The 57,671-nt window shown below is 62.7% G+C and carries 49 protein-coding genes (1 of these 49 only partly in view); 18 read left to right on the top strand and 31 right to left on the bottom strand.

Annotated elements, in window-relative coordinates; genetic code table 11:
- The first annotated feature begins 92 nt into the window (after positions 1-92).
- From B0G81_RS06965 to B0G81_RS06975, 3 genes are all read left to right on the top strand, one after another.
- Positions 93-995, top strand: coding sequence for a LysR family transcriptional regulator (locus tag B0G81_RS06965; protein WP_134133993.1), 903 nt, complete (start codon positions 93-95; stop codon positions 993-995).
- A gap of 200 nt (positions 996-1,195) precedes the next feature.
- A complete protein-coding gene (locus tag B0G81_RS06970; protein ID WP_134133994.1) occupies positions 1,196-3,151 on the top strand; it encodes an aconitase family protein in 1,956 nt (651 codons plus the stop codon).
- A 121-nt stretch (positions 3,152-3,272) separates the two neighbouring features.
- Complete coding sequence (locus B0G81_RS06975; protein ID WP_134133995.1) at positions 3,273-4,739, top strand: MFS transporter; 1,467 nt, start codon at positions 3,273-3,275, stop codon at positions 4,737-4,739.
- Positions 4,740-4,779: 40 nt separating this feature from the next.
- Here B0G81_RS06975 and B0G81_RS06980 read toward each other — a convergent pair whose 3' ends face one another.
- Positions 4,780-6,711 carry an SMP-30/gluconolactonase/LRE family protein gene (locus B0G81_RS06980; protein ID WP_134133996.1) on the bottom strand — a complete coding sequence of 644 codons (1,932 nt, stop codon included), beginning with the start codon at positions 6,709-6,711 and terminating at the stop codon, positions 4,780-4,782.
- Positions 6,712-7,004: 293 nt separating this feature from the next.
- Positions 7,005-7,658 (bottom strand): FCD domain-containing protein, encoded by a 654-nt coding sequence (locus tag B0G81_RS06985; protein WP_116123590.1) that lies wholly within the window; start codon positions 7,656-7,658, stop codon positions 7,005-7,007.
- Positions 7,659-7,880: 222 nt separating this feature from the next.
- Between B0G81_RS06985 and B0G81_RS06990 the strand changes: the two genes are divergently transcribed.
- Genes B0G81_RS06990 through B0G81_RS07005 form a run of 4 tightly spaced genes read left to right on the top strand, consistent with a single transcriptional unit; the run spans position 7,881 to position 12,984 of the window.
- Positions 7,881-9,665 carry a gamma-glutamyltransferase family protein gene (locus tag B0G81_RS06990; RefSeq protein ID WP_134133997.1) on the top strand — a complete coding sequence of 595 codons (1,785 nt, stop codon included), beginning with the start codon at positions 7,881-7,883 and terminating at the stop codon, positions 9,663-9,665.
- Positions 9,666-9,713: 48 nt separating this feature from the next.
- Positions 9,714-11,126 (top strand): MFS transporter, encoded by a 1,413-nt coding sequence (locus tag B0G81_RS06995; protein WP_134133998.1) that lies wholly within the window; start codon positions 9,714-9,716, stop codon positions 11,124-11,126.
- A 33-nt stretch (positions 11,127-11,159) separates the two neighbouring features.
- Entirely contained in the window at positions 11,160-11,714 is a 555-nt protein-coding gene (locus tag B0G81_RS07000; protein WP_134133999.1) for a GAF domain-containing protein, read from the top strand.
- A 1-nt stretch (position 11,715) separates the two neighbouring features.
- Positions 11,716-12,984 carry an MFS transporter gene (locus B0G81_RS07005; RefSeq protein ID WP_134134000.1) on the top strand — a complete coding sequence of 423 codons (1,269 nt, stop codon included), beginning with the start codon at positions 11,716-11,718 and terminating at the stop codon, positions 12,982-12,984.
- A gap of 26 nt (positions 12,985-13,010) precedes the next feature.
- On the opposite strand, the gene B0G81_RS07010 is transcribed toward B0G81_RS07005, so the two are convergent.
- Both B0G81_RS07010 and B0G81_RS07015 read right to left on the bottom strand, forming a co-directional pair.
- On the bottom strand, positions 13,011-13,991 hold the full coding sequence (locus B0G81_RS07010) for an LLM class oxidoreductase (protein WP_134134001.1): 981 nt from the start codon (positions 13,989-13,991) through the stop codon (positions 13,011-13,013).
- Between the two features lie 48 nt (positions 13,992-14,039).
- Positions 14,040-16,415, bottom strand: coding sequence for a DNA polymerase II (locus B0G81_RS07015; RefSeq protein ID WP_134134002.1), 2,376 nt, complete (start codon positions 16,413-16,415; stop codon positions 14,040-14,042).
- Between the two features lie 230 nt (positions 16,416-16,645).
- Here B0G81_RS07015 and B0G81_RS07020 point away from each other — a divergent pair, with 230 nt between their 5' ends.
- A complete protein-coding gene (locus B0G81_RS07020; RefSeq protein WP_012426540.1) occupies positions 16,646-17,071 on the top strand; it encodes a PRC-barrel domain-containing protein in 426 nt (141 codons plus the stop codon).
- 197 nt (positions 17,072-17,268) lie between these two features.
- Here the strand turns inward: B0G81_RS07020 and B0G81_RS07025 are convergent, their stop codons facing one another.
- The 12 genes from B0G81_RS07025 to B0G81_RS07080 form a co-directional block, all read right to left on the bottom strand.
- Positions 17,269-18,279, bottom strand: coding sequence for a DUF2891 domain-containing protein (locus B0G81_RS07025; protein WP_134134003.1), 1,011 nt, complete (start codon positions 18,277-18,279; stop codon positions 17,269-17,271).
- Positions 18,280-18,481: 202 nt separating this feature from the next.
- Entirely contained in the window at positions 18,482-19,822 is a 1,341-nt protein-coding gene (locus tag B0G81_RS07030) for an FAD-binding oxidoreductase (protein WP_134134004.1), read from the bottom strand.
- Complete coding sequence (locus B0G81_RS07035; protein ID WP_134134005.1) at positions 19,822-21,114, bottom strand: FAD-binding oxidoreductase; 1,293 nt, start codon at positions 21,112-21,114, stop codon at positions 19,822-19,824. The genes B0G81_RS07030 and B0G81_RS07035 overlap by 1 nt, the downstream gene beginning before the upstream one ends.
- Before the next feature lie 71 nt (positions 21,115-21,185).
- Positions 21,186-22,763: a DUF3138 family protein gene (locus tag B0G81_RS07040; protein WP_134134006.1), complete on the bottom strand. Its 1,578-nt coding sequence runs from the start codon at positions 22,761-22,763 to the stop codon at positions 21,186-21,188.
- A 38-nt stretch (positions 22,764-22,801) separates the two neighbouring features.
- On the bottom strand, positions 22,802-23,713 hold the full coding sequence (locus B0G81_RS07045; protein WP_106277415.1) for an ABC transporter permease subunit: 912 nt from the start codon (positions 23,711-23,713) through the stop codon (positions 22,802-22,804).
- Positions 23,710-24,684, bottom strand: coding sequence for an ABC transporter permease subunit (locus tag B0G81_RS07050; RefSeq protein WP_116123599.1), 975 nt, complete (start codon positions 24,682-24,684; stop codon positions 23,710-23,712). The genes B0G81_RS07045 and B0G81_RS07050 overlap by 4 nt, the downstream gene beginning before the upstream one ends.
- A complete protein-coding gene (potA, locus tag B0G81_RS07055) occupies positions 24,681-25,844 on the bottom strand; it encodes a polyamine ABC transporter ATP-binding protein (RefSeq protein WP_134134007.1) in 1,164 nt (387 codons plus the stop codon). The genes B0G81_RS07050 and potA overlap by 4 nt, the downstream gene beginning before the upstream one ends.
- Positions 25,845-26,056: 212 nt before the next feature.
- Positions 26,057-27,178 (bottom strand): polyamine ABC transporter substrate-binding protein, encoded by a 1,122-nt coding sequence (locus B0G81_RS07060; protein ID WP_134134008.1) that lies wholly within the window; start codon positions 27,176-27,178, stop codon positions 26,057-26,059.
- A gap of 72 nt (positions 27,179-27,250) precedes the next feature.
- The gene (locus B0G81_RS07065) at positions 27,251-28,696 is read right to left on the bottom strand and encodes an aspartate aminotransferase family protein (protein WP_134134009.1); all 1,446 of its coding nucleotides are present in this window, start codon (positions 28,694-28,696) and stop codon (positions 27,251-27,253) included.
- A gap of 27 nt (positions 28,697-28,723) precedes the next feature.
- A complete protein-coding gene (locus tag B0G81_RS07070) occupies positions 28,724-30,058 on the bottom strand; it encodes a glutamine synthetase family protein (RefSeq protein WP_106277425.1) in 1,335 nt (444 codons plus the stop codon).
- Between the two features lie 32 nt (positions 30,059-30,090).
- Entirely contained in the window at positions 30,091-30,885 is a 795-nt protein-coding gene (locus tag B0G81_RS07075; RefSeq protein ID WP_134134010.1) for a gamma-glutamyl-gamma-aminobutyrate hydrolase family protein, read from the bottom strand.
- A gap of 303 nt (positions 30,886-31,188) precedes the next feature.
- Positions 31,189-31,389, bottom strand: a complete 201-nt coding sequence (locus B0G81_RS07080; protein WP_193372832.1) for a hypothetical protein — start codon at positions 31,387-31,389, stop codon at positions 31,189-31,191.
- Positions 31,390-31,867: 478 nt separating this feature from the next.
- Between B0G81_RS07080 and B0G81_RS07085 the strand changes: the two genes are divergently transcribed.
- From B0G81_RS07085 to speB, 3 genes are all read left to right on the top strand, one after another.
- A complete protein-coding gene (locus B0G81_RS07085) occupies positions 31,868-32,419 on the top strand; it encodes a cupin domain-containing protein (protein ID WP_106277429.1) in 552 nt (183 codons plus the stop codon).
- A 102-nt stretch (positions 32,420-32,521) separates the two neighbouring features.
- The gene (locus B0G81_RS07090; protein WP_134134011.1) at positions 32,522-34,015 is read left to right on the top strand and encodes an aldehyde dehydrogenase; all 1,494 of its coding nucleotides are present in this window, start codon (positions 32,522-32,524) and stop codon (positions 34,013-34,015) included.
- 116 nt (positions 34,016-34,131) lie between these two features.
- On the top strand, positions 34,132-35,100 hold the full coding sequence (speB, locus tag B0G81_RS07095; RefSeq protein ID WP_134134012.1) for an agmatinase: 969 nt from the start codon (positions 34,132-34,134) through the stop codon (positions 35,098-35,100).
- A 25-nt stretch (positions 35,101-35,125) separates the two neighbouring features.
- On the opposite strand, the gene B0G81_RS07100 is transcribed toward speB, so the two are convergent.
- The 4 genes from B0G81_RS07100 to B0G81_RS07115 all read right to left on the bottom strand — a co-directional run bounded on the left by B0G81_RS07100 (position 35,126) and on the right by B0G81_RS07115 (position 38,740).
- The gene (locus B0G81_RS07100) at positions 35,126-36,322 is read right to left on the bottom strand and encodes an MFS transporter (RefSeq protein WP_134134013.1); all 1,197 of its coding nucleotides are present in this window, start codon (positions 36,320-36,322) and stop codon (positions 35,126-35,128) included.
- A complete protein-coding gene (locus tag B0G81_RS07105) occupies positions 36,319-36,852 on the bottom strand; it encodes a MarR family winged helix-turn-helix transcriptional regulator (RefSeq protein ID WP_134134014.1) in 534 nt (177 codons plus the stop codon). Before B0G81_RS07105 ends, B0G81_RS07100 begins: the two co-directional genes overlap by 4 nt.
- Before the next feature lie 113 nt (positions 36,853-36,965).
- The gene (locus B0G81_RS07110; RefSeq protein ID WP_134134015.1) at positions 36,966-37,985 is read right to left on the bottom strand and encodes a VTT domain-containing protein; all 1,020 of its coding nucleotides are present in this window, start codon (positions 37,983-37,985) and stop codon (positions 36,966-36,968) included.
- 338 nt (positions 37,986-38,323) lie between these two features.
- Positions 38,324-38,740 carry a cupin domain-containing protein gene (locus B0G81_RS07115; protein WP_134134016.1) on the bottom strand — a complete coding sequence of 139 codons (417 nt, stop codon included), beginning with the start codon at positions 38,738-38,740 and terminating at the stop codon, positions 38,324-38,326.
- A 176-nt stretch (positions 38,741-38,916) separates the two neighbouring features.
- On the opposite strand from B0G81_RS07115, the gene B0G81_RS07120 reads away from it, so the two are divergent.
- Positions 38,917-39,522, top strand: a complete 606-nt coding sequence (locus B0G81_RS07120; RefSeq protein WP_134134017.1) for a peroxidase-related enzyme — start codon at positions 38,917-38,919, stop codon at positions 39,520-39,522.
- 84 nt (positions 39,523-39,606) lie between these two features.
- On the opposite strand, the gene B0G81_RS07125 is transcribed toward B0G81_RS07120, so the two are convergent.
- The gene (locus tag B0G81_RS07125) at positions 39,607-40,857 is read right to left on the bottom strand and encodes an MFS transporter (protein WP_134134018.1); all 1,251 of its coding nucleotides are present in this window, start codon (positions 40,855-40,857) and stop codon (positions 39,607-39,609) included.
- A gap of 108 nt (positions 40,858-40,965) precedes the next feature.
- Positions 40,966-41,904, bottom strand: coding sequence for a LysR substrate-binding domain-containing protein (locus tag B0G81_RS07130; protein WP_134134019.1), 939 nt, complete (start codon positions 41,902-41,904; stop codon positions 40,966-40,968).
- Between the two features lie 235 nt (positions 41,905-42,139).
- Here B0G81_RS07130 and B0G81_RS07135 point away from each other — a divergent pair, with 235 nt between their 5' ends.
- A complete protein-coding gene (locus B0G81_RS07135; RefSeq protein ID WP_134134020.1) occupies positions 42,140-42,871 on the top strand; it encodes a DUF899 family protein in 732 nt (243 codons plus the stop codon).
- A 117-nt stretch (positions 42,872-42,988) separates the two neighbouring features.
- Here B0G81_RS07135 and B0G81_RS07140 read toward each other — a convergent pair whose 3' ends face one another.
- Entirely contained in the window at positions 42,989-44,962 is a 1,974-nt protein-coding gene (locus tag B0G81_RS07140; RefSeq protein WP_134134021.1) for an EAL domain-containing protein, read from the bottom strand.
- A gap of 185 nt (positions 44,963-45,147) precedes the next feature.
- Positions 45,148-45,531 (bottom strand): hypothetical protein, encoded by a 384-nt coding sequence (locus B0G81_RS07145; RefSeq protein ID WP_121308984.1) that lies wholly within the window; start codon positions 45,529-45,531, stop codon positions 45,148-45,150.
- Between the two features lie 350 nt (positions 45,532-45,881).
- Here B0G81_RS07145 and B0G81_RS07150 point away from each other — a divergent pair, with 350 nt between their 5' ends.
- A complete protein-coding gene (locus B0G81_RS07150) occupies positions 45,882-46,160 on the top strand; it encodes an HU family DNA-binding protein (RefSeq protein WP_006049832.1) in 279 nt (92 codons plus the stop codon).
- 203 nt (positions 46,161-46,363) lie between these two features.
- Here B0G81_RS07150 and B0G81_RS07155 read toward each other — a convergent pair whose 3' ends face one another.
- The 3 genes from B0G81_RS07155 to B0G81_RS07165 all read right to left on the bottom strand — a co-directional run bounded on the left by B0G81_RS07155 (position 46,364) and on the right by B0G81_RS07165 (position 49,291).
- Positions 46,364-47,482, bottom strand: coding sequence for a 3-deoxy-7-phosphoheptulonate synthase (locus B0G81_RS07155; RefSeq protein ID WP_134134022.1), 1,119 nt, complete (start codon positions 47,480-47,482; stop codon positions 46,364-46,366).
- A gap of 127 nt (positions 47,483-47,609) precedes the next feature.
- Complete coding sequence (locus tag B0G81_RS07160) at positions 47,610-48,449, bottom strand: DUF72 domain-containing protein (protein ID WP_134134023.1); 840 nt, start codon at positions 48,447-48,449, stop codon at positions 47,610-47,612.
- A 92-nt stretch (positions 48,450-48,541) separates the two neighbouring features.
- Positions 48,542-49,291 carry a TetR/AcrR family transcriptional regulator gene (locus B0G81_RS07165; protein WP_134134024.1) on the bottom strand — a complete coding sequence of 250 codons (750 nt, stop codon included), beginning with the start codon at positions 49,289-49,291 and terminating at the stop codon, positions 48,542-48,544.
- A 298-nt stretch (positions 49,292-49,589) separates the two neighbouring features.
- Here B0G81_RS07165 and B0G81_RS07170 point away from each other — a divergent pair, with 298 nt between their 5' ends.
- The 4 genes from B0G81_RS07170 (at position 49,590) to B0G81_RS07185 (ending at position 55,391) form a co-directional block, all read left to right on the top strand.
- Positions 49,590-50,771: an isovaleryl-CoA dehydrogenase gene (locus B0G81_RS07170; protein ID WP_012426567.1), complete on the top strand. Its 1,182-nt coding sequence runs from the start codon at positions 49,590-49,592 to the stop codon at positions 50,769-50,771.
- Positions 50,772-50,820: 49 nt separating this feature from the next.
- A complete protein-coding gene (locus tag B0G81_RS07175; RefSeq protein ID WP_116123613.1) occupies positions 50,821-52,428 on the top strand; it encodes a carboxyl transferase domain-containing protein in 1,608 nt (535 codons plus the stop codon).
- A gap of 41 nt (positions 52,429-52,469) precedes the next feature.
- Positions 52,470-53,255 (top strand): enoyl-CoA hydratase/isomerase family protein, encoded by a 786-nt coding sequence (locus B0G81_RS07180; RefSeq protein WP_134134025.1) that lies wholly within the window; start codon positions 52,470-52,472, stop codon positions 53,253-53,255.
- An 81-nt stretch (positions 53,256-53,336) separates the two neighbouring features.
- Complete coding sequence (locus B0G81_RS07185) at positions 53,337-55,391, top strand: acetyl/propionyl/methylcrotonyl-CoA carboxylase subunit alpha (protein WP_134134026.1); 2,055 nt, start codon at positions 53,337-53,339, stop codon at positions 55,389-55,391.
- Positions 55,392-55,429: 38 nt separating this feature from the next.
- Here B0G81_RS07185 and B0G81_RS07190 read toward each other — a convergent pair whose 3' ends face one another.
- The 4 genes from B0G81_RS07190 to B0G81_RS07205 all read right to left on the bottom strand — a co-directional run.
- Positions 55,430-56,221: a PhnD/SsuA/transferrin family substrate-binding protein gene (locus B0G81_RS07190; RefSeq protein ID WP_106277456.1), complete on the bottom strand. Its 792-nt coding sequence runs from the start codon at positions 56,219-56,221 to the stop codon at positions 55,430-55,432.
- Between the two features lie 27 nt (positions 56,222-56,248).
- Complete coding sequence (locus tag B0G81_RS07195; RefSeq protein WP_012426572.1) at positions 56,249-56,527, bottom strand: DUF1488 family protein; 279 nt, start codon at positions 56,525-56,527, stop codon at positions 56,249-56,251.
- Between the two features lie 220 nt (positions 56,528-56,747).
- Complete coding sequence (locus B0G81_RS07200; RefSeq protein WP_134134027.1) at positions 56,748-57,359, bottom strand: uracil-DNA glycosylase family protein; 612 nt, start codon at positions 57,357-57,359, stop codon at positions 56,748-56,750.
- Positions 57,360-57,404: 45 nt separating this feature from the next.
- Positions 57,405-57,671 carry the 3' portion of a DUF488 domain-containing protein gene (locus tag B0G81_RS07205; protein WP_134134028.1) on the bottom strand. The gene runs 276 nt beyond the window's last position, so the window shows 267 of its 543 coding nt (coding positions 277-543); its start codon lies off the right edge, out of view — the gene reads right to left on this strand; the stop codon is at positions 57,405-57,407.

Raw genomic sequence — 57,671 nt, forward strand, 5'->3', positions numbered from 1 at the left:
TTAAACTGGCCCATCTTTCTTCCCGGTCCCTTCATGCCGATGCCGGGTTTGCTGTCGGGTTCTTCAGCCTCACCGTGTATGAAGCATCAACAATGGAAAACCTTCTCAAGAAACTCGACCTCACCTCGCTGCGCCTCTTCGTCGCCGTCTGCCAGGAGCGCAATATCGCGCGCGCGGCGGAGCGCGAGTTCATCGCATCGTCCGCGGTGAGCCGGCGCATCGCCGAGATCGAGGCGGTGATCGGCTTGCCGGCGATCCAGCGGCAGTCGCGCGGCATCACCGTGACGCCGGTCGGCGAGACCGTGCTGCGCTACGCGCTGGCGATCATCGGCAATATCGAGCAGATGAGCGCGGAACTGTCGCGTTTCTCGTCGGGCGCGAAAGGGCGCGTGCGGGTGGTGGCGAATCTGTCCTCCATCGTGCAGTTTTTGCCGGAAGATGTGGCCGCGTTCGGGCGCGCGTTTCCGGAGGTGTCGATCGAACTGGAGGAGGAAAATAGCGCCGACGTGCTGCGGATTGTCGGTGAGCACGCGGCGGACTTCGGCATCTGCAATTCGGTGGCGGGCAGCGAGGCGTTCGAGCAGGTGCCGTACCGGCAGGATCGGCTGGCGGTGCTGGTGCCGGGCGGCCATCGGCTCGCCGGCGCGTTGCGGGTGAGCTTCGACGACCTGCTCGATGACAGCTTCGTCGGACTGCGCAGCGAGAGCGCGCTGACGCAACTGCTCACGCAGCAGGCAGCCCGCGCGGGGCGGCAACTCGATGTGAAGATTCGCGTAAGCAGTCTCGACGCGCTTTGCCGGATGGTGCATGCCGGGCTCGGCATCGCGGTCGTGCCTGAACAGGTCGGGCTGCTTTATCTGAATGCACTCGACGTGAGCCTGCTGTCTTTGAGCGATGCCTGGGCGGTGCGCCACCTCATCATGATCTTCAAGTCACGCGATCAGTTGAGCGCGAGCGCGGCGGCGCTGGTCGGGTTTCTCGGCAAGGGCGGTTGACGCGAGCCACGGCGGGCGAATCGGCAGAGGCGTGTCTGCGCCGGCGGCCGGAAGTCTTATCCGGCGGCGACGCGCCGATGCCCGGACAACCGTGTCGAGTACGATCGCGCCCATCATCGCCAAACGAGAGGTCTGCGTTGCCGCACTGGCACTTCGGCATTGCCCACGCGCGCCGTATAGTGGGCGCAAGGAGAATGCCCATGAGCGACACGATTCGTCTGGACGGCCGCGTGCTATACCTGTCCCAAGACCCTGCGGTGATCGAGGCGCAACTCGCCGGCGAGAACTTTACGCGCGCCACGGCCGGTCCGCTGCGCGACAACGTCTCCACCGACGAGATCACGCCGGTCACCGTCATGCTCACCTACGACGAGCGCCTCGGCCAATATCCGTACGTCGGCTTCAAGGCCGGCGAGCGCATGCCGATCGGCCGCGATGCGGTGAAGAATGGCGGCTTCCAGGTGACGGTGGCGGGCAAGCGCTACGGCAAGGGATCGTCGCGCGAATCGAGTCCGTTGGCGGAACTCTCGGCCGGGATCCGGTTGATCGTCGCGGAAAGCTTCGAGCGGATCTATCAGCAGAACTGCGACAACATCGGCATTCTCACCACCACTGACTTTTCCGTGCTCGATCGTTTGAGCGCGGGGGAAGCGGTGCCGATCGACGAATTCCTCAAGGGACGCGACGCGCTCACGCAGCAGATCATTCGCAGCGGCGGCCTGCTCGCATACAGCAAGTTCGCCGACTGGCCCACGCCGCGCACGGGCGATAGCGCTGACGCAGACGCGCCGCAGGCCGAGAAGCCGAAGACGCTGGTCGAGAAAATCATCGAGCGCCATCTGCACCCGGCCAGCGTGGGCGCGCGACGCGGCGACGGCGTGTTCATCGCCGCGGACTGGCGCTTCAGCCACGATTACTTCACCGGCATGTGCGCGCATCTGATGCATCGCGCGTTCGGCAAGCCGGCGCCTCTGCATGCGCCGGATCACATCATCGCGTTCCAGGATCATCTGGTGCTCGCATCGCAGAGCATTCCGCATGTGCGCGACGGTCTGCTGCCGGGCGTCGCCAATCTGATGGAAGGGCATACGTCTTTCTCGCGTGACTATCCGGTGCGCTCGCACGGTGCGCTCGACAGCATGCCGGGCTCCGAAGGCATCTGTCATGCGTTGATGGCCGAGCAATACGCATTGCCGGGGCAAGTGGCGTGCGGCACCGATTCGCATACGCCGCATTCGGGTGCGCTCGGCTGCCTCGCGTTCGGTGCGGGCGCAACGGAAATCGCCAATAGCTGGGTGACGGGCTATGTGCGCTGCAAGGTGCCTGAGACTCTGCGCATCGAAATCAGCGGTCACTTGCGCGATGGAGTGACCGCGAAGGACGTGGTGCTGCATCTGCTGCAAATGGATGCGATCCGCTCGGGTGACGCGATCGGCCTCGTGTTCGAATATGGCGGTGCAGCCGTGCGCACGATGTCGATCGACGAGCGCGCGACCTTGACCAACATGGTCGCGGAACTGGGCGGCTTCACCGGCATCGTCGAACCGGATGAGCGCACGGTGGCGTTTCTCAAAGAACGGCGCGGTGTCGATTTCACCCTTGAAAACTGGATGAAAAGCGATGCGGGCGCCACCTATCGCGACACCATCCGTATCGACGCAAGCGCGATCGAACCGATGCTCGCGCGTCCCGGCGACCCCGGCAACGGTGTGCCGGCGCCGCAACTGGAACAGGACGTCGCCGTCGATATCGCTTACGGTGGCTCGTGCACGGCGGGCAAACGCGAAGACTTCGATTTCTATCACGAGGTGCTGCATTGGGGCGTCGAGCAAGGTCTTGGCGTGCCCGAGGGAACGCGTCTCTACTTGCAGTTCGGCACCATGGCGGTGCGCGCGTATTGCGAGGAGCGCGGTTATTTGCCGGTCTTCGAGCGCGCGGGCGTGACGCTCGTCATGCCGGGCTGCGGGTCGTGCGCGAATTGCGGGCCGGGCCAATCGGCCGAGGCGAACGAAGTGACGATCAGCGCGATCAACCGCAATTTCCCGGGCCGTTCGGGGCCGGGCAATGTGTGGCTCGCGAGTCCGTACACGGTGGCGGCGAGCGCGCTGGCCGGAAAAATCACCACCTTCGAACAATTGAAGCGCGCACGCGGCTAGAATGCTGGCCGGACCTTGGGCCCGGCATCGTGGTACGCGTGACGCGCGAAAGTACAAGAGGCCGGCGAGACCGGTCCAGCGAACCCCATCGTTTCGCGAGTATCACCAGGAGACATACAACATGGCATCCCCCGATCACGCCGGCTCCGTCGCGAAGAAAAGCGGCGACGCGGCGCATTCCGATAACACGGCCAAGCGCGCCGCCGCCGCCGCGCCGCTCGACGCCGGCAGCATTTCCGCGCGCCTCGACCGGCTGCCCGCCACGCGCTCCGTCTGGAAGCTGGTGGTGTTGCTGAGCCTCGGCTTCTTCTTTGAACTCTACGATCTGCTGTACTCCGGGTATGTCGCGCCAGGCCTCGTCAAAAGCGGTCTGCTGAGCGCGACCACGCACGGCCTGTTCGGTTCGACCGGGGTCGCGAGTTTCATCGCGGCGCTGTTTAGCGGCCTCTTTATCGGCACAATCGCGTGCGGCTTTCTGGCGGATCGCTTCGGACGCCGCGCGGTGTTCACGTATTCGCTGCTCTGGTATACGGCGGCCAATATCGTGATGGCATTCCAGGAAACGGCTACCGGATTGAATTTCTGGCGCTTCGTGGCAGGGATAGGCATCGGCGTCGAACTGGTGACGATCGGTACGTACATCTCCGAACTGGTGCCCAAGCAGATTCGCGGCCGCGCGTTCGCGTGCGAGCAGGCGGTCGGTTTTACGGCCGTGCCGGTGGTGGCGTTCCTGTCGTATCTGCTGGTGCCGCGCACATTGCTTGGTCTCGACGGTTGGCGCTGGGTCGTGCTGATCGGCGCGCATGGCGCGCTGTTCGTGTGGTGGATTCGTCGCGCGTTGCCGGAAAGCCCGCGCTGGCTCGCACAGCAAGGACGCCTTGCCGAAGCCGACCGCGTGATGACGGCGCTCGAAGCGAAAGTGCGCCGCGAATACGGACGCGAGTTGCCGCCGCCCGCGCCGCCGGTGCCGGTCGCGCCACGCGGCAGCTTCCGCGATATGTGGGTGCCGCCGTATCGCAGCCGCACGCTGATGATGACGATCTTCAATATTTTCCAGACCGTGGGCTTCTACGGCTTTGCGAACTGGGTGCCCACGCTGCTGATCAAACAGGGCATTACGATCACCACGAGCCTGATGTATTCGAGCGTGATCGCTTTGGCGGCGCCAGTCGGTCCGCTTATCGGACTTTTCATCGGCGACCGCTTCGAGCGCAAGACCGTGATCGTGGTGATGGCAGGGGTGAACATCGTCTGCGGCCTGTGGTTCAGCCAGGCTGCGGGCGCCGTGTTGCTGGTCAGTCTCGGTGTCTGTCTGACGCTTGCGGGCAACATCATTTCATACAGCTACCATGCGTATCAGACTGAGCTTTTTCCGACCAGCATTCGGGCGCGCGCGGTGGGATTCGTTTATTCGTGGAGCCGTTTTTCGGCGATCTTCACAGCCTTTCTGATTGCCGCTGTGTTGAAGCAGTTCGGTACCACCGGGGTTTTCGTCTTTATCGCTGGCGCTATGCTGATCGTCATGCTGGCGATCGGATTGATGGGACCGCGCACGAAGGGTATCGAGCTCGAAAAAATATCGCGGTAGACAGCTTCACAGCCGTGAAAATCGACGTCTTTACACCCGATCACGGCGTCCAGCGATAAACGGCGATGCTGGAGCCCTTGACGTTGTTCTTCGTGACCACGTACTCGCCGGTCGATCGAAGGTAGGCCTTGACGCCGTACATCGCATCGATCGCGCTGCTGGCGTCCACGGTACGGCTGCTGGTGTTCACGAGCGTTGCGTCGAGGTTGCCCGTGGCGAGATTGAAGGCGTCGATATCCGGCAAAGCGGGTCCGCTGCCGAACCAGTAGCCGACGAAAAGATAGCGGCCGGCCGCGTCGATCGACTTGGCGCCGGCGTGGGTGAGGTTGATCACCGGATTGGGTGTTGTGGTATTACCCGCGCTCCAGCCGTGATACACCTCGATCCGCGTGCCTGTCCCTGTCCAGTCCGTACTCCCGACAACGCCCTGTCCGAGAATCATCGTGTCGCTGTCCGCGAGGTAGAGCATGCGTGTTAGCGGCTGGATGCTCGCGGGAATGCGGATGGGGATGCCGGGTCCCCACGATGGTTTGCCGCTGGCGTCGAAGCCGGTCAGCGGGTAGTGATAGATGTAGCCTGTCTTGTCCAGACCGGCCCACACGCCGCCCTTGCTGTCGATGCAGAATCCGTCCCTGACCAGTGCGGTGGTTTTGAACGCCGCACCCGGAAGCGTGGCGTCCGGTATGGCGATATAGCCATTCGCGGCATTGAAGTGGAAGAAGTAGTAGACATCGGGATTCTGGCCGGACGCCACGAGGATCCGGTTGGCGCCGACCGTGGCAAGGTGAGCGAAGTGCTCGTCGCGTGAAGTATCGTTGATGTCGATGCGCGGGTCCGACGGATAGGCGAACGGATCGACGGTGTTCGCAACGAAGGCGCCGCCCGCGCTGCCGCTGTAGATGTTGGTGCCGCCATAGAACATGGTGCCGTCCGTGAGCGGGTCCGGTACGGCGTCGCCCTCGAGGTTGAGGGACCGAAGCGTCCACTGCAGATTGCCGGCGCTGCTATACGCATGAATGTCGGTGCCGCCGTTGCGGCCGAGGTCCCAGCTTCCGCCCCACGGGTTGTTGAGCACATAGAGGTTGCCCGCGGTGTCCTTGCCGATGCCGGCGACGCGGGTGAAGCGCTTCGCGCCGACTTGGCCTTTGATGCCCGTCGTGGTATCGAGATACCCGCCCTGAACGCCGAACGTGCCGGCCAGCGTCGGCGTACCCGAGAGCGTGTAGCGCTTGATGTTCATGTCGGGCCCCTCGTCGCCCACCATGAGCTGTCCCGACGACGCATCGAAATAGAGCGCCGACGGCTGCGATCCGGCGGGCATCTGGATGGTATTCAGCAGTGCCCCGGCTGAACTGAACTCGACGATCGTGCCCGCACTTTTCTGCGCGATCCAGACGTTGCCCGCGCCATCCACGGCGAGCGCCCCTGGGCTCTGGACGTTGATGTCTTTCTGCCAGATACCGTCGGTGGTGAAGATTCGCACGCGATTGCCGTCGATGTCGCTCGCATAGAGGAGCGAGCCCGCCGTGGCGAGTCCGGTGATGACGTCGACCCGCGGCTGATTCTTCGAAGCAGTGACCTGGATGAAAAGATCGCGAGCGCCAGTAGCGCGGTTGTATCGTCCCACCGCGCCGCTTCCGTACGATGCGTTGTATTGCAGCGCCACGAAAATCGACTTGGCATTACCGGTGATGGCGCTACCCTGAAATTCACCATGAGCGCCGATGGAACCCGCGCTGCGGTGGTTCTGATAGATCGCGACGCCGCCCTCGTACTCGTCCCACATGGAGGCCGTATAGAGTACGCCTTCGGGCGCGACCCACATGGAGCGCGCGGCGTTACCGACGTGGGCGGCGAGAGTGCCATACGTGTTCGCCAGCCAGTCGGTGGTGTTTTGCGCCTGACTGGCCGGCGCAATCGCGGCGATCATCGCGGCGAGGAGCGCAGCATGAATTCGTTTTCTTGCGACCATGACTGATGCTCTCCTGAGCGTAGCGATGATTGATATGAATCGTCGGCTGACTTTGTTCCTGAAATGCGTGATGGGTAAAAGCTATTTCGAGCCGGTCTCGTGCACGCTGTATTGCATCCAGCGTACCGTCGGCAAGTGGCAGGAGAATGACTCGTTTAACTCAATACGAATAACGGGTAATTTGCGCATCCTCATTTCTAGGTCAAATTGCGGATGGACTCAAGCGTTTCGTGCGGCTCGGTGTGTTCGTTACGTTCGACTACTTTGCTCGCAAACATCGCCTGCGCCGCGAGTCATTCCTTACCCGATGCGCGCCCTTGAACGCTCAGCAGATGCTCGCGCATGCAACGGGCCGCTGTCTCGCCATCACGCGCTTTCATCGCATTGACGACAGCCTGATGTTGCTGGGCGAAATACTGCCGGGTTTCCTGGGCCACCGTCTTTTCGCGTACGTCCGGTTTGACGCGCATGCTGTTGATGACTTCCATCAGCGCAATGAGTGCGGGATTGCGGGTGGCCTGGCCGATCAGCAAGTGAAAGCGATGATCCCATTGCTGCCACTCTTCGTCGTTCTTCGCGGCTGCGTTTTTGCGCGCGCACTTTTCCAGTTCCAGCAGATCGTCCCGACTGGCTTTGGCGGCGGCGAGTTCCGCGAGTGCGGGTTCGAACAGCAGCCGCATTTCGGCGATATCCGCCGGACTCGTTCCCGCGCGCAGTCCACGCAGCGTGGGGCCGAACTTCAGCGGTCGCGCGCCCAGATAGGTGCCGCGCCCGACACCGCGCCACACCCGGCCCGATGCCTCCAGTGAAGCCAGCACCGAGCGCAGTTCCCTTCGGCTGACGCCAAGGTCTTCGGCCAGCTTTCTTTCGGGCGGCAGCGCGTCGCCGTCCTTGAGTTGATGGGCGGCGATGTAGCCAAGCAAAGCTTCCAATGCTGTCTGTTCCATTTTTTGTCTGAACCAATGTTTATTGGTTCCAAAGATAACAGAATGGGGGCAATGTGGTGCGCAGGTTCCCGAAAATATTTTGACTCGGTATATTGCGCGTAGATTTCGGGTTAGCATCACGTGAAATTGATTAGATCGAGCAGCGTCTTTGTCATTTGTTCAACGTGTACCTATAGAGATTGGTTCGGGCGCCAGTCGCCCGCGATCGCAAAGGAGCAGCGCATGTCGTTCACCACCCGCCCGGAACTGATCGGCACATTCGGCATGGTCGCTTCGACGCACTGGCTGGCCAGCGCGTCGGCCATGGCCGTGCTCGAGAAAGGCGGTAACGCATTCGATGCCGCCGCCGCCGCCGGTTTTGTTTTGCAGATCGTCGAGCCGCATCTGAACGGTCCGGGCGGCGAATTGCCGGTCGTGTTCTACAGCGCGCGCGAAGACCGCGTGCGCGTGCTGTGTGGGCAGGGTGTGACGCCCGCGAGCATGACCATCGAGCGCATGCGCAAGTTAGGACTGGAAGTCGTGCCGGGTACGGGACTGCTGCCGGCCGTCGTGCCCGGCGCATTCGGCGGGTGGATGGCCATGCTGCGCGATTACGGCCAGTTGCCGCTTGAGGATGTGCTGAGTTACGCGATCGGTTACGCGGAAAACGGCTACCCGGTGCTGCCGCGCATGACCTCATCGATCCTCGCCATCAAGGATTTCTTCCGGACAGAATGGACGACTTCGGCCGAGCAATGGTTGCGCGACGGCGACGCGCCGATGCCGAATCAGCTATTCGCCAATCCGGCCATTGCGAACACGTATAAGCGCATTCTGCGCGAAGCGAATACCCGGCGTGACCGCAGCGAGCAGTGCGAACGCGCCCGCGAGGTTTTTTATCACGGCTTCGTGGCTGATGCCATCGATCAGTATTTTGGTTCGACGGCCGTGCTCGACACGTCGGGTCAGCGCAACCGCGGCCTGCTCGATGCCGGCGACCTCGCGCGCTGGGAACCGTCCTACGAAGACCCTGTTTGGTACGACTATGGCGAGCTCCGTGTCCACAAGACCGGCCCGTGGGGCCAGGGGCCGATGTTCCTGCAGCAGCTCGCGCTGCTCAAGGGATTCGATCTCGCGGCGATGGACCCGATGGGACCGGATTTCGTGCATACGATCATCGAGTGCTCGAAGCTCGCGTTCGCCGACCGCGAGGTGTTCTACGGCGACCCTGCGTTCGCGCACGTGCCCATGGACGTGCTGCTGAGCGACGCCTATAACGACGAACGTCGTCGGCTGGTCGACCCGCGCCGGGCGTCGCTCGAATTTCGTCCCGGCACGCTCGGCGACAGCGAGCGGCGTGCTGCTCGCATCATGGCGCTGGCTGGCAAGGAACAGTTCGGCGGCTTCGGCCAGGGCGAGCCGACCTTCGCGCCGCTACCCGAACTGCGAGGCGATACGGTTCATCTCGATGTCGTCGACCGCTGGGGCAACATGGTGTCGGCCACGCCGTCGGGCGGCTGGCTGCAGGCGTCGCCGGCGGTGCCCGGCCTCGGCTTCAACGTGACCACGCGCGCGCAGATGTTCTGGATGGAGGAGGGCTTGCCGTCGTCGCTCGGGCCGCGGCGCCGTCCGCGCACCACGCTTTCGCCGACGCTGGTCACTCGCGCGGGCAAGCCCTATGCGGCGTTCGGAACGCCGGGCGGCGATCAGCAGGATCAATGGTCGATCCAGCTCTTCCTCAAACACGTGCACGCCGGCATGAATTTTCAGGCAGCCGCGGATTCGCCGTCGTTCCAGACTGCGCATTTTCCGGGTTCGTTTTATCCGCGTGCCATGAATCTTGGCAAGATGTCCGCCGAATCCCGCTTTCCGGAAAGCACCCTTGCCGAATTACGCGCGCGTGGCCACGACCTGACAGTGGCCGAACCGTGGTCGCTCGGGCGTGTCTGCGCGGTCGGAATCAGAAACGGTCTGATGCGTGGCGCAGCGACGCCTCGTCAGATGCAGGCCTACGCGGTCGGGCGATAACCTCGGCATGGCGGAGATCGTGTCCATTCCTTCAGGGAGAAAGTTAACGTGTCTGCCGTAGCCGCTCGTCTTGAAAGACTTCCGTTGTCGGGCTTTCACCGCAAACTCCTGCTCATCGGAGGCTTGGGGTATCTGTTCGATGGACTCGATTCATCGTCGCTCGCGTTTCTGCTGCCGGTCGTGAGCAAGTTATGGCACCTGAGCAGCGCCGAAACAGGGCTCGTCGCGAGCAGCACCTATATCGGGTACTTCTTCGGCGCCTTCCTGTCAGGCGTGTTCGCCGATCTGATCGGCCGTCGCCGCATCATGATGACGGCGCTGGCCATCTACTGTGTCGCGTCGCTCGCGAGTGCTGCCGCGACGGACTGGCACACATTCTTCGCGCTGCGCATCGTCGCGGGATTTGGTTCCGGCGCGGAGACGGTGGTGATCGCGCCATTCCTCGCGGAATTCGTTCCGCGTCGCTACAGAGGCATGTTTTGCGGGGCGCTGGTCGGCTTCATGTCGTTCGGCTATTTGAGTTCTTCCATACTCGGCTTCGTCGTGGTGCGAAACTATGCCGACGGCTGGCGCTACCTGGCCGTGGTGACGTCGTTGCCTGTCGTCATGCTGCTCTGGTGGCGCAGAACGCTGCCTGAGTCGCCGCGATGGCTCGAGAGCCAGGGTCGAACGGACGAAGCGAACCGGATCGTGAGTACGATCGAGTCATGGTTTGCCGGCAGAGGCATTCATCTGCCGCCGGTCGGCTCCGTTGGCGTGCTTCCCGCGTCGGCGCGTGCAAGCGGCAGCGCGTTGCAGAACGTGCTCACGTTATGGTCGCCGCGACTCGCGCGCACCACGGCGGTCAGCTGGCTGATGTGGTTCTCGGTTGCATTCGCGTACTACTCGTTCTTCTCCTGGATACCGAGCCTGCTTCTCAAGGAAGGGCTCACCATGACGAAGAGCTTCGGCTATTCGATCGCGATCTATGGCGCGCAGATACCGGGCTATTTCTCGGCCGCCTGGCTCAATGAACGGATCGGGCGGAAGGCGGTGGTCGCGTCGTATATGTTGCTGGGCGGCATAGCGGCCATCGCGCTCGCGTTCTCTCACACTGGTATCGCGATCATGGTCGCGGGCATCTGCCTGTCGTTCTTCATGAACGGTGCGTTCGCAGGCGTGTATGCGTACACCCCGGAAGTATTCCCGACCGCGGTACGCACGACCGGCACCGGCTCGTCATCATCGTTTGGACGCATCGGCTCGGTGAGTGCGCCCATTCTGGTCGGCCTCGTCTATCCCACGCTCGGCTTCCTGGGCGTGTTCGCGATGACCACGACGGTTCTGCTCATCGGCGCATGCGTGGTGTTCTTCCTGGGTATCGAGACTCGCAACCGCTCGCTCGAAGACATCGAGGCCGAGGAATTCGGTCGCACGCAAGATGTTCGAGGCCCGCTCAGTTCCACTGAGCTACACGGCTGAATGCCGTCATCCGCCAACTTTCCCATACAGACCATGCAAGGCATCCCGATCGAAACTGCGCAGCCAGATCCGCACGCGCTGGACATGTCGAACCTTGAACAACTCGCGAGGGCCACGCGGATCAAGGGTCAGCCAATGGCGATTTTCCGTGCGGTTCACGACGTGGCGGCAAGCGCAATCGGCTTCAGCCTGTTCACGATCATGTCCTACGATGCGCAAAACCAGGAGGTGGAGCGCGTCTATACCAACATGCCTAACGTCTATCCGGTTGGCGGGCGCAAGAAAAAGCACGGCACGCCGTGGGCCAAACAGATCCTGCTCGATCTCAAGCCCTTTCGCGCGGAAACCGCACAGGGCATTCGCGAAGCGTTCGACGATCACACCGTGATGACCGGGATGGGCCTGGGATCGATACTGAACATTCCGATTGCGTACGACGGCGTGTGCATCGGCACGATGAACCTGACGCATCGGGAGAGGTGGTACACAACGCGGCATGAAGAGTTGGGATTACTGATCGGTTCCTTCCTGGCTCCCGCTCTTATTACTCGCCATACGCTATCCACCGGCAGTTTGACTCCGCTCTGACATGACCACTACCCAACGTGTTGCGACAGCGTCGCCGGCGAGCCAGACTTCGGTGTCGCAAGGCCGCTGGCTGCTTGTTTTCATCCTCGGTTATCTCGCGCTCATGGCCGATGGCGCGGACGTCATGATGTACGGCCTTACGCTGACGCGTATCAAGGACGACTTCGGACTGAGCAATGTCCAGGCCGGCGCGTTGGGCAGCCTGACGTTGCTAGGCATGGCAGTAGGCGGAATTCTCGGCGGCTGGGCGAGCGATCGCATCGGGCGGGTGAGGGTGGTGGTCTGGGCGTTGGCGCTCTTTTCGCTCGGCGCGGGGCTGCTTGGACTCACGCACAGCTTTGTGGAGTTCGCGGTCGTCCGCTTTATCGGTTCGTTGGGTATCGGCTCCATGGTGCTGGTCACGACGCTCGTTGCCGAATACGTGCCCACGGAACGGCGCTCGCTGATTCTGGGCGCCTTGCAGACCGGCATTTCGGCTGGCTATATCGTGGTCATTGCGCTGAGCAGCTGGATTTTGCCGCACTATGGGTGGCGCACGCTGTACTACGTGTCGGCGATACCCGTGGTGTTTGCGTTGGCGATCAAGTTCGCGGTGCCCGAGCCGGCTAGCTGGAGGGCGAGCCAGGCCATCGAGTGCACGAGCCAGCGCCACTGGCGCGACAGCCGCTACCACGTGATTTTCAGCAATCGACAGACGCGAACCCTGTTTATCCTGTGGACGTTGGCCTCGGTTTTCATTCTTTCCGGGTTCTACGGCCTGAATAACTGGCTGCCGACGTACCTCGAAAAGGAACTGCATATCAAGTTCAGCTCACTGGCCGGGTACATGATCGGGACTTACGTCGTCGCGTTCATCGGCAAGATCTTCGCCGGCTGGCTGGGCGACCGCTGGAGCCGGCGCGGCGTGTATGTCCTCGGCTGCGTGGGCGCCGCGCTTTTTCTGCCGGTGATCATCTTCTGGCACACGCGGGAGAACATTGCCGTTCTCATGCTTTTCTTCGGGTTCCTGTACGGCGTACCACTGGGCACGATCGGCACGTTCATGTCCGAGAGTTTCGCCACTTCCATCCGCGGCACTGCGGTGGGCGGCTCCTATAACCTGGGGCGCTTCTGCTCGGGCGCTGCGCCTATCGTCATCGGCTTCCTGGCCACGCAGTTTTCCATCGGTCTGGGTTTCCTCGTGGTGGGCGCGGTGTTCTTCCTGAGCGGCGTGACCGCGCTGTTTATCCCGGACCGCTTGTACGACACGGACCGGCCATCCACGCCGTGAGTCGAAGCGGGTGCGCAGCGCGCTTTCTACGTCTCCTGATGAAACAGCGGCAACACCTCATCGGCGAGTTCGTTGACGATCTCAGCGACGGGACGCTCCGACGACAGATTGAACGTCACATGGTGCGTCCCGTCCGCGCGCAGCGCTTTGAGTATGTCGATCAACGCGAGCCGGCCGGCCCGGTAGCCGAGCGTCACGGCCTGCGCCGGCTCATGCGGATCGCTGCTGAGTTCGAGCCGCATCGCGACGCCGAACGCACGAAACGCTTTGGGCGCCGCCCGTTCGACGGCGGCGCGCCACATGCTGTAGCGGGCGCGCTGCGCGTCCGGCTCGCGATGATAGGTCATCCATCCCAGCGAATGGCGCGCGATCCAGTCGACGCTCTGACCGCCCGAACCCACGGCAAGCAGCGGCACCGCGCGCGAATGCGCGGGCAACAGCTGAAAGGCAGGCGCACCTTCGGGCGTGCGATCGGGAATCACGCGCGACGGTGCGCCGAGCGCGGCGGCAACCGTCTCCCAGTGACTGCGATACAACTCACGCCGCTCGTCGGCGTCGCGCCCGAATGCGGCATATTCCGGCGGACGGTCGCCTGAACCCAGACCCAGAATAAAGCGTCCGTGACTGAGCGTATCGACGGACAACGCCGCTTTGGCAATATGCAGCGGATGACGCAGCGTGAGGACGATGGCGCCGCTCACAAGCGCGATACGCCGCGTGTTCGCAGCGAGCGCGCCAAGGAATACCCACGGGTCGAGATGGCCGACAGGGTCCGGGTAGTCCGCGCTGTTCAGCGGGACGTCGCGTATCCAGAGCGCGCGAAAGCCGCGTTCGTCGGCGAGGCGCGCGAGCGCCAGTTGCTCGTCGAAATCGGCCACGATCGTGCCGGCGCGCAGCATCGGCAGTGTGAGTCCGAGACTGAGCGCACCGTCGGAAAACACGCGGTTCGCGGTGGTTTGCGGTTCGGATTTCAGCGTGTCTGCCGCGATTGGATGCGACTCGTTCATGCGTGGCCTTTGCAGTGCGTCGTCGATACGCCCGATGCTAACACTGCGTCAGAACAACTGCTTCTGCCCCGACATCAAGGTCGTGAAATCGTCGCGCAGGAGCGGCAGGATAGCGTCGGCGACGGGCTGCAATTGACGCGTCAGATAATGTTCGTAATCGATTGCCGAGCGCAGCGTTTCCAGCGGCTCGGGGCCGGCAACCGTCATCACATAGCTGATCCAGCCACCGTTCTGATATTGCAGCGGGCGCCCTTGCCGCCGGTTGAACTCGTCCGCCACGCGCGCCGCGCGCACATGCGGCGGCACGTTGCGCTCGTATTCTTCGAGCGGCCGGCGCAGCCGTTTGCGATACACGAGCTGATCGTCGAGCTTGCCGTCGAGCGTGTCACGCACATAGTCGCGCACGTAATCCTGATACGGTTGCTGCGTGAAGATGCGCCGGTACAGTTCCTGCTGAAACTGCTGCGCGAGCGGCGTCCAGTCGGTGCGTACCGTTTCGAGTCCCTTATAGACGATGTCTTCGCTGCCGTCCGGCAACACTGTGAGGCCGGCGTAGCGTTTCTTGCTGCCTTCTTCGGCACCGCGAATCGTCGGCATGAAGAAGCGCCGATAGTGCCGTTCGAATTGCAGTTCGAGCGCACTGTCGAGCCCGAATCTTTCCTGCAGATTCTGCCGCCACCACGCGTTGATATGTTCGACCAGCGCGCGGCCGATGCGGCTCGCGTCTGCCTCGCTGTGCGCGTGTTTTAGCCACACGAAGGTCGAATCCGTATCGCCGTAAATGACTTCGTAGCCTTCGGCTTGAATCAGTTCGCGCGTGGCATGCATGATTTCGTGGCCGCGCATGGTGATCGACGAGGCGAGACGCGGATCGAAGAAGCGGCAACCGGTCGATCCTAATACGCCGTAAAAGGCGTTCATGATGATCTTCAATGCCTGCGAAAGCGGCTTGTTGTTCTCGCGTTTGGCCGTTTCGCGGCCTTGCCACACTTGCCCGACGATCGACGGCAAACAATGGCGCGTGCGTGAAAAGCGCGCGCCGAGAAAGCCCGGAACCGATTGATCGTCGGCGGGATTCAGCATGCCTTCGACAAGACCGACAGGGTCGATCAGAAACGTGCGAATAATCGACGGATACAGACTCTTGTAGTCGAGCACCAGCACGGAGTCGTAGAGACCGGGGCGCGAATCCATCACGAAGCCGCCGGGGCTCGCGGCGCCGGCCACGTCGCCGAGATTGGGCGCGACATAGCCTTGCCGATGCATACGCGGCATATACAGATGCGTGAACGCCGCCACCGATCCGCCGCTGCGATCCGCCGGCAATCCGGTCACGCTCGCGCGTTCCAGCAGGAACGGCAGCAACTCTGTTTTAGCGAAGATGCGCGTGACCAGCTCGCAGTCTTTGAGGTTGTAGCGCGCGAGCGCGGGCTTGTCCTCGTCGAAGCGGCGCTGGATTTCGTCCATGCGCTGATACGGATTGTCGATCGCCTTGCCTTCGCCCAGCACGGTGCGCGAGACATGTTCGAGACTGAACGAAGGGAAACTCCAGGTCGCCGAGCGCAGCGCCTCGATGCCGTCGATAATCAACCGTCCCGCGGCGCCGGCGAAGAAGTGGTTCTGCTTGAGCCCGTGCTCGCGCCATTCCATCACCGCACCGCCACGGCCGAGCCGCAGCGGTACGCGATATTGTTCGGCATGCTGCTGCAGCACGCGCAGATCGAACTGCACCAGATTCCAGCCGATGATCGCATCGGGATCGTACCGTTCGAGCCACGCGTTCAGTTTCTCCAGCAACTGCGCGCGGGTTTCGCAGTATTCGAGCTCGAAGTCGAGCGTGCCCGCGTCGCCGTTCGGCGGCCCCAGCATATACACTTGACGCTGGCCGCATCCTTCCAGCGCGATCGAGTACAACTCGGCGTGAGCGCTGGTTTCGATATCGAGCGACACGAGCTTCAAGGGCGGACGATAGCCGGCGGCCGGCTTGAGTTCGCTGTTCACGAGCGGGCCGCTCTTTCCGGCGCTCTGCGCGTCGCCGCTGAACCACACGGGCGCCGTGATGAAGCGCTCCATCATGTAGCGCTCCGGCGGAAAGATATCGGCTTCGTAGACGTCGACGCCGCCTTGCTTCAGACGTTTCTCGAAGCCCGTCAATTGCCGGTACTGCGGGCAGTAAAGCCCCATGACCGGCCGATGCTGAAAGTCGCACAGATCGAGCACTCGCAGATCGAGCGGCGCTTCGCGGCGCAGGATCGTTTTCGTGCGCTCGCGATGTTCGGCCGGAATGAATGCCACCGAAGGCTGAGGGCGTAAGCGCACGTGCCGGGGCCCACTGTCCGTGGCCAGCCAGAAATCGACTTCGGTGCCGGCGGGCGTGTCCCGCCAATGCCGGGTCAAGATGAAACCCTGTTCAAGCTCAGTCAAACTGCCACCTCGAAAACCGGCGTGATCGCCTTGCGCGATTTTACCGCCATGCGCTTCGGGCCGTGACGTCATCCCCGAGCGTGGCGGCGTCGGCGCGTCGAGGTGTGCGCGTGCGACCTTGCGGCACGCTGGATGCAACCGCGCCGCGCAGTCTGTATGATCGTGGTGCAGCGATTCCATTCGGCGCGGGCCATGCGCCGGTCAAGTCTACTAAGAAGGGAGTAAGCGATATGACGTTGGGCAAACTTGTTGTTGTCGTCGCGGTAGCTGCAACCAGCCTTGGTGCACAGGCGCAAGTCGCCGGCACGCAACCGCTGAGCGTCACGGTCGAGCAGTCGAATGCGCTGCTGAGCGGCTGGAGTGTGAAGAAGAGCATTCTCGGCAAATCGGTCTACAACGACCAGAACGCGAAAATCGGCACGGTCCGCGATCTGGTGATCGCGCCGGACGGCTCGCTGTCCGCAGCCATCGTCTCCGCGGGCGGTTTCCTGGGCGTGGCATCGCACGACGTGGCGGTGCCTATCGCAGCGCTGGATATTCGCGAGGGGAATTTCTATCTGGCGGGCGCCACCAAAGATGCCTTGAAGGCAACGCCCGAGTTCCAGTACAACAAGGTTCAGGCGCCGCCGAAGCCTAAAAAGCTGACGGGCCAGTAAATGCAGGAGGCCGGCGCGTCGTCGCCGGCTGAGCCGCAAGAAGCGGCTCTGCATTGACGCAACATGCAAAAGCGGCGCTCGCAGCGTGAATCGGTTGGTGTGAGAAACCGTTTCGCGCGTGCGGCGCCGCTTTCGTTTTTTCTAGTCGACCATGCCGCCGGTCGAGTTCGATTCGAAGTCTCGAATCAGGCCTTAATTCAAGCTTCCAATGCAAGCGTGGCAAATGTGCCTAGCCAGTGCTCGCCCATATAGTCGCCGGCCACGTGCGGCAGTGCGGTTTGCAGATGCCGTTCGGCTGCGTCGAACAGAACGGTTCGGCGAATATCGCCTGCGGGCAATGCGCGGGCGAGCGAGCGTTGGCACCACGCGCGGCTGAGATTCAGACCGTCCAGGTGCGCGATCTTGCCGTCGGTGCGATCCGTCACGGTGACGGGCTCGAACAGCGTAGCGGGCTTTTTCGAGCCGAGATCCGGCAGAAAGCGGCCGAACCAGTCGACGAATTGCGCGGGCGGCAGTATGCGGCGCATGAGCTCGGCTTCCATGAGCGAAGGCGAGAGGAATTCGTCGCCGGCGGGCTCCCATGCCTGACACGCGACGTCATTCAGAAACCAGCGTTCCGCCGTATTCACGACCAGTGCTTCCAGCGATTCACGCGACGTTTGCCGCGCGAAATCCAGCGTCAGCGCCAACGCGAAGGCCATGTTGAAGTGCGTGCCCACCCGCAGCGGGTAGGTGGCTTTCGGCAGAAAGTCCTCGAAGCGCTCGACAAACAGGCTGGTAAGCGGCGCAAAGGTTTTCGACCAGCGCACGGCTTCCGAAAGCTTCAGCGAATTGAGTTGCGCGCTCAACGCGAGCAGCCAGGCCCAGCCATACGGACGCTCGAAACCACGGTTGTGCGGCAGTTCGAGATACGCCACTTCACCGGCCACGTTAGCCGCGGTGAAATGCTCGTCGACCACCGCGACGATGCGCGCCGCTTCAGGCAGATCGGGAAAACGATCGAGTAGATGCAGAATCAACCAGTAGCCGTGCACGCACGAATGCCAGTCGTAGCTGCCGTAAAAAATCGGATGCAGGGCACGCGGGCCTTGCACGTCTTGCGGCCCGGCGAGCGAATGCGTCAGCTTGTTCGGGTATTCGCGCGTGAGATGGGCAAGCGCCAGGTTGGCGAATTTTGACGCGAATTCGCGAGTGAGTTGAGTGGTCATCGGCGCCTCCTCAAAAGCGGCATACGAATAAGTATGACAGTATGCTGTGGAGGGTCACCAATAGTAAAGTAGCCGGCAAGGGCGACCGGATTGCGCCGCGCCTCATTCCGGTGTTATAGCAGCGCTGCCGGCGCGATATGGAGGACGAGTGTCGTCACGGTTGTCGGCGCAACGCAAGCGCTGCGCCGCGCGCCGGCCATGCCTAGAACAACTCTAGAATCCGGTGATACATCATCCCGAGTTCCAGCGCCGGGCCGCGCAACGCAGGGCCGCCCGGAAAGCGGGCATGCCGCAATTGCGCGAACAGATCGAAAGCTTTCGTATCACGGGCCATTGCCTGGGCCACCACGCGCCCGGCAATACCGGTCAACGCGACGCCGTGCCCGGAAAAGCCCTGCACGTAAAAGTAATTCGAATCGATCGATCCAAAATCGGGTGCGCGATTGCGCGTCACGTCGACAAAGCCGCCCCACGCGTAATCGATTTTCACGTCGCCGAGTTGCGGGAACACACCGATCATGCGCTGACGAATCTCTTCGCCGAGCTGCGCCGGTGAAGCACCGGTCGAGCTCGCCCGCCCGCCGAACAGCACGCGATGGTCCGCCGACAACCGGAAATAGTCGAGGAAGAAGTTGTTGTCGCAAATCGCCTCGCGCCCCTTGATCAGCGCATCCGCGCGCTCCTTGCCGAGCGGCTCCGTGGCGACGATATACGATGCGATCGGCGCGATACGCGCGGCCACCGGCGCGGGCAGCACGTCGCCGATCGTGGCATTGCCGCATGCCGCGACGAAACGGCAGCGCACTTCGCCACGAGTGGTACGCACGACAGGCCGCGCGCCGCGCACGACTTCGATCACGGGCGAATGCGCGAATAGCTGCGCGCCTTCGCGGCGTGCCGCATCGGCAAGACCGAGACAGTACTTGAGCGGATGCAGATGGCCGGAAAACGGATCGTAGACGCCGGCCAGATAGCGCTTCGAAGCGACACGCGACCGGACCTCGTCGGTATCGAGCCACGAGAGTTTCGAATAGCCCCAGCGTTGCGAAGCCGACTCCATCCACGAACGCAAATCGGGCACGCGTTTCGGTTTGGTGGCGACGGTCAGATAGCCGGACGTGAAATCGCAGTCGATGCCGTAACGTTCGATACGCTCGCGCACCAGCGCCACGCCTTCCACCGACATCGCCCATGCGGCCCGCGCGCCGTCGAGACCGAGCTGGCGTTCCATGACCTCGTCTTTCGCGAAACCCACCAGCGTCTGCCCGCCGTTGCGACCCGACGCGCCCCAGCCCGGACGATGCGCATCGAGCACGACCACCGACAAGCCGCGCGCCCGGCACTCCAGCGCGACGGACAACCCGGAGAAGCCCGCGCCGATCACGCACACGTCGGCTTCGAGCGAGCCGTCGAGCGCGGGGTCGCCGGCGAGCGGGCGGGTCGCGCTCGCTTCATAGTAGGAGTTGGCGATCAGCGCATCGGCGCGGCGGTCGAGCGTATTCAGCGTGTGAAGTGTGTCGGAGCCGGGAGTCGCAGCATTCATCAAAGCAGGTCCTTCATTCGATACCAGGCCATCGCGAGTACGAGGGCAGGGGTGCGCAGTGTAGCGCCGCCGGGAAAGTCGCGGTGACGAATCTTGCCGAACAGATCGAAGCGCGACGCCTGGCCGTTGATCGCTTCGGCGATCAGTTTGCCCGCGAGACCGGTGGTATTCACACCGTGCCCCGAGAAGCCTTGCGCGAAATACACGGTCGGCGAGAGCCGGCCGAAATGCGGCGCACGGTTCATGGTGATGTCGACGAAACCGCCCCACGCATAGTCGATTTTGACATCGTCGAGTTGCGGGAACGTCTTCAGCATGTCGCGGCGCATTGCTTCGCCGAGATTGCGCGGCGCGAGCTTCGAGTAACTTACTTTGCCGCCCCACAGCAGGCGGTGATCGGGCGCAGGACGGAAGTAATCCAGTACGAAGCGGCTGTCGCACACGGCGGCTTTCGCGGGCATCAGCGCTTCGGCTCGATCGGGGTCGAGCGGTTCGGTGGCGATCACGTAGGTGCCGACCGGCATGATCTTGTTCGCGACGTCCGGGGCGAGCTGACCGAGATAAGTATTGCAGGCGAGCACGACGAAGCGTGCCTGCACTCGTCCGCGTGCCGTTTCAGCCACATGTCGGCCGTTTTCTTCACGCAAGGCCGTGACGCAACTGTCCTCGAAAATTTGCACGCCGGCTTCGCGCGCTGCGCGCGCCAGCCCCAACGTGTAATTCAACGGATGCAGATGGCCGCTGTCCGCGTCGAACAGGCCGCCCAGATAGCGCTGCGACTGAACATAGTTGCCGACGCCGTCGGCATCGACATAACTGAAGCGATCGTAGCCGAAGCGCCGCTGCGCTTCGTCACGCCATTTTTGCAGCGCGTCGGTATCGCGCGGCTTATTCGCCGCGGTCAGGTAGCCCATGGTCAGATCGCAATCGATCTGATGCTTCGCAACGCGTTCCTTGACGATATCGAGGGTTTCGATCCCCATGTCCCAAACACGCTTCACGTCGTCGGCGGGCAGATACTTCGCGAACGTATCGATATCGCACGCGAAGCCGCCGATCAACTGGCCGCCGTTGCGGCCGCTCGCCGCCCAGCCGACTTTCGATGCTTCGAGCACCGCGACCGAATGGCCGCGTTCGGCAAGATTGAGCGCCGTGGAAATGCCGGTGAGTCCCGCGCCGATCACGCACACGTCGACGTTGATGGTTTCGTCGAGCGCGGGGTGGCGGGTGCTGTCGTTGGCGGTAGCGGCGTAGTACGAGGCGACGTGAGGCTGGTTCGAGAATCGGAGCATAGGCAGAGCATGCGCAAAGAGCCTGTGCGCGTGGCCTTTTCGACCACGAGGCCACGCGCCGGCAGAACAGATTAGAACGAGTAGATGAACTGGGTCGCGAGCAGGTCGTTGGACTTGCCATACGAACCGTCGTTCTTCAGGAACACCTGCTTGTTGGCCCAGTCGTGGCGGTATTCCACCTTGACCGTGATCTGCTGGGTCGGATAGAACAGCAGATCGAGCGAAACATCCTGGCGGGTCGCGCCCTTGCATTCGAAACCAAGGCCGCCGTTCGCCTGCGAATTGGCGAGACAGTCCGCGCCGATACCGAAGCCGTTCGCCGTGTCCATGCCGTTGCCGTTCAACGCGATGCCACCGCCGCCGCCGCCGTTCTTGCTGTCGACCAGCAGGTCATAACGCACTGTCGCGCCCATGCGGCCTACCACCGGCAGATTGAACTTGCGGTGCGCGAGCAGCGACAGGCCGTACCATTGAGCCTGGCCGCCGTTGTACGCGGCGTTTTGCTGCTGGCCGTAGTCGAGCTCGGCGTTGTACTGCACGTCGGCGAGCGTGTAGGTCAGGTCCGCTTCGGTGAAGAAGAATGTGCCGCCCGAGCTCGGCGCCTGGCCGCCCACGCCGTAGCTGACCACGCCGTTTGCGTCGATCGAGCTAGGCAAGGTCTGACGGCCGATGTTGATCGACGCGCCGAGATCCAGTGCGCTCGACCACGTGTAGTCGGTGCGAGCCGTGAACGTCGGAATCTTGTTGCTGGTCGTGATCGGATCGCCCAGCGCGTTCGTGCCCGTCTGCGTGACTGCGCCGAACGTGCGGTACTGCTCGTTGCCGAGGAAGAACTTCCACGCCCAGTTGCCGGCCGTGTAGTTCGCGCCGATCCCGATGTAGCTGCCCGGATCCGAGAAGTCGTACAGCAGGTTGTGCGTCAGCGTGAGCATCTGATTCGACTGCTGCACTTCATAGCCGCCGAAGCTCGGAATCAAACCGGCCACAAGTGTCGTGGTGGCCGTCAACGGCACATTCACCACGGCCGTGTTCAGGATGTTGTTGCCGATATCGCCGTGCGAGTTTTGCAGCAGCGTAATGCCGTTGCCGCGGTTCGGCATCAACGTGATCTCCGCCGACGGCGCCATCGGGCCGACACCGAAGGTCTTCTTGATATCGAGGTACAGATCGCCGAACGTGCTGTTGAAGTAGTTGTAACTGCTTTCGTGGTTCGCGAACAGGAACGACGAACTGCTCTGTGCACGGTTATAAAGATACGTCGGGTCGATATAACCCGTCACCGACAAACCGGCGATCGGCCCGGTCTGCGCCGCGTCTTCGAGCGAATCGACCTTCAACTGCTGATTGGCGATCTGTTGCTTCATCGCCGTCACGTCGTCGTTGGTCAGCGTCGCCTGAGCCCTGCCGTAATCAGGCGACGAGATATCCACCGGCGCGGCCGCTATCGCCGGGGCGGGGGCCGCTGTCGCGGCCGTCGCCGCGGTGGCTGCCTTCGGCTTGGTGGCGACTTCAGCCCGCAACTGCTTGACCTCCTTTTGCAGTGCATTGAGTTGGGCCTGGAGCGCCTTGATCTGGTCGCTGGTGGCATCCGCCATGGCCATGCCAGGCAGACTCCCCGCCACCAACAGACAGATGAGCTTCTTTCTCATTCAAATTCTCCTTATTGGTCGTATTGCGAATGGACTTCTTATGCGCGTGCCGTATCGAGCGACTTTCGTACGGCGGCTTGTTGTGGTGCGGCGGGCAAGGGGTCAGCGGCTTCGGCGAGGGCGAAAGCCATCTGCATGTCGCGATTGCGCTTGCGTTCGCGCAATTGCATCCAGCGGTTCACGGCAATCACGCCGATCGTCACCGTGGTGATGAAGATCGTGGCGAGTGCGTTCATTTCCGGATTCAGGCCGAGACGTACACGCGAGAACACGACGAGCGGCAGCGTGGTCGAACCGGGACCGGACAGGAACGCGGAAAGCACGAGGTCGTCGAAAGACAGCGTGAACGACAGCAGCCAGCCCGACATCAACGCCTGCGAGATCAGCGGCAGGGTGATCAGGAAGAACACCTTGAAGGGCGTGGCGCCAAGATCGAGCGCGGCTTCTTCGAGCGACTTGTTGAGCTCCTTAACGCGCGATTGCACGATGATCGCCACGTACGACACGCACAGCATCACGTGGCCGATCCAGATCGTGAAGAGGCCGCGGCCCTTCGGCCAGCCGAGCATCTGTTCGAGCGCGACGAACAGCAGCAGCAGCGAAATACCTTGAATCACTTCGGGAATGACGAGCGGCGCGTTGATCATGCCGGCGAACAGCGTGAAGCCGCGAAAGCGTCCAAAACGCGCGAGCACGAAGCCGGCCCACGTGCCGATCACGACCGAGGCGCACGCGGTCAACAGACCGATCTTCAGCGAAAGCCACGCCGCGTTCAGCAACTCGCCGTCCTGCAACAGCGCGCCATACCATTTGAGCGAGAATCCGGACCACACCGTGACGAGCTTCGACTCGTTAAACGAGTACACAATCAGGCTGATGATCGGAATGTAGAGAAACAGAAATCCGAACGTCAGCACGCTGTTGGAAAGCGTCTTATTAGGTTTGATCATTTCGCGCCCTCCAGTTCCTTGACCTGGTAGTACTGGAACACGGCCATCGGCACGAGCAGCAGTAGCACCATTGCGACGGTGACGGCGGATGCCATCGGCCAGTCCATGTCGTTGAAGAATTCATCCCACATCACGCGACCGATCATTAGCGTGTCGGCGCCGCCGAGCAGTTCCGGAATCACGTATTCGCCGACCGCCGGAATGAACACGAGCAGACTGCCGGCGATGATGCCGTTCTTCGACAGCGGCAACGTAATGCGCGTGAAAGCGGTCCACGGTTTGCAGCCGAGGTCGTAGGCGGCTTCGAGCAGCGTCAGATCCATCTTCACGAGGTGCGCATACAACGGCATCACCATGAAGGGCAGGTAGGAATAGACCATGCCGATATAGACGCCAATATCCGTGTGGTAGAGGCGCAACGGCGAATGAATCATGCCGATCGCCATTAGCGTGTGATTGAGCAGGCCGTCGTCCTTCAGAATGCCGATCCATGCGTAGACGCGGATCAGGAATGACGTCCAGAACGGCAGCATCACGCCCATCATCAGCAGGTTGCGTTTCGTCGGTTCCGAGCGGGCGATGTAGTACGCAATCGGATAGCCGATCAGCAGGCAGAAGAAGGTCGAGACCGCGGCCATCTTCAGCGAGCTGATATACGTGGCGACGTACAGATCGTCCTGCAGCAGAAACGCATAGTGGCTGAGCTGCATGGCGAAATGCACCATGCCGTCCTTGACCGTGACGAGATCCGTGTACGGCGGAATGCCCAGACGCAGATCGGCGAAACTGATCTTCAGCACCAGCACGAACGGCAACGCGAAGAACACCGTGAGCCAGAGGAACGGCACGCCGATCACGGTCGAGCGGCCCGACGGCACGAACATCGACAGGCGTTTTTTCAGCGAGCCGAACAGGCGGCTGCCGGACGGCGCGCCGAGCGCCGCGGGGGAGGAGGTAGTGGGATTGCTCATTGCGTCAGCACCACGCCGCTAGCCGGCGACCAGTAGACGAACACGTCGTCGTTATAGGAAGGCGCACCTTCGGCCATCAGATGCGAGCTGGAGAGATTCGACACGACGGTCTTGCCGCTTGGCAGGCGCACGTGATACAGCGAATAGCTGCCCATGTACGCCACATCGGAGACCACGCCGCGCGCCCAGTTGTGCGGCGTGCTTGGTCTATCGAGCGAGACCTTGATGCGCTCCGGACGTACCGAGATGCCTACCGGCATGCCGAGCGGCCCGGTAATCCCATGGCTCACATAGATGCGTGATTCGAGCTCTTCGCTTTCCACAAATATATGGTCCGGCTCATCCGCGACCACCGTACCTTCGAACAGATTGGTCGAGCCGATGAACTCGGCGGAGAAGCGGCTATTCGGAAACTCGTACACCTGGCTTGGCGAACCGATCTGCACGATGCGGCCTTCGCTCATCACGGCGAGGCGTCCGGCCATCGTCATCGCTTCTTCCTGATCGTGCGTGACCATCACGCAGGTCACATCGACCTTCTCGATGATGTTCACCAGTTCGAGCTGGGTCTTCTGGCGGATCTTTTTATCGAGCGCCGACATCGGCTCATCGAGCAGCAGCAGCTTGGGGCGCTTCACGAGCGAGCGGGCGAGCGCCACACGCTGCTGCTGGCCGCCTGACAGTTGATGCGGTTTGCGCTGTGCGTATTTGCTCATCTGCACGAGATGGAGCGCATCGGCGACGCGTTCCTTGATCTCGTTCTTCGGCGTGCCTTCCTGCTTCAGGCCGAAAGCGATGTTCGCCTCCACGCTCATGTGCGGAAACAACGCATACGACTGGAACATCATGTTGACCGGCCGCTTATACGGCGGCATCGCGGCGAGATCTTCGCCGTCGACAAAAATACGCCCGGAGGTCACCGTCTCAAGCCCCGCGAGCATGCGCAGGAGCGTGGACTTGCCGCAGCCTGAGCTGCCGAGCAGCGCGAACAACTCGTTCTTGGCGATGCTCAGGTTGACGTTGTCGACAGCGGTGCTGTCGCCGAATTTCTTCACGACATTTTCAATGCGGACGAATTCGTCCGATTTCGATTTTGTCGTCACTGCGGGGCGGGCCATCTGGGTGGCGCCGGCTGCGCTTCTTGAGGTCGTCGAGTTCATGATGTAACCATTCCTTGCGGATCGCGGGCGCAAGTGTCTCCATACGAGGCGCGGGAAGCGTCTCGCAACGTGCGCTGCGATCGGAAAACATGGGACTGCGCGCGGGTGGGACTGTTAAAACAAACGCGCAGGCTGACTACCGTTACGGCTATTCATGCGCTCAGGGTTCGAGCGATCCCTGAGCGCGGGATCGATTAATTAATGTGGCCAGGTTAATGACCGGTTTTAAGCTGCGCCCAAAGACGGTTTTCAAGGCGAAGAATGTCGGTCGGCATCGGCTTCATGAGCGTCATTTTGCTCAATACTTCATCGCCCGGATAAACGGTCTTGTCCTGTGCGACCGCCGGCGTCACGAACTGGCGCGCGGCCTTGTTCGCGGTCGGGTAGAACACTTCGTTGGTGATCGCGGCGTTGACCTTCGGGTCCGAGATGTAGTTGATCCATTTCAACGCGGCTTCAGGATGCGGCGCGTCTTTCGGGATCACCATCACGTCGAACCACAAGAGGCCTCCTTCCTTCACGTTCGAGAACTTGATCTGATACGAGCGCTTGGCTTCTTCGGTGCGGCGGCTGGCAATGCCGACGTCGCCCGACCAGCCCAGGACCACGCACACGTCGTTATTGGCGAGGTCGTTGATATAGCCGGACGAATTGAATTGGGTGATATACGGGCGGATCTTTTTCAGCACTTCGAATGCGGCCTGATAGTCGGCGGGGTTCGTGCTGTTCGGATCCTTGTGCATGTATTGCAGCGTGGCGGCGAAGACGTCGACGGCCTGATCGAGGATGGACACGCCGCAGCTTTTCAGCTTGGAGAGATTGGCCGGATCGAAAATGAGTGCCCAGCTATCCACCGGTGCATTGGCGCCGAGCGCTTTCTGTACGGCCTGCACGTTGTAACCGATGCCGTCCGTGCCGTAGGCCCAAGGCACACCGTACTGGTTGCCCGGGTCGGCGTCGGCAATCATCTTCATCAATACGGGGTCGAGATTCGCGAGGTTCGGCAGCTTCGATTTGTCGAGCTTCTGGTATACGCCGGCCTGAATCTGCTTGGCCATGTAGTTCGAAGTCGGCACCACGATGTCGTAACCCGAACTGCCGGCGAGCAGTTTGGCCTGCAAGGTGTCGTCGCTATCGTAGTTGTCGTATTTGACCTTGATGTCGTCCTGCTTCTCGAAGTTCGGAATCGTGTCCTTCGCGATGTAGTCCGACCAGTTATACACATTCAGTTCCGTGTCGGCCGCAAGGGCCGGCGTAACCGACAGCGCCGCAAAACCGGTGAAGGCGAGAAGCGCGGCCCCCGCGACCGCATGACGAAGATGACTAACGCTCATGGTTTTTTCCTTGATATGAAGAACCGGCATGAGCGTAAGTTGTGGGTGTGCTCATGCCGGAACGGACTGCCGTTACGAAATGCCGAGTTGTTGTGCTGTCGCGTCGATGGCTTTTTTGGCCTTCGAAACGATTTCGTCGATTTCCAGCTTATTGATCACGAGCGGCGGCGACAGCAGCATGCGGTCACCGGTGGCGCGCATGATGAGGTTGCCGTTGAAGCAGAAGTCGCGGCAGATCGTGCCGACATCGCCGCCGTTGGCGAAACGCTTGCGCGCTTTCGGCTCTTGCGCGAGTTGCAGGCCGGCCACCAGACCTGCACCGGAGATTTCGCCGACGATCGGGTGATTGGCGAAGGTCTCGCGCAATTGTTTCTGGAAATACGGACCGGTGTCGTTCTTCACGCGATCGACGATCTTCTCGTCGCGCAGCAGCTTGAGGTTCGCGACGGCAACGGCGGCGGCAACCGGGTGGCCCGAATACGTGAGACCGTGATTGAAATCGCCGTTTTCGATGATCGCCTTCGCCACGCGGTCATGCAGACCGACCGCACCCATCGGCACGTAGCCGCTCGTCAGACCTTTGGCCAGCGTGATCAGATCCGGCTCGAAACCGAAGTGCTGATGCGCGAACCATTCGCCGGTGCGGCCGAAACCGCCGATCACTTCATCGGCAACGAGCAGAATGTCGTACTTGCGGCAAATGCGCTGGATTTCCGGCCAATACGTCGAAGCCGGGAAGATCACGCCGCCCGCTCCCTGGAAAGGCTCACCGATGAACGCGGCGACGTTGTCCGCGCCGATTTCGAGAATTTTCGCTTCCAGTTGCTGCGCACGGGCCAGCGCGAATTCTTCCGGCGTCAGGTTGCCTTCCGCTTCGCCGAAGAAATACGGCTGGTCGATATGCACGATGTTCTCGACTTTCGAGGGCATCTGTTCATGCATGTAGCCCATGCCGCCGAGCGTGCCGCCCGCGATCGTCGAACCGTGATAGCCGTTCTTGCGCGAGATGACGAACTTCTTCGCATGCTTGCCTTGCGTCGCCCAATATTGATGGACGATGCGCAGTACCGTGTCATTGCCTTCCGAACCGCTGTTGCAATAGAAGAAGTGATTGAACGGTTCCGGCGCCAGCTCCGCGAGCAAGGCCGACAGTTCGATTACGGGCGGGTGCGTCGTTTTGAAGAAAGTGTTGTAGTAGGGCAGTTCCTGCATCTGCCTGTACGCGGCATCGGCCAGTTCCTTGCGGCCATAACCGACGTTCACGCACCACAGGCCGGCCATGCCGTCGATTACCTTGTTGCCTTCCGAATCCCACAGGTACACGCCTTGCGCCTTCACGATCACGCGGCTGCCGCTGCGGTTGAGCGAGCCCATATCCGAAAACGGATGAATGTGATGTGCGGCGTCGAGCGCGCGATATTCGGCGGTGCTGCGTTGTTGCGTAGCTTGTGCTGCCTGTGCGCTTGCGGCCGGCTGTGCCGGTTGCACGTAAGCGACTTCTTCTGTTCTGTAGCTCATTACTGCCTCCAATTTTTTGCGTTTGCCTTACACGTGCAGCAGCAAATGCCGGCGTTCCCACGAACTGATCACGCGGAAGAACGCTTCGTATTCGGTCTCTTTCAGGGCGAGGTAGGCTTTGACGAATTTCTCGCCGAGCACTTCGGCGATCGGCTCGCATGCGCCCATCAACGTCAAACCCTCTTCGAGATTGCGCGGCAGCTGGTATGGCAATTCGTAACCGTCGCTGAGCAGCGGCTCGGTGGCTTCGAGTTTCTGCGTCATGCCTAGATAGCCGGCGGCGAGTGTCGCGGCAATCGCGAGATACGGATTGCAGTCCACGCCCGGAATACGGTTTTCGATGCGGCGTGCAGCCGGCCCCGAATGCGGAATCCGGAAGCCCACCGTGCGATTGTCGTAACCCCACGCCACATTGATCGGCGCGGCCATGAAACGCGACAGGCGACGATACGAGTTGATATACGGCGCGAAGATCGGCATTAATGCGGGCGTGTACTTCTGCAAACCGGCGATATAGCCCGTAAACAAAGAAGTAGGTTTGCCGTCCGGGCCGGTGAACAGGTTGTGACCGGTTTCTTCGTCCACGAGGCTTTGATGCATGTGCATGGCCGAGCCCGGTTCGCCTTCCATCGGCTTGGCCATGAAGGTCGCGTACATCTTGTGACGCAGCGCGGCTTCACGCACCGTGCGCTTGAAGAGGAAGACGCTGTCGGCGAGTTTGAGCGGATCGCCGTGCATGAAGTTGATTTCCATCTGCGCGGCGCCGACTTCGTGAATCAGCGTGTCGACTTCGAGTTCCTGCACCTCGCAGTACTCGTAGATATCTTCGAAGAGCGGATCGAATTCGTTGACCGCTTCGATCGAGTAAGCCTGACGGCCGGTTTCCGGACGGCCCGTACGCCCGATGGGCGGTTGTAGCGGAAGGTCCGGATCCTTGTTCATATCGACCAGATAGAACTCGAGTTCGGGCGCGATAACCGGCTTCCAGCCTTTGGCCTTGTAAAGTTCGAGCACGCGGCGCAGCACACGGCGCGGCGAGATCGCGACGGGCGTGCCGTCGAAGTGAACGCAATCGTGGATCACCTGAGCGGTCGGATCGACGGCCCACGGAATCATGCGGATGGTGCTGGCGTCGGGCACGCACACCATGTCCGGGTCGGTCACGCCGGTGAGCGTGCCGTCTTCCGGATAGTCTCCTGTGACGGTCTGGATCATCACCGCCTGCGGCAAGCGCATGGACTCGCCGGATTCGAACTTGCTGCGCGGAATGATCTTGCCGCGCGCGATCCCGGCCATATCCGGAATGATCGCTTCGATTTCGGTGACACGGTTCTTCTTCAGAAAATCGTCGATGTCATGCATGTCTATTCTCTCTGTTTTGGTGCGCGACCGGCTCAGGCATGCGTGGCAGCGGCGGATGCCGCGCCATAGCCGGCCTTGGTGCGCATTCGATCGCGGCAGGCGTCGCCGAATGCCCGAAAGATCGCGGTGGACAGTGCGTCGTTGGCATGCTTCCACTCCGGGTGCCATTGCACACCCAGCGCGAAGGCGCGCGCATCGGTCACGCTCACAGCTTCGATCAGGCCATCCGGCGCGGTGGCTTCGGCCGTGAGGCCCACGCCCAGCCGCTCGACGCCCTGACCGTGTAATGAATTCACACGCGCTTCATTCGTGCCGCCCGCGAGGCGCTGCAACAAGCCGCCCTGCGTCAGCGTGATCGAATGCGACGGTGCGTATTGCACGTCGAGGTCGTCTTCCTTGTTCTCGCGATGGTCGTTCAGACCGTCCACCGCGTGAACGCTTTGATGCAACGTCCCACCGAAAACCACGTTCATTTCCTGGAAGCCCCGGCAGACGGCCAGCACCGGCACGCCGGCGGCGATTGCCGCGCGCATTAGCGGCAGCGTCGTCGCATCGCGTGCGGCGTCGTGCAGCGTGCCCGGCGTGCTGGGCTGGCCGCCGTAGCGGTGCGGCTCCACGTTCGAGTAGCTGCCTGTAAACAACAGGCCGTCGACTGTCGCCAGCACGTCTTCAACGGACTGACGCTCGCCGAGCGCGGGCAGCAGCATGGCGAGCGCCTGTGAACCGTCCACGATCGCGGCGATGTATTTCTCGCCGACCACGTGCGACGGGTGGACTCCCATCATCGTTCTGTCAGCGCTGATGCCGACCAGGGGTTTCTTTCGCATAACGAATAGACGTGTGTGTTCCCCGCGGGACGCGGCATGAACAACGTTAAACACAGCGCGGCACAATTCCGCAGCCGTGCGCAAGGCGCAAGGCCACCGGGTAGTGCGGGCGGCCGTCGTCAGGAAAACGCGCCGCGCGTGACAGTCAGATGGGCCGTTCGATTCGATCCGCTGCGGTGCGCAACTGATCCGGCAGGTGTGAAATGCATAGACGGCAGACGGCACCGCACATGCACAAACGCACGGCTCGAAAGAGCGCGCTCACGCAAACGGATGAATCGAACGGCGAAAAGGGGGGAGGCGCTACGGCAGCAGCGAGGCGACTTCGTCCGTACGCACGGCAATGAAGGCGCGCGCGGAGATAGAGTTGTGACGTCGAACTGAACGGCGGGACAGGATCGTGAAGACGGACAGAAAGCGGCGGAACGCAAGGCTGCCGCTGCTGCCGTCGGCGATGGCGCCGTCAGCGCGAGGACAACTCGCCTGACTACGATTCCATCTCACCAAAGGGCCTCGGACTCTCACGATTACACTCGACTGGCGACGTTGAAAGTATTGAACGGCCTGCTCGAAACCCGCACGGGGCGTTTAAAGAAACAGGACGCTGGGATGATCGCCTTGCACCGATGCGAACCGAATTCGCTGCGCCGCGAAACACCGTTCGGTGTCTCACGACGTCGGTATGACGATCGCCTGGGAACCAGCATATACGAGCCAATAAAGCCGTCAAACCCTTTTTGAGAAAACATTTATCAGGGCTTTCCCGAGGGTGCGGCTAGAATCCCGGCCGATGGGAACGCTCATTGCGCCAATCATTTGCGCTATTCATATTTCGGAATCCTTTCAGGGTTTTCCCCAAAGGCGCAACGATCAAAGTGATTAGAATATTCAACACTCGCGAGCAGCGCGTTGCCCGAGTCTTGTGTTTCATTCATCTGATCACTTGGCGCCCCGATCGTCTTCAATGTCAGAGAACCTAACGATGTCCATAGAAGTAGCGACCCGTCTGCAATACATCCGCAAGAAGAACGGCTTGTCCCAGCGTGAACTGGCGAAACGGGCGGGAGTGACGAACGGCACGATCTCGTTGATCGAACAGAATCGCGTGAGCCCCTCGGTCGGCTCGCTGAAGAAACTGCTCGAATGCATACCCATGAGCCTCGCCGAATTCTTCACCTTCGAAGTGGAAGTAGAACGTTCGGTGGTGTCGCGCCGTGCCGACATGCCAAACCTCGGCAATGAGTCGATCGAGTTCTATCTCGCGGGGTCGAGCGTGAAAGATCGCAACATGGGCATTCTGCGCGAGGTCTATCAGCCGTTGTCGGACACGGGGCCGGAAATGCTGGAGCACGAAGGGCACGAGGGCGGGGTGGTGGTCAGCGGTCAGATCGAACTGACGGTGGACGGCACCACGTGGCTGCTCGACCCCGGTGATAGCTACTACTTCGAAAGCCGTCTTCCGCACCGTTTTCGCAATCCCAGCGCGGAGCATCTCTGCGAGATCGTGTCGGCCAATTCGCCGCCCACTTTCTAAAGACTCCGCGCCAACGCGCCTCGACTCACCTCACTGCCGCAGTTCGGTGCCGCATGAGGTCGGTGCAGGTTTGCGTCGAGCGCATAACATTGAGGCATCCTGATGGACAAGAAAACTCTCGCTTTCTGGCAAGACAAGGCCGCTACGCTATCGATCGAAGGCCGCGCGTTTATCGACGGCGAATACCGTGATGCCGAAAGCGGCCGCACGTTCGACTGCCTGAGTCCGATCGACGGCAAGCTGCTCGCCAAGGTCGCCGACAGCGGCGCGGCCGACGTCGACGCCGCCGTTGCCGCCGCGCGCCGCGCGTTCGAGTCCGGCGTATGGTCGGGCCTCAACCCGCGTCGACGCAAGGCGGTGCTGCTGCGCTGGGCCGCGTCGATTCGCGAGCACATGGACGAACTCGCGCTGCTCGAAACGCTCGACGCCGGCAAGCCGATCGCCGACACCACCAGCGTCGACGTACCGGGCGCGGCGTATTGCGTCGAATGGTTCGCTGAAGCCATCGATAAAATCGGCGGCGAAGTCGCGCCGGCCGATCATCATCTGGTCGGACTCGTCACGCGCGAGCCGATCGGCGTGGTGGCTGCGGTCGTGCCGTGGAATTTCCCGATCCTGATGGCGTCGTGGAAATTCGGCCCGGCGTTGGCGGCGGGCAATAGCGTGGTGCTCAAACCCTCGGAGAAGTCGCCGCTCACCGCGATCCGCCTCGCGCAACTCGCACTCGACGCCGGCATTCCCGCCGGTGTGTTCAACGTCGTGCCGGGCGCGGGCGAGCCGGGCAAGCTGCTGGCGCTGCATCACGACGTGGACTGCCTCGCGTTCACCGGCTCGACCAACGTCGGCAAGCTGATCATGCAGTACGCCGGGCAATCGAACCTGAAACGCGTGTGGCTCGAACTCGGCGGCAAATCGCCGAACATCGTGATGCCGGATTGCCCGGATATGGACCGCGCGGCGAACGCGGCAGCGGGTGCGATCTTCTACAACATGGGTGAAATGTGTACCGCAGGTTCGCGGCTGCTCGTGCATCGCGACATCAAGGACGTATTCCTCGACAAACTGATCGCCGCGGCGCGCAGCTATACGCCGGGCAATCCGCTGGACCCGAACACGTCGATGGGTGCGATCGTCGACAAGGTTCAGCTCGAACGCGTGCTGGGTTATATCGAGGCAGGCCGCGCTGAGGCGAAGCTGCTGCTCGGCGGCGCGCGCGTGAGAGAGGAAACCGGCGGCTTTTATATCGAGCCGACCATCTTCGAGATTCCGGCTTCCGGGGCGAAGGTTGCTCGGGAAGAAATCTTCGGGCCGGTGTTGTCGGTGATCACGTTCGACACGGTGGAAGAGGCGATCAGGATCGCTAACGACAGTGAGTATGGTCTCGCCGCCGCAGTCTGGACCTCGAACCTGACCACCGCGCACGAGATGTCGCGTCAACTTCGGGCCGGCACGGTATGGGTCAATTGCTACGATGAAGGCGGCGACATGAACTTCCCGTTCGGCGGCTACAAGCAATCGGGCAATGGCCGCGACAAGTCGCTGCATGCTTTGGAAAAATACACCGAGCTGAAGTCCACGCTCGTGCGGCTGCGCTAAAGGATTCGCGAAGCCAGCGCTGCAGCGCGTGTGATGCGCGCCGTAGCGTTTCCCAATGAATCCGAGCCCGGCGTTGCGCGTGCGACTCCGGGCTGCCTAAAGGTATCAGCTCATCCATGACTGAACTCGTCTACGGCGACGGCGCGATGCGTCGCCCGTCGCTTTATGGCTCGTCGATCGAAAACACCTATGCGGGTGTGCTCTCGTTCATGCGCCGCAAGTACACACGCGAACTCGACGGCGTCGATGTCGTGGTCTCGGGCGTGCCGCTCGATCTGGCCACCACGTTCCGCCCAGGCGCGCGTCTTGGGCCCGCCGCGGTGCGCGCGGCCAGCGTGCAGTTGTCGGAGTTGCATCCGTATCCGTGGGGTTTTAATCCGTTCGACGACCTCGCCGTGACCGACTATGGCGATTGCTGGTTCGACACGCACAATCCGCTCACGATCAAGGAGTCCATCGTCGAGCATGCGCGCACGCTTCTGCGTTCGGACGCGAAGATGCTGACGCTCGGCGGCGATCACTACATCACCTATCCGCTGTTGATCGCGCACGCGGAGAAGTACGGCAAACCGCTCTCGCTGATTCATTTCGACGCCCACTGCGATACTTGGGCCGATGACAGTCCCGACAGCCTGAACCACGGCTCGATGTTCTACAAGGCGGTGAAGGATGGTTTGATCGATCCGAAGACCTCGGTGCAGATCGGCATTCGCACATGGAATGACGATTTCATGGGCATCCATATTCTCGACGCCGCCTGGGTGCACGAGCATGGCACGCGAGCGGCGGTGGAGCGGATTACGTCGATTGTGGGTGCATGTCCCGCGTATTTGACGTTCGATATTGACTGTCTCGATCCGGCTTTCGCGCCGGGTACGGGGACGCCGGTGGCGGGCGGTTTGTCGTCGGCGCAGGGGCTCGCGATCGTACGCTCGCTCGGCGCGTTGAATCTGGTGGGCGCGGATGTCGTGGAAGTCGCACCGGCTTACGATCAGAGCGAGATCACGGCGATCGCCGCCGCGCATATCGCGTGTGACCTGCTGTGTCTGTGGCGGCAGCGCAAGGTTGCGGGACGCGAGGCTTAGGCGCGCTCGATCGAGGTGAACCGGCTCAGCCGATCGACGACGATTGTTCGGGCTGGCGCCGGCCTTCACGCAGACCTAGTGTGTAGATCACCAGCGCGCCGCTCATCAGCGCGAGTTGCCACATCAGCATATCGCTGCCACGTGCGTTCATTGCAAAACCCGCGATGAGCGGCCCCACGATCGAACTCGCGGTGAAGGTGAGCGACAACAGCCGCATGTTGCGCGCGAGCGCGGCCTTGTCGCTGCAAGCCGCCGCGTACATGCCGAGTGTGATGAACGAACTATTCGTGCCGCCGAGCAGCAGCGCGCTCGCCGCCGCGAGCCACGATGCGGGGGCGGCCAGCGCGAAGCCGCAGATGGCGAGCGTGCTGAGCGCGGCGCACACGATCACCGTGGCCGCAAGCCCCGCGCGATCGGCCAGCCAGCCAACCGGAAATTGCAACGCCATGCCGCCGACGCCGAATAGCGTCAGCAGCGTGGCGGTTTGCGTGGCGTCGAGACCGTGCGCGTCGGCGAATTGCGGGAAGAGGCCGTAAAGCGCGCCGTCGCCGATACCGCCTGCCGCGATGACCACCATGCCGAGACTCACCAGCGGGCCGAGGACCAGACGTCGTTGAGCGCTCTTTCTTCGCGCAGGCGGCGCTGCTTGCGAAGCTGGCGCGTTCTCGTCGGACGCGGTCAGCCAAAGCGGCAGCGCCGCTGCAAACGTGAAGGCCGCGCCGGCCGCGAACGTGATGCGTCCATCGACATCGCACCACACCGCGATTGCAGGCCCGATGACGCCGGCCGTGGCGATCAACGCTTCGTGTACGCCCACCACGCGTCCGCTCGACTCAGCGGGGACCAGACTGTAGAGCCATGTTTCATTGGCGATCCATCGCAAGCCGATGCCGAACCCCGTCAGCAGACCGGGTACGAGCCACAGCGGCCACGACAACGTACCCATGATGACGAAGGCCACCAGCGTGGCCAGCAGACCTAGCGACACCGTGCGTTTCGCGCCGATGCGGGCCATCAGCCACGGCGCGATCAGCAAGCCGGCTAGCATGCCGGTCCATTGCGCGGCGGAAAAGAGGCCGGCGCGTGGCGCATCCAGGCCGCGATGGGCGAGCCACACCGGCAGCACCATAAAGCCGATGCCGAACTGGCCGACCTGCGAGAGCGCCGACACCGCGGTCAACGCCGCGATTGCCCGCCAGCGCACCGGTGCGGCGCATTTCATGGGCTGCTCCGCGCGGGCATGGGCAGCCCCTGCTCGCGGCATTCGACCGGACAGCCGGCTTTCAGGCACCGACCGTCGTCACACAGGCGGCACAGTTGCATGGCGTGCGCGGGGTCGCGAGTCTCGTTCCACAAGATCTTGATCAGCAGGCTCTCCAGCACCTCGCGCTCGCTGTCTTCGAGCCGGCCGACTATGCGTTGCAGCATCCTGTCGCGCGCCATTTGCAGACGCCTGGCCTCACGTTTCCCGGCTGTGGTCAATGCAAGCGCCACGGCCCGTTTATCGGCGCCCGATTTTTTCTCGACGAGACCCGCCTCGACCAGTCCCGCCACGGCGCGCACGGCGGCCGGATGCGACAGATCGACCGCCTCGCGCAGCACTTCAATCGATGAATCGGGGTATTGGCCAACCGCGTTGAGCATGGCGCGGGCGGTGGGGCCGGCGAGCGCGTCCACGGTGGGTTGCGCGTTCATTTCGTCCGTGACCAGCAGGGCGAGCACGCCGAGCAGATTTTCTGTGCGCTGCGTCATGGGGATGCCTCAATGTGTGCAACGTGCATATATGCATGTTGCACACATTGAAGTTGAAGCGCAAGCGGAATTTAGACGGCAATACGGGCAATATGCGAGGCACGCGTGGAGCGTTATTTCGCCAGCCGCGCCCGTACCGTGTATTCGCCTTCTTCGCCCTCATCCTCGATCATGTGGGCCTTCGCGGTGTGGAAGTCGGCCGGCAACGGTTCGACCGGATAGCCGCGTTTCTGCCACGCATCGAGGCCGCCCTTGAGCGCGCGGATATGGTGGATATTCTTGCGATGCAACTGTTCGACGATTCGCTTTGCCGTCGCTTCATTCGGACACACGCAGTAGACGACAATCGGCCGCTTCAGCAGCTCGGGATCGATCGGCTCGGGCGAATCGAGATCCAGCGGCCGTGCGCCGGCAATCCGGTGCGATTCCTTTGCGCGCACGCTGCGTGGCCGCGCGTCGAAGATCAGCGGCGGCTCGTTCGACTTCATCATCTCGTCGAGCTGATCAGGTGAAATACGCGTATGTGCGAGCCAGCGGCGAAACTGCCAGCGGCGCACGCAGCGATACAACAGCACGGCCACGAAGATCGCCGCGAACGCGTCGAAAATCGTGCCGCCGTTGTGGCGCACGAGCAGCATCAGTTGCACGATCTGGCCGTGCAGCGCGGCGCCGCCGATCACCCATACGCTTGCCCACAGCGTCGTGCCGAAAAAATCCCACAGCAGAAACACGCCGAAATTGATGGCCGTCGTGCCGAGCAGTGGCGCGGAGATCAGGCCGAGGCCGGGCAGGAACTTCGCGACGGTGAGAATCGGCGCGCCGTACCGTTCGTAAGCATTGCGCGCGATCCGCGTCGTAGTGTCGAGCGAGAGAGAGAAGCGTACGAGATAGTTCAGAAGACGGCGGCCATAGGCCCGTCCGGTGAAAAACCATAGCGAGTCGGCGATCAGCGTGGCGGCTACCGCGGCGCACACGACGCTCGCATACGAGGTTTGCCCCATGGCGGCCATGGTTCCACCGAGAATCAGCATCGGCGCGGCCGGAATCGGCACGCCGAGTTGCGTGATGAGCACGCTCATGAACACGGCCCATACGCCCAGCGAGGGTGGAATAGCAACCGGAAAATGCCACACAACCGCGCTCCTGAGAATGCACTGAAAAGATTTGCAACGTGCGCGCCAGGGCGGCGCATGGCGAACAGGCTGCTCATGTTCCGTTCCCGCACGACCGCGAGCCACGCCGCGTCGGCACGCGGCAGCCCCGTAAAAAAAGACATGAAAGGCGGATTTAAGCACAGGTGGCAAAACGGCGCTGCGGAGAAGGCTGAACGCGGGCTTGATTGAAGCAGGATGGCGAGGAGGAGAATGGGCGCGGCAAAGACCGGCGGCGAGCCTGATGCAAGTCGGCCGTTATTAACCAGCCGACCGGCCGCGCCGCCCCCCACTTACTGGATTTCGTGCCCGAAGCCGATTCACGCTTCAGTGGCGGGATCGTATGGCATGACACGTTCGTCCTCATTCGCATGATTGCGCGCCACGATGGCGCGCGCCGCGTGATTGGCGTCCAGGTTGAACGGCTGATGCGGCACGCCAGGCGGAATGAACAGGAAATCGCCCGGTTCGGTGATGACGGACTCGCGCAAGCCGGGCCCGTAGCGGGTCTCGATCTTGCCCTCAAGCTGGTAAATCGCGGTTTCGTAGTCGGCGTGGAAATGCGGCTCGGCATGGCCGCCTGGCGGCACCACGACCATGTACATCGACAAACCCGTACTGCCCGCCGTGCCGGTGGAGATGCCGACAAAGTAAGGCAGCCGCTGGGTCGTCGCCATTTCCCGGTCGGGCCGAACCTTGACGACGGGCGCTCGCGCGTCGTGCGAAACGTCTGACATGGTCTGCTCCTGCTGAAATCCGGCCGGCGCCGGTCGTCGCGGCGCGGCTCATGCTCCCTTGAGTGCAAAGTCTAGACGATATGAGCGCCGATATCGGACCTTGTCGAGCGCATGCTGTGGCCGTGCGGCTTGCTAGAATCGTCGTCATACCCAAACAGATACGACGGAGACACAGCATGGCCAAGCCTCAACCGATCAGCCGCTACCCCGTGCCCAAACCGGATGCATGGCCGGACGACATTCGCGCGCGGATTCTCGAAGTGCAGGAAAAAGCCGGCTTCGTGCCGAACGTGTTTCTGACGCTGGCGCACCGCCCGGACGAGTTCCGTGCGTTCTTCGCCTATCACGACGCGTTGATGCTGAAAGAGGGAGGCCTCAGCAAAGGCGAGCGCGAGATGATCGTGGTCGCCACCAGCGCGATCAACCAGTGCCTGTATTGCGTGGTCGCGCATGGCGCGATTCTGCGCATCTACGAAAAGGCGCCGTTGGTGGCCGATCAGGTCGCCGTCAATCATCGCAAGGCGGATATCACGCCGCGTCAGAAGGCGATGCTCGACTTCGCGGTCAAGGTTTGCAGCGCATCCGGCACGGTCGGCGACGCCGATTTTCAAACGCTGCGCGAGCACGGCTTTTCCGAAGAAGACATCTGGGATATCGCGGCGATCACCGCGTTTTTCGGTTTGTCCAACCGCATGGCCAACGTCATTTCCATGCGTCCGAACGACGAGTTCTATCTGATGGGACGCGTGCCGAAAGCCACGGCGGACACGCCGAAAAAGTAGCCGCACACGAGCGTTTCCCGCTGTTTTTGACTGAGTGCAGGTGGCCTCGTCCGCAGCGGCCGCCGGCACGCAGGCTCACGCCGCTCACGCAGCCGCCGGTTCAACTCGAAGCGCGGGCGTGCTCACGGTGGTGTCGTCGATCGGGAAATGCAGCATCGCGGCCACGAGGCCGGCGACCACCGTTGCTTCCCACAACAGCGAATACGAGCCGGTCAGATCGAACACCAGACCGCCGAGCCACGCGCCGAGAAACGAGCCGATCTGATGGCTCAGAAAGCAGACCCCGAACAGGCTGCCGAGGTGGCGCGTGCCGAACACTTTCGCGACGAGCCCGCTCGTGAGCGGCACGGTGCCGAGCCAGGTCAGGCCCATCACGGCCGCGAAGATCACGACCGACGCCGGACTTTTCGGCAGTAGAAAGAAAGCGCCGATCGTCACGCTGCGAATCACGTAAAGCCAGCCGAGCACATAGTGCTGCCGGAAGCGTCCGCCCAGCCAGCCGCACGCCCAACTGCCCGCCATGTTGAACAGGCCGATCAGCGCAAGCGCGGTGGCGCCGAGCCCGACCGGCATATGGCACAGCGACAAATATTCGGGCAGATGCGTGGCGATGAAGGCAAGCTGGAAACCGCAGGTGAAGAAACCGAGCGACAGCAGCCGGTAGCCGCGATGCCCGGCCGCTTGACCCAGCACCTTGCGAAGCGGCGCTGCCGGCACTTCCTGAACGGGCGTGCCGACCCGCGCGCGCCGGTCGAGCACCATGCCGAGCGGGGCGATCAGCAGCATCAGGAAAGCGAGTACGAAGAGCGACGTCGCGATGCCCGAACTGAGCCGGATGCCCTGTACGAGCGGCACCATCAGCACCTGGCCCGCGGAGCCGCCCGCGCTGACGAGGCCCATCGCCATGCTGCGTTTTTCCGGCGAAGCGATGCGGCCGACCGCCGGCAGCACCACGCCGAAGGTCGTGCAACTCACGCCAATGCCGACCAGCAGTCCCATGCCGACGATCAGCATGGCGCCGCTGGGCGCCACGGCCGCGAGGCCGAGCCCCGCCGCGAACGTCGTCGCACCGAACGCCACCACCGGCGCCGAGCCGTAGCGATCCGCGGCGGCGCCGGCGAACGGCTGGGCGAAACCCCACACGAGATTGTGCAGCGCGATCGCGAAGGCGATCAGTGTGACCGGCAAGCCGCGGTCGAACGAGAACGGTCCGATGAAGAGGCCAAAGGTCTGCCGGATCCCCATCGCGGCGCTCAGAATGAGTGCGCCGGCGAAGATCACGAGCGTCGTCTGATTGAAGGCGGGGGCGAAGCGTCTGCTGTTGGCGGTGGACATGGTTTCTGATCTCCTTTGACACATGGTCGCAGCGAGCGGCAGAAGCGGCAAAAGATAAGTTTTCGACGACAGGTGAGCGTGGCTCACCTGTGCGAACGGACATGCGGTTTAGCTGGCGGCGCTTTGCAGCGGTTGGTCCGCAGCGTCGGTGCGCGCGTCGATGTGCTCGGCCTCGCTCACCAGCCAGCGCTTGAAATCGACAAGCTCCGGCCGGCGATCCGCGTTTTCCGCGCTCACCAGCCAGTAGGCCGTGGTGGATTCGATCGTCGCCGGGTGAGCCTGCACCAGCACGCCGCTGTCGATATCGCGATCCACCAGCGGCCGTCTGCCGAGCGTGACGCCAAGGCCCATCGCGGCGGCTTCGAAGGCAAGCTGGATCGTATCGACGCGCAGGCCCGCCGTGGTGTCGATGCCTTCGGTGCCGGTCGCATCGAGCCATGCCTGCCAGTCCTCGCTGGCGGCGTTCACATGAATGAGCGTCGCGCGACGCAGGTCCGCGTTGCCCTGCTCGCCGCGCAGGTTCGCCAGGTACGCGGCGCTGCATACGGGCACGAAGCGCTCGCCGAACAGCCGGGTCCACGCGGTGCCGGCAACCGGCGCACGGCTCATGCGGACCGCGAAGTCGAACCCGTCGCCGGGAAAGCCGACTTGCCGATGCGAGGTGTCGACGCTCACGTTCACGTTCGGCCAGCGCGCGCGAAAGCCGGCGAGGCGCGGCAGCAGCCAGCGCGACGCGAAGGTCGGCGCGCAACTCAGCGCGATCGGGCGATCCGCGCGATGATTCGGCAGACGCTGCGTGCCGATGGCGATCAGCGAAAACGCTTCAGAGACGTACGACAGATAGTCCGCGCCGCTCGCCGTGAGCGAGATGCCGCGCGGCTCGCGCACGAACAATTCGACGCCGAGCGCCTGTTCCAGGCCGACAATGCCGTGGCTGATCGCGCTCGGCGTGACGTTCAGTTCCGCGGCGGCAAGTTTGAAACTCTGATGCCTGCCGGCCGCTTCGAAGAAACGAAGCGCCGGCAGCGGTGGCAGACGAAGCGGCATGTTGCATCCCCATGGACGGCGCGCCCGGCGCGCGTGCTGTTGCGCTCAAGCATACCTTGCCGGGCGCTTCCGGTTGCCGTTGCGGCGGGCGCAGGCAGTGCGGCAAAAAATTTCGGCGATGCTGTCGATTTGCCGCCGCACGGTTCGTCGTGGCTATATGGAGGACGAGAACGCGCCTGCGGTCGCGGCGCGCGGCTTGCGCCCTTTATCCGTGTTCCGTGACAGGAGATGGCTGATGACTGACGTACACGCATCCGTACCAACGCTCAAGCCGGCCCGGCAACTGGCGGCCGGCACACCGAGCCGCTTTCCCGGTGAAAGCGCCGACTATCGCCGCGCGCGCAACGAATTGCTCGCCGAGGAGATCGAGTTGCGCCGCCATATCGAACGGGTCGCCGAACAGCGCCGCGCGCTGCCGCCCGGCGGTGTGGTGCCTGAAGATTACCTGTTCATGGGCGAAGCAGGCCCGGTGAAGCTACCGGAAATGTTTGGCGACCATGACACGCTCGTCACCTACAACTGGATGTTCGGCCCGCAGCGCGCCCGGCCGTGTCCGATGTGCACCTCGCTGCTGAGCGCATACGACGGCGAGATGCCCGATATCCTGCAGCGTGTCGCGTTCGCGGTGATCGCGCGCTCGCCGATCGAGAAGCTGCTGGCGTTCAAGCGGGAGCGCGGCTGGCGGCATCTGCGGCTGTATTCGTCGGGCGGCAACACCTTCAATCGCGATTACGCGGCGGAAGATCCGGCGGGCGACGACAATCCCGCGTTCAACGTGTTCACGCGCTCGGGCGGCACGGTGCGGCATTTCTGGGCAGAGGAGATGGGGCCGGCGACTGCGGACCCCGGGCAGGATCCACGCGGCGCGCCCGACGTGATGCCCATCTGGACCGTGCTCGACATGACGCCGGGCGGACGCGGCACGGATTGGTATCCGAAGCTCGAATACGGGAACGCGGCGCGTTAGCGACCACGGTGAAGGCGGCCAGGCGTCGCCTCGCCCGTTCACCCCAGAAGAAAAAAATCCGGCGGCGCGGACAGCGTGGGGCGAGAGAGAGCAGGGCGACAGGACGCGGGCAATCGACTACGGCAGCACTTGCACAGCGTAGTCGTGCCCTTGCGCCGTCTGCAGATACGCGGCGATTGCGCTCGCCCGCATCGGGCGGCTGAACAGATAACCCTGTGCGGCGCGTGCGCCAAGCATCTTGACGACCTCGACTTGCGATGCCGTTTCGAGTCCTTCCACCACGCATTCGAGTCCAAGGTTACGGCACAGGTCGAGTACCGACTTGACGATCTTCTTCGACGCGCTGTTGGTATCCACGTCCGTCATGAAGCTGCGGTCGATCTTGATCGTATCGAAGGGCAGGCGGTGCACGTAGCTGAGGCTCGAATAACCGGTGCCGAAGTCGTCGAGCGATACGCGGCAGCCGGCTTTCTTGATCATGGTGAGCGAACTGCGGGCCTGTTCGAAATCGCGCGTCACGGCGGTCTCGGTGATTTCGAACGACACGCGATGCGGCGGCACACCGCTAGCCAGCACGATATCGATCAGCCGGCGGGCACGCGCGGAAGTGCAGATATCGATCGCCGACAGATTGAACGACAGATAAAGCTCGCACGGCCAGCGCGCGGCTTCGTCGAGTGCTTTGTGCAGCAGGACTTCCGTGATGCGCAGAATCAGTTCGGTACGCTCGGCAATCCGAATGAATTCTTCCGGCCTGACCGCGCCGAGCCGCGCGTTATGCCAGCGCCCAAGCGCTTCCATGCCGAGGGTGCGTTGCGTGACCACGTCGTAAATCGGCTGAAATTCCAGAAACAGTTCCGACTCGAGGTCTGCATGACGGAGCTCCTGGGTCACGAGACTCGAACGGCGGATGCGCGTTTCATGTTCAGTCGAGAAGATGACCGGCGTGCCGCGCCGGCTTTCCTTGCCGACGTACAGCGCCGCGTCGGCGCGTTCGAATACCTGCGCCACCGTCGTGCCGGCCTCGGGAAACGCGGCCCAGCCTATCGTGCCCGACAACTCGGCGACATTGCCGGCGACCCGATACGGCTGACCGAGCGCCTCGCAGATGCGCTCGCCCAGCTCGACGAGCGTCTGGTCCGTCAGCTTGTGCTGCGCCAGCACGCCGAACTCGTCGCCGCCGAGGCGTGCGAAGAAAATGCCGGGCTCGGCAAGCCCGAGCAAACGCGAGCCGACTTCCTGAAGCACGAGATCGCCGCTGGCGTGCCCGTAGATATCGTTGACCTGTTTGAAACCGTCGAGATCGATCAGTCCGACATTAAAGCCGCCGCCGGTGCCGATCGCCTGTTCGGACAGCGCGCGCAGCGAGGCGAAAAAACTGCGCCGGTTGGGTAGGTCCGTCAGACTGTCGATGCTCGCGAGCCGGAAGTTGTCGTCGCTCAGGCGTTGCGTCTTTTGCTGGCTCGCCTGCAATTCGCGCTGCGCGTGCACCACGTCGGCGAAGGTCCGGCAATATAGTTGAATGATGAAGGCAAGTGCGACGCCCACGAGGGTCATGTCGACAGCCATCGCGATGAAGACCGGATAGCCGGTGAACACCAGAAAGGTCGAAAAGCTTAGGATGACGATCGACAGCAGCAGCATCGCGGCCGCGCGCAGGTGCATCAGGCAGAACACGCAGCCGACCAGCGTGGTCGCCATGTAAAACGCGACCTGCGTCTGTTCGTACGCGGTGCCGTAGGGGAAAAGGAATAGCGACCAGGCGCTGAAAGCGACGGCGAAGAGGCCGGCAAGCCAGGTCAGCTTGCGCAGTTCGGGCTCCGCTTTGTCGAGAGTCAGGACGCGGTGCCGAAGATGCCACCATCGTATGCACCGGATAATGCACAGCGTGCACAGCGCCGCGGGAAAGTAGATCGACAGCCAGGCCGGCGCGCAGCTCAGGTGCGTGACGGCGACGGCCGCCGTATTGACGAGCAGGATGAAATATAGAAGGGGGACCTGGTGGCTGAATGCTTCGAGCTGCGAACGTATGAGCTCGGGGTCGCGTCCCGCGACCGACAGCGCATCCCTCAATTTGGCTAGCAGAATCATCCCCGTCCTTTTAAACGTTTGCGCAGCACACGCAGCTTTGTATATCGGCAGGACGGGTGGGACCTTGAGGGCGTGTCAGATAGAAATCGATCGCTGTGCGAATAAACGGTAAGTGCGACCGGAAAGCATGCCTCGATGTGTCATTTGTGCCGCGTCGAGACGGGCGGAATCGCGGGTTCGCCGTCTTAAAGCGCCGGACAGGAGAGCACGCGTTGCGGTGCGAGTGTCGTGCCAGGTTGGCCGTTTTGCATCCGCGTGCCTTGCGGCGGCGTCGAAACGAGCCGCACGCTATTCACACCGGCGTTCGCGAGCGCGTATTTTTCCTGGCTGTTCTCGGGCTGCCAATAGGCGCGGAACACGCCGCCGTCGCCGAAAACCAGCAACTTGCCGTGCACCGTTGCGGCGCCGCTGACGAGGTCGACCGGCTCGCCGTCACGTATCTGAAAGCTCTGCGGGGCGGGTGAATTTGCCGTGCCGACGAGGGTGGCGCAGCTTTTGTCGTCGGCTGCGAGGGCGGCGCAGGACGTCGCGGCAAGCAGCGCACATGTTGCAATATGGCGAAATTTCATTTTTTTATTCCTCCCGGATTCTTTATTTAGTGCCGCCGCGCCGGACAAATGCGGAGTCTTGGCGAACCACCGTAAGATAGTAAAAAAGCCCGCCAGTGGCGGCTCGCGGCGCGCTAAAGCACTGAAATTGCAACGGATTGTGATAACGCGGAAACCCGTATCCAGTCAACGAATCGTCTAAGCGCGCGATTCTTATGGCACTTTGCCGGAAAAAATCGTCAAATTCCCTGTGGGCGGGTGATACAAGCCTTACACCCAAGGTTTGCGCGAACCCGCGCGTATGCGTTAGTGTGTCGGTCCCGGCGCAACAGATGTGGCGCCGGTTCCATGATTACCATACGGGAAGTGCTATGAACAAACAGGAACTGATTGATGCAGTCGCCGCAGCGACGGGCGAAAGCAAAGCGGCCACCGGCCAAACCATCGACGCGATCGTCGAAGCGGTGACCAAAGCCGTGGTGGGTGGCGATACGGTGCAACTGGTCGGTTTCGGTTCTTTCTCGACTGGCGCGCGCGCAGCACGCGTGGGCCGCAATCCGTCGACGGGTGCCGAGATCCAGATCGCGGCTGCCAAGACGGTGAAGTTCACCGCAGGCAAGGCGTTCAAGGAAGCTGTCAACGCGTCGTAATGCAACGCGCTTCGCGCCGGAACATTCATGCGCGCTGAACTGGCGCGCGGTGAGCGATGTGTCGGGCGTGAGGAATCACGCGCTGCCCAACCCCGGTCGGTTTGATCGATCGGCGGGTGGTGCGGCGCGTGTGTTTTTGTGCTCTCCCCCAAGGGCTTTCCCGGGGGCCGTGCTTGACGCGGCGTTGGCGGCCCGGCGCGCGCTCAGCCCGCGCGACGTTTGCGGGTGGCCTCGGCCAGGGTCTCGAGCGCCGGCTCGGTCTGCGCCCAACTCACGCAGGCATCCGTGATCGACACGCCGTGACGCAACGGCACACCCGGCTTCAGATCCTGACGGCCTTCCTCCAGATGACTCTCCAGCATGACGCCGATGATGCGGCGCTCGCGCTGCGACAGTTGCTGCGCCAGATCCTGCACGACCTCCAGCTGACGCAAATGCGACTTGCCCGAGTTCGCATGCGAACAGTCGACCATGACCTGCTCGCGCAATCCCGCTGATTTGAGCGCCACGCAGGTGGCTTCCACCGACGCGCTGTCGTAGTTCGGCCCTTTCTTGCCGCCGCGCAGGATCACGTGCGCGTCGTCGTTGCCGCGCGTTTCGAAGATCGCGGCCATGCCCATTTTTGTCATGCCCATGAACGCGTGGCTTGCGCGCGCGGCGACGATCGCGTCCGCGGCGATCTGCACGCCGCCGTCCGTGCCGTTCTTGAAGCCGATCGGGCAACTCAGACCCGACGCCAGCTGACGATGGCTCTGACTCTCCGTCGTGCGCGCGCCGATGGCGCCCCACGCAATCAGATCGGCGATGTACTGCGGGCTCAGCAGATCGAGAAACTCGGTGGCCGTGGACAAGCCAAGACCGTTGATGTTGAGCAGCAGTTGCCGTGCAAGACGCAGACCTTCGTTGATGCGGAAGCTGCCGTCCAGACGCGGGTCGTTGATATAGCCTTTCCAGCCGACCGTGGTGCGCGGCTTTTCAAAGTAGACGCGCATCACGATCAGCAGATCGTCTTTGTAGGCGTCCGCGGCGACTTTCAGTTTGTGCGCATATTCGATTGCCTGATCGTGGTCGTGAATCGAACACGGTCCGACAATCATCACGAGCCGGTCGTCGCGGCCATGCAGAATGTCGGCGATTTCCGCGCGGGTTTTCTCGACCAGTGTTTGCACCGAGGGCGGCACCGGCAATTCGTCCTGCAACAGGGCAGGCGAAATCAGTGGACGTACTGCGCCGATCCGAACGTCGTCGATGCGCGTGGTGTCCTGGGTGGCGTCGGCCGAGCCGACTTCCTGATCGTGCAAAGGATTGTCGATGGCGCTCAAAATATTCTCCCGGACCTTAATGATGAAGCGGCCTTGCCGCCTGACTGCGTGTGTGTGGATGCGTCGATCGTGCTTGTCTTCGCTGCCGGGATTATGACACTCGCGCGATGCGGCCGGGAGCCGCGTGTCAGAGCCGTTTGATCAGCGCCATGGCGGCCGCCGGATTGCGTTCCTTGAAGCCGCTGATCACGTAGAGGTAGACGTCGCGTGCGACCGTTTTCGCCGGCGCATCCGCGGCGGTTTCCAGGTCGTCCGGGGTGATGCCTGCCGCCAATTGCCGCGCGCGTTCGGCCCATGCGTCGAGCGCTTTGGTCGAGTAGCCTTTGGCCTGTTTGTCCGTGGTGCCCATGATGCGGGCATACACGAAGGGCGCCGTGAGGTCGGCGATCTGCGGGTAGTCGCTGTCGCCGGCGAGCACTACGGCAACTTTGTATTTGCGGGCGAGCGCGATGAAGTCCGGCGTCTTGAAGGTGTCGTTGCGAACTTCGATCGCATGCCGTAGCTTCTGGCCTTCTATGCTGGCCGGAAGCAACTTCAGAAAGGCTTCGAAGTCTTCCTTGTCGAATTTCTTGGTGGGAGCGAACTGCCAGTTGACCGCGCCGAGCTTCTGTTTGAGCAGCAGCACGCCACTGTCGAAGAAACGTTCAATGGTTTCGCCCGCTTCGGCGAGCACTTTTCTGTTGGTCGCGTAACGCGGCGCCTTGAGCGAAAAGACGAAATCGTCCGGGGTCTCCTGATACCACTTTTCGTAGCTCGCCGGTTTTTGCAAGCCGTAAAACGTGCCGTTGATTTCAATCGACGTGAGGTTCTGGCTCGCGTATTCGAGTTCGCGGCTCTGCGTGAGGTCGGACGGGTAGAAGGTGCCGCGCCATGGCGCGTAGGTCCAGCCGCCTATGCCAACGCGGATGTTCGATGTTTTTGAGGTCTTCGAGGTCTTTGTTGTTTTTGCAGCGGGTTCTTTCGGCACTTGGCTTCTCCATCTGACTTCGCGCGGGGAAGCAGTAGATTAGCCGTTTTTTTGCCAAGGAACAGAGCCACGCGGCGACTAAATCGCGGCCGCTATTCGCTGTCCCGTGAGGACGTATCCGTTGCCCCCCGCGCCGCTTCTTCAAACCGCCGGTTCGCCTCCGCCACTTCCACCCTGAACTGCTGCAACGCGCTCACCGCAAGATCCGGCGGCGTCAGCGCGGCCCACAGTACGTCGATCAACTGATCCGCCGTCGCATCGATATCGATGTGCCGGTTGGCGAGCGTGGCATCCCACAGCACATGCTCCATCGGCCCAAACACCATCGAGCGCAACAGGCGCAACGGCATGTCGCCACGAATCTGCCCGCTTTCCTGGCCCTGCGCCAGCACGCGCATCAACGGCGCGGTATAGCGGCGCTGCAACTCCGTGAGCGCCTCGCTCAACTCATGATGCCGCGCCCGTCCTTCGGACAACACCAGCGCGCACAGATCCGTGCCGTTCACCAGCATCAACCGCAAATGCGTGCGCACGATGAATGCAAACTGCTGACGCACATTGCCGTCGCGCGGCAAGCCGGACTCGATGGCTTCGATGATCTCGTCGTACCAGTCGCCGATCACCCGCGCGCACAACTCGCGCTTGCCGCGGAAATAGCTGAACACGGTCGCCTCGGAAATGCCGAGGCGCTGCGCGATTTCGGCGGTGGTCGCGCGTTCGTAGCCCTTTTCGGAGAACACGTCGCGCCCCGCCTGAAGAATCTCCTTCACGCGTTGCTGCGACTTGCGCCCGGCCGGCTGGCGGCGCGAGGCGGGCAACTCGGCCTTCGTGGCAACCGTCATATGAGTCCAGTTCAGATTTGTGAGGCCCATCGCGCCCGAAAAGGTGCGAAACAAGCCGGATAAGTGCGATGCTAGCACGCCATAGTGATGTTGTAGGCGGTCGCTTCAGTTTCTGAGTAATACTCAAAAATACCTATTGACGCTTACGTAAATCTAGCGTGAAATGCGCCTTGAACGTTTCGCGCCTCGTGCGTGACGACAGGGGCGGCCCACAAGGCCGCCGCCGTCCGCCGAGCCGCAACCGGACCAGCCGGCGCCCACCCAAGGCCGGCCGCCAACGAACTCTGGAGACACTGCAATGAGCAACCTGCCCGGTTTGCAATTCCCGCTCGGCGAAGAAATCGAAATGCTGCGCGACAGCATTGCGGGCTTCGCCGCCAAAGAAATCGCCCCGCGTGCCGCAGAGATCGATCGTACGGATCAGTTTCCCATGGACCTGTGGCGCAAGTTCGGCGATCTGGGCGTGCTCGGCATGACGGTCTCGGAAGAATACGGCGGCGCGAATATGGGCTACACGGCGCATATGATCGCCATGGAAGAGATCTCGCGCGCGTCGGCCTCGGTCGGTCTCTCGTACGGCGCGCATTCGAATCTGTGCGTCAACCAGATTCATCGTAACGGCACGGAAGCGCAAAAACAGAAGTATCTGCCCAAGCTGGTGTCGGGCGAACACGTCGGCGCGCTCGCCATGAGCGAGCCGAACGCAGGCTCGGATGTGGTCAGCATGAAGCTGCGCGCGGAGAAGAAGGGCGACCACTACGTGCTCAACGGCACCAAGATGTGGATCACCAACGGGCCGGATTGCGACACGCTGGTCGTCTACGCTAAAACCGATCCCGAAGCGAATTCGCGCGGCATTACCGCGTTTATCGTCGAGAAGGGCATGAAGGGTTTCTCCGTTGCGCAGAAGCTCGACAAGCTCGGCATGCGCGGCTCGCATACCGGCGAACTCGTGTTCCAGGACGTGGAAGTGCCGGAAGAAAATATTCTCGGTCAGTTGAACGGCGGCGCGAAAGTGCTGATGAGCGGTCTCGACTACGAACGCGCCGTGCTCGCGGGCGGCCCGACCGGCATCATGGTGGCGGTCATGGACGCCGTTGTGCCGTATATCCACGACCGCAAGCAGTTCGGTCAGTCGATCGGCGAATTCCAGCTCATTCAGGGCAAGGTGGCCGACCTCTACACCACGTTGCAGGCGTGCCGCGCGTACCTCTACGCGGTGGGCCGTCAACTGGACACGCTCGGCAAGGAACATGTGCGCCAGGTGCGCAAAGACTGCGCGGGCGTGATTCTCTACACGGCGGAAAAAGCCACGTGGATGGCGGGCGAGGCGATCCAGATTCTCGGCGGCAATGGCTATATCAACGAATACCCGGTCGGCCGTTTGTGGCGCGATGCGAAGCTCTATGAAATCGGCGCCGGTACGAGCGAAATCCGCCGCATGCTGATCGGGCGCGAGTTGTTCGCCGAAACGGCATGAGCGCCACGGCCCGAAGCGAATAAGAAGCGGCGAACAGGAGAGCCACGCAATGCCGATCATCGAATCAAAGCTGAATCCGCGCTCGGACGACTTCCGCGCCAACGCGGCGGCGCTCGAAGCGCTGGTCGCCGACCTTCGCGCGAAAGTCGAGAAGCTCGCACTGGGCGGCGGTCAGGCGGCGCGCGACAAACACACCGGACGCGGCAAACTGCTGCCGCGCGAGCGGATCGAGAAATTGCTGGATCCGGGCACGCCGTTTCTGGAGTTCTCGCAACTCGCGGCCTACGGCATGTACAACGACGACGCGCCAGGTGCGGGCGTCATCACCGGCATTGGCCGGATCGCCGGGCAGGAGTGCGTGATCGTCTGCAACGATGCAACGGTCAAGGGCGGCACTTACTATCCCGTCACCGTGAAAAAGCACGTGCGGGCGCAGGAAATCGCCGCTGAAAATCACTTGCCGTGCGTGTATCTGGTCGACTCGGGCGGCGCGAATCTGCCGAATCAGGACGACGTGTTTCCGGATCGCGATCACTTCGGCCGCATCTTTTTTAACCAGGCGAACCTCTCGGCGGCAGGCATTCCGCAAATCGCCGTCGTGATGGGTTCGTGCACGGCAGGCGGCGCGTATGTGCCCGCCATGAGCGACGAGTCGATCATCGTCAAGAATCAGGGGACGATTTTTCTCGGCGGCCCGCCGTTGGTGAAAGCCGCGACCGGCGAAGTGGTGAGCGCGGAAGACCTCGGCGGCGGCGACGTGCATACGCGTCTGTCCGGCGTGGTCGATCACCTTGCGCAAAACGATGCGCATGCGCTGGGGATTGCGCGCAGCATCGTCGGCAATCTGAATCGCACGAAGCAGGTGCCGGTCGCGTTGCAGGAGCCGAAGCCGCCGCGCTACGACGTGAAGAGCATGTACGGCGTGATTCCCGTGGATACCCGCAAGCCGTTCGATATCCGTGAGGTGATCGCGCGGATCGTCGACGACTCGGCCTTCGACGAATTCAAGGCGCGCTACGGCACCACGCTCGTCACCGGTTTCGCGCATATCTGGGGCCATCCGGTCGGCATCATCGCGAACAACGGCATCCTGTTTTCGGAGTCCGCACTCAAGGGCGCGCACTTCATCGAGCTGTGCTGCCAGCGCAAGATTCCGCTCGTGTTCCTGCAGAACATCACCGGCTTCATGGTGGGCCGCAAGTACGAAAACGAAGGCATCGCGCGCAACGGCGCGAAGATGGTGACGGCGGTGGCCACAGCCAAGGTGCCGAAGTTCACGGTGATCATCGGCGGCTCGTTCGGCGCGGGCAATTACGGCATGTGCGGCCGCGCGTATTCGCCGCGCTTCCTGTGGATGTGGCCGAATGCGCGCATCTCGGTGATGGGCGGAGAGCAGGCGGCGTCGGTGCTGGCCACGGTCAAGCGCGACGGCATCGAAGGCAAGGGCGGTGCGTGGAGCGCCGAGGAAGAAGAGGCGTTCAAGCAGCCGATCCGCGAGCAGTACGAACATCAGGGCCACCCGTACTACGCGAGCGCGCGTCTGTGGGACGACGGCGTGATCGACCCGGCGCAAACGCGCGACGTGCTCGGTCTCGGCTTGTCGGCCACGATGAATGCGCCGATCGAAGACACGCGGTTCGGCGTGTTCAGAATGTGACGATGCGCCAGGCAACGCAACCACGCGCGGGAGCAGCGACGATGCAATACGAAACACTGAATGTCGAATTCGCCGGACCGATCGCGACGGTCACGCTGAATCGTCCGGACGTGCGCAACGCGTTCAACGAAACGATGATCGCCGAAGTGACCTCGGCCTTCACGGCGCTCAACGACCGCGACGACATTCGCGCGGTGGTGCTCGCCGCGAACGGCAAGGCGTTCTGCGCGGGCGCGGATCTGAACTGGATGAAGAAGATGTCCGGCTACTCGGACGACGAGAACCGCGCGGACGCCATGCTGCTGGCGAACATGCTGTCGTCGATCTATCGGTGCCGCAAGCCGGTGATCGCGCGCGTGAACGGCGACGCGTACGCGGGCGGCATGGGTTTGATCTCGGCGTGCGACATCGTGGTGGCGGTCGACAGCGCGCGCTTCTGCCTCTCGGAAGCGCGCCTCGGACTGATTCCGGCCACCATCGCGCCGTACGTGATTCGCGCGCTGGGCGAGCAGGCATCGCGCCGCTATTTCACGACCGCCGAGCAGTTCGATTGCGCGACGGCATTGCGTCTCGGGCTCGTCAGCGAAGCCGTCGGCATGGAACAACTCGACGCCACCGTGCGGCAGATTGCTGAAACATTGTGCGCGAATGGTCCGCAAGCGGTGCGCGCTTGCAAGCAACTGGTGCAGGACATTGCGGGTCGCGAGTTGAACGACGCAATGATCGAGGACACGGCGGCGCGCATCGCACGTACGCGCGCCGGCGCGGAAGGCCGAGAAGGCGTCGCGTCGTTCCTCGAAAAACGCACGCCGGCCTGGCGCAACTGAAGCACACATTCCAGGGCGCCCGGCGCGCCTTGATCAAAACAACAGCCCCGAAAAAAACGGCTCACTTCATCGAGACACTTCATGTTCAACAAGATCCTGATTGCCAACCGGGGCGAGATTGCGTGCCGCGTCGCCGCGACCTGCAAGCGGCTCGGCATCGCGAGCGTGGCCGTCTATTCTGATGCGGACGCCAACGCGAAACACGTCGCCGCGTGCGATGAGGCCGTGCATATCGGCGGCTCGACGGCGGCGGAAAGCTATCTGCGCGTCGAACGGATTATCGAAGCCGCGCGCGCCACCGGCGCGCAGGCGGTGCATCCGGGCTACGGCTTCCTGTCGGAAAACGAGGACTTCGCGCATGCGTGCGAAGCGGCCGGCATCGTCTTCATCGGGCCGCCGGTCGAGGCCATCGCCGCGATGGGTTCCAAGGCTGCCGCGAAGGCGCTGATGCATGCAGCCGCCGTGCCGCTCGTGCCGGGTTATCACGGCGACGATCAGGACCCGCAACTGTTGCATCGTGAGGCGGATGCGATCGGCTATCCGGTGCTGCTCAAAGCCAGCGCCGGCGGCGGCGGCAAGGGCATGCGCGTGGTCGAGCGCAGCGAGGACTTCGCGGCGGCGCTGGCGTCGTGCAAGCGGGAAGCGGCGAGCAGCTTCGGCAATGATCGCGTGCTGATCGAAAAGTATCTGACGCGTCCGCGTCACGTGGAAGTACAGGTGTTCGCGGATCGTCACGGCGGCGCGGTCTATCTGTTCGATCGCGATTGCTCCGTGCAGCGGCGTCATCAGAAAGTGCTGGAAGAAGCGCCGGCGCCCGGATTGTCCGCTGAAATCAAGCGCGAAATGGGCGAGGCGGCGGTGGCGGCCGCGCGTGCGGTGAATTACGTCGGCGCGGGCACGGTCGAGTTCATCATGACCGGCACGGGCGACTTCTACTTCATGGAAATGAACACGCGCCTGCAGGTCGAACACCCGGTCACGGAGATGGTGACCGGCCAGGATCTGGTGGAATGGCAACTGCGCGTGGCCGCCGACGAACCACTGCCGCTCACGCAGGCACAGTTGAAGATCGACGGCCACGCGATCGAAGCGCGTATCTATGCCGAACATCCGGCGCGCGGCTTCCTGCCGTCGACGGGCACGCTCAAGCATCTGCGCATGCCGGAGGGCGTGGAGTTCAGCATCGACGCGGCCGGTCTCGGCGAATCGGGGCGCAAGGCGCCGGTGCGGATCGACAGCGGCGTGCGTGAAGGCGACACCATCACGCCGTTCTACGACCCGATGATCGCCAAGCTGATCGTGCACGGCGCGACACGTGAAGAGGCGCTTGCGCGTCTGAGCCGCGCGTTGCATGCGTGCGAGGTGGTCGGCCCGCATACCAACGTCGAGTTCCTGCAAAGTATCGTGACGAGCGAGCCGTTTGCAACGGGCGATCTCGACACCGGTTTGATCGAACGTCATCACGACGCCTTGTTCGCGCCGCGCAAGAAGCCGTTCAAGGAAGCGCTCGCGCTGGCTTGCGCGGCGTTGCTCAAGCGCGAAGGCGGCACGGCGCATGGCGCGTCGCCGTGGGATGCGCTGTCGCACTGGCGCCTGAACGGCGGCTATACGCAGACGCTCGGCTGGCGCGATCTGGAGAGTGGCAACGCGGGTAACGACAACGAAAGCACCTTCACCGTCACGTTCGCGCGCGACGGCGGCACGCAAACGCTCGAACACGACGGCGTGCGTGAGGACTTCAGCTGGTCGGACGGCAGCGGTCCGCACGAATTCCGCGCGACGATCGGCGATGCGCGCGCAACGGGCCGCGTGTTCGTCGACGGCGATACGTTCCATGTGTTCTGTCTCGGCGAAGCGTTGTCGTTCGAGTGGCAGAACCTGCTCGCGCACGCCGCGGACGCCGAAGGCGGCGAAGGCCGCCTGACCGCGCCGATGCCGGGCAAGGTGATCGCGGTGCTGGTCGAGCCGGGCACCGTGGTGGAGAAGGGCACGCCGCTGATCGTGATGGAAGCGATGAAGATGGAGCACACCATCGGTGCGCCGGCGGCCGGTACGGTGTCGGAAGTGCTGTATTCGGTCGGCGATCAGGTTGCCGATGGCGCGCAGCTTCTGGTGCTGGACGTGCAGCAGAAGTAAATCCGCGGGGTTCAGGGCTCGGGGCTCAGGACTCAGCCTCAAGCGAGGCGCGTATAGCCGACGGCGCGCGCCTCGTTTTCGAGTTGCTCGATGCGCTCGTAGTCCGAGGGCGGCAGCACGGAAAAGCCCTGCAAACGCAGGCGTTTCGCGCGTTCTGGCTGGATCACAAGGGCTTCATTCAGCGCTTCGCGCAGTGCCTCGATCGTTGCCGGGGGCACCGTATCGGAAGCGATCAAAGGCAGGCCCGGCGACGGCGCCGTCGTGCCGATCCGGCGAACCTGGCGGGCCAGTTCCGGCATTTCGTCGCACACGAAAGCGAAGGTCACGCAATCGATCGCGGCGACGTCCGCGCGATTTTCCGCCACCGCGCGCAATGAGCCGAGATGCGAGCCGGTTCGCAACACCGAGCTGAAGAACATGCCGGCGCGCGAGAACGGCGCCACGGCGTGGCGAAACACATTCATGCCGCTGTTCGAATCGTCCTGGTTGTAGGCGGCGCGCGCGCCGTGGCAGGCCGCGAGCGTATCGAAGTGGGCGTCCGCGCGCGTGACCAGCACGCTCGAATAATGCGCGCCTTCGCAGCCGGGTGCGTCGAAGCGCGGCGTCGCGACCAGTTGAACCTGCTCCTGCAGACCATGCATGAACGGATAACCGCAAGTCTGCGAGATCAGCAGATTGGGGCGCCGCCAGAAGCCATGCAATTCCTCATCCGGTTCGACGATGCGGCACGCGGGCTTCACCATGCGCAGCACGTCGGCGAGCCACTCGCGCCACGCGAGGTCGAGCGCGGGCGTGACGTTATACATTGGCAGGGCGGCGATCCAGGTCATGATGCGAATTCTGGCATACCCGTTGTTTCAATGTCTGACCATTCGGAATTCGTCGAGGCCGAGACGCACCGGCTCTGTCGGTCTGAATGCCCATTTCTGCGCCGCGACCGAGAGAATCTCGAACTGCGCATCCTCGAATGCGACGAGCAGATCTTCCTTGCGTTTGCTCGCCGCGCCGCAGAAAGTCACGAGTGCGTCGGCGCTGACCTCGAAAATCTGCGCGCGATCGTCGCAGCACACCCGGAACGCGACTGTCGCGCATTCCGTCACACAGGGCCTGAACCCTTCATCGACATAGACCGACATAGCCATCTCCCGCCAAACACACGCCTGAGCCATCAGGATGACAAGTCGTAATCTGTCGGTATGTGGGAAAACCGGCATTTGCGGCGAAATGGCCACGACTTCTTGGGTTGCGCCGGGCAGAAACTGAATACTTCTGCGCAAGCGTTTGTATTCGACGGCCTCGGGGCGATGAAGGCGAAGGTCCTGCAGCTCGTCGTACCGCGTCGATCACCGCGGATTTTCACGCGTCGGACGTCGCCAATGCGGCCGCGACGCGCTCGCGCAAGGTCGGCAAAACGCTCGCATCGAACCACGGATTGCGTTTGAACCAGGCGATGTTGCGCGGCGACGGATGCGGCAGCGGCACGACCTGTGGGCCGAATTCGCGCCACCGGACGAGCGTGTCCGTCAATGTCGGCCCGAATGCCTTGCCCAATGCGAATCGCTGCGCGTATTGTCCGACCAGCAGCGTGAGCCGGACCGACGACATGTGCGCAAGCAACTCCTTGTGCCAGCGGGCGGCGCACTCGGGCCGTGGGGGCAGATCTCCGCTCGGGCCGCGGCCCGGGAAACAGAAGCCGATCGGCACGACGGCGAATTTCGACGTGTCGTAGAACGTGTCGTCGTCGACGTCGAGCCATGCGCGCAGCCGCGCACCGCTCGCGTCGCTCCATGGAACGCCGGACGCATGCACTCGCGCGCCCGGCGCCTGGCCGATGATCAGAATGCGCGCCGTTCCGGACGCGGCCAGCACCGGCCGTGGCGCGTGCGGCAGCACCGGCGAGCAAAGTGTGCAGGCGCGAATCTCGCGAAGAAGGATATCGAGCGACGTGGCTTGTGTGGTGACGGTCATGCAATCGTGCAATACGGCGGACGGGCGGTCGCTTCGCGTGCCGGTTCAGGCCGTGGTTTGAGCCGGATAGATCAGCGTGCCGTCGGGTTGTGGTTGCGCGCCGGGCGTCATCGTTGCAACGGTTGTGTGACGCGCGTCCATGATGTGCAGCACGGTTTCGCCGTGCAGCAGCAGGTAATCCGTGATGATACGCCTGTGACAGCGCCACCAGACCGCCTCCGCGCACATGATCGCGCAGCGGCGTCGGTGGCCGAGCGCGAGAAGCTGCGTGAGGCCGGCGCGGAAAGCGTCGCTCATCGCATAGTCCGCGTA

The organism is Paraburkholderia sp. BL6665CI2N2, from assembly GCF_004366535.1.
Taxonomy (GTDB): domain Bacteria; phylum Pseudomonadota; class Gammaproteobacteria; order Burkholderiales; family Burkholderiaceae; genus Paraburkholderia.

What these genes read in the sequence shown, in the direction of transcription:
- B0G81_RS06965 (WP_134133993.1), top strand. Translation starts at nt 93, where the DNA reads ATGGAAAACCTTCTCAAGAAACTCGACCTCACCTCGCTGCGCCTCTTC.
- B0G81_RS06970 (WP_134133994.1), top strand. Translation starts at nt 1,196, where the DNA reads ATGAGCGACACGATTCGTCTGGACGGCCGCGTGCTATACCTGTCCCAA.
- B0G81_RS06975 (WP_134133995.1), top strand. Translation starts at nt 3,273, where the DNA reads ATGGCATCCCCCGATCACGCCGGCTCCGTCGCGAAGAAAAGCGGCGAC.
- B0G81_RS06980 (WP_134133996.1), bottom strand. Translation starts at nt 6,711, where the DNA reads ATGGTCGCAAGAAAACGAATTCATGCTGCGCTCCTCGCCGCGATGATC.
- B0G81_RS06985 (WP_116123590.1), bottom strand. Translation starts at nt 7,658, where the DNA reads ATGGAACAGACAGCATTGGAAGCTTTGCTTGGCTACATCGCCGCCCAT.
- B0G81_RS06990 (WP_134133997.1), top strand. Translation starts at nt 7,881, where the DNA reads ATGTCGTTCACCACCCGCCCGGAACTGATCGGCACATTCGGCATGGTC.
- B0G81_RS07000 (WP_134133999.1), top strand. Translation starts at nt 11,160, where the DNA reads ATGCAAGGCATCCCGATCGAAACTGCGCAGCCAGATCCGCACGCGCTG.
- B0G81_RS07005 (WP_134134000.1), top strand. Translation starts at nt 11,716, where the DNA reads ATGACCACTACCCAACGTGTTGCGACAGCGTCGCCGGCGAGCCAGACT.
- B0G81_RS07010 (WP_134134001.1), bottom strand. Translation starts at nt 13,991, where the DNA reads ATGAACGAGTCGCATCCAATCGCGGCAGACACGCTGAAATCCGAACCG.
- B0G81_RS07020 (WP_012426540.1), top strand. Translation starts at nt 16,646, where the DNA reads ATGACGTTGGGCAAACTTGTTGTTGTCGTCGCGGTAGCTGCAACCAGC.
- B0G81_RS07025 (WP_134134003.1), bottom strand. Translation starts at nt 18,279, where the DNA reads ATGACCACTCAACTCACTCGCGAATTCGCGTCAAAATTCGCCAACCTG.
- B0G81_RS07030 (WP_134134004.1), bottom strand. Translation starts at nt 19,822, where the DNA reads ATGAATGCTGCGACTCCCGGCTCCGACACACTTCACACGCTGAATACG.
- B0G81_RS07035 (WP_134134005.1), bottom strand. Translation starts at nt 21,114, where the DNA reads ATGCTCCGATTCTCGAACCAGCCTCACGTCGCCTCGTACTACGCCGCT.
- B0G81_RS07040 (WP_134134006.1), bottom strand. Translation starts at nt 22,763, where the DNA reads ATGAGAAAGAAGCTCATCTGTCTGTTGGTGGCGGGGAGTCTGCCTGGC.
- B0G81_RS07045 (WP_106277415.1), bottom strand. Translation starts at nt 23,713, where the DNA reads ATGATCAAACCTAATAAGACGCTTTCCAACAGCGTGCTGACGTTCGGA.
- B0G81_RS07050 (WP_116123599.1), bottom strand. Translation starts at nt 24,684, where the DNA reads ATGAGCAATCCCACTACCTCCTCCCCCGCGGCGCTCGGCGCGCCGTCC.
- potA (WP_134134007.1), bottom strand. Translation starts at nt 25,844, where the DNA reads ATGAACTCGACGACCTCAAGAAGCGCAGCCGGCGCCACCCAGATGGCC.
- B0G81_RS07060 (WP_134134008.1), bottom strand. Translation starts at nt 27,178, where the DNA reads ATGAGCGTTAGTCATCTTCGTCATGCGGTCGCGGGGGCCGCGCTTCTC.
- B0G81_RS07065 (WP_134134009.1), bottom strand. Translation starts at nt 28,696, where the DNA reads ATGAGCTACAGAACAGAAGAAGTCGCTTACGTGCAACCGGCACAGCCG.
- B0G81_RS07070 (WP_106277425.1), bottom strand. Translation starts at nt 30,058, where the DNA reads ATGCATGACATCGACGATTTTCTGAAGAAGAACCGTGTCACCGAAATC.
- B0G81_RS07075 (WP_134134010.1), bottom strand. Translation starts at nt 30,885, where the DNA reads ATGCGAAAGAAACCCCTGGTCGGCATCAGCGCTGACAGAACGATGATG.
- B0G81_RS07085 (WP_106277429.1), top strand. Translation starts at nt 31,868, where the DNA reads ATGTCCATAGAAGTAGCGACCCGTCTGCAATACATCCGCAAGAAGAAC.
- B0G81_RS07090 (WP_134134011.1), top strand. Translation starts at nt 32,522, where the DNA reads ATGGACAAGAAAACTCTCGCTTTCTGGCAAGACAAGGCCGCTACGCTA.
- speB (WP_134134012.1), top strand. Translation starts at nt 34,132, where the DNA reads ATGACTGAACTCGTCTACGGCGACGGCGCGATGCGTCGCCCGTCGCTT.
- B0G81_RS07100 (WP_134134013.1), bottom strand. Translation starts at nt 36,322, where the DNA reads ATGAAATGCGCCGCACCGGTGCGCTGGCGGGCAATCGCGGCGTTGACC.
- B0G81_RS07105 (WP_134134014.1), bottom strand. Translation starts at nt 36,852, where the DNA reads ATGACGCAGCGCACAGAAAATCTGCTCGGCGTGCTCGCCCTGCTGGTC.
- B0G81_RS07115 (WP_134134016.1), bottom strand. Translation starts at nt 38,740, where the DNA reads ATGTCAGACGTTTCGCACGACGCGCGAGCGCCCGTCGTCAAGGTTCGG.
- B0G81_RS07120 (WP_134134017.1), top strand. Translation starts at nt 38,917, where the DNA reads ATGGCCAAGCCTCAACCGATCAGCCGCTACCCCGTGCCCAAACCGGAT.
- B0G81_RS07125 (WP_134134018.1), bottom strand. Translation starts at nt 40,857, where the DNA reads ATGTCCACCGCCAACAGCAGACGCTTCGCCCCCGCCTTCAATCAGACG.
- B0G81_RS07130 (WP_134134019.1), bottom strand. Translation starts at nt 41,904, where the DNA reads ATGCCGCTTCGTCTGCCACCGCTGCCGGCGCTTCGTTTCTTCGAAGCG.
- B0G81_RS07135 (WP_134134020.1), top strand. Translation starts at nt 42,140, where the DNA reads ATGACTGACGTACACGCATCCGTACCAACGCTCAAGCCGGCCCGGCAA.
- B0G81_RS07140 (WP_134134021.1), bottom strand. Translation starts at nt 44,962, where the DNA reads ATGATTCTGCTAGCCAAATTGAGGGATGCGCTGTCGGTCGCGGGACGC.
- B0G81_RS07145 (WP_121308984.1), bottom strand. Translation starts at nt 45,531, where the DNA reads ATGAAATTTCGCCATATTGCAACATGTGCGCTGCTTGCCGCGACGTCC.
- B0G81_RS07150 (WP_006049832.1), top strand. Translation starts at nt 45,882, where the DNA reads ATGAACAAACAGGAACTGATTGATGCAGTCGCCGCAGCGACGGGCGAA.
- B0G81_RS07165 (WP_134134024.1), bottom strand. Translation starts at nt 49,291, where the DNA reads ATGACGGTTGCCACGAAGGCCGAGTTGCCCGCCTCGCGCCGCCAGCCG.
- B0G81_RS07170 (WP_012426567.1), top strand. Translation starts at nt 49,590, where the DNA reads ATGAGCAACCTGCCCGGTTTGCAATTCCCGCTCGGCGAAGAAATCGAA.
- B0G81_RS07175 (WP_116123613.1), top strand. Translation starts at nt 50,821, where the DNA reads ATGCCGATCATCGAATCAAAGCTGAATCCGCGCTCGGACGACTTCCGC.
- B0G81_RS07180 (WP_134134025.1), top strand. Translation starts at nt 52,470, where the DNA reads ATGCAATACGAAACACTGAATGTCGAATTCGCCGGACCGATCGCGACG.
- B0G81_RS07185 (WP_134134026.1), top strand. Translation starts at nt 53,337, where the DNA reads ATGTTCAACAAGATCCTGATTGCCAACCGGGGCGAGATTGCGTGCCGC.
- B0G81_RS07190 (WP_106277456.1), bottom strand. Translation starts at nt 56,221, where the DNA reads ATGACCTGGATCGCCGCCCTGCCAATGTATAACGTCACGCCCGCGCTC.
- B0G81_RS07195 (WP_012426572.1), bottom strand. Translation starts at nt 56,527, where the DNA reads ATGTCGGTCTATGTCGATGAAGGGTTCAGGCCCTGTGTGACGGAATGC.
- B0G81_RS07200 (WP_134134027.1), bottom strand. Translation starts at nt 57,359, where the DNA reads ATGACCGTCACCACACAAGCCACGTCGCTCGATATCCTTCTTCGCGAG.